General features: G+C 65.2%; 53 protein-coding genes, 2 pseudogenes and 1 riboswitch (2 of these 56 only partly in view). Of the genes and pseudogenes, 13 read left to right on the forward strand and 42 right to left on the reverse strand.

What is annotated here, in order from left to right:
- Both VGN93_RS08645 and VGN93_RS08650 read right to left on the reverse strand, forming a co-directional pair.
- A protein-coding gene (locus VGN93_RS08645; RefSeq protein ID WP_327507140.1) for an ABC transporter substrate-binding protein crosses the window boundary here: on the reverse strand, positions 1–431 show its 5' portion. The gene continues 706 nt to the left of window position 1, outside the view; only the first 431 of its 1,137 coding nucleotides appear in the window; its start codon is at positions 429–431; its stop codon lies beyond the left edge, outside the window.
- Between the two features lie 11 nt (positions 432–442).
- A complete protein-coding gene (locus tag VGN93_RS08650) occupies positions 443–2,656 on the reverse strand; it encodes a TonB-dependent siderophore receptor (RefSeq protein WP_327507141.1) in 2,214 nt (737 codons plus the stop codon).
- Positions 2,657–2,816: 160 nt separating this feature from the next.
- Here VGN93_RS08650 and VGN93_RS08655 point away from each other — a divergent pair, with 160 nt between their 5' ends.
- Complete coding sequence (locus VGN93_RS08655; protein ID WP_327507142.1) at positions 2,817–3,821, forward strand: AraC family transcriptional regulator; 1,005 nt, start codon at positions 2,817–2,819, stop codon at positions 3,819–3,821.
- A 9-nt stretch (positions 3,822–3,830) separates the two neighbouring features.
- Here VGN93_RS08655 and mnhG read toward each other — a convergent pair whose 3' ends face one another.
- The 7 genes from mnhG to VGN93_RS08690 form a co-directional block, all read right to left on the reverse strand.
- A complete protein-coding gene (gene mnhG / locus VGN93_RS08660) occupies positions 3,831–4,229 on the reverse strand; it encodes a monovalent cation/H(+) antiporter subunit G (RefSeq protein WP_327507143.1) in 399 nt (132 codons plus the stop codon).
- Positions 4,226–4,507, reverse strand: a complete 282-nt coding sequence (locus VGN93_RS08665; RefSeq protein ID WP_327507144.1) for a K+/H+ antiporter subunit F — start codon at positions 4,505–4,507, stop codon at positions 4,226–4,228. The genes mnhG and VGN93_RS08665 overlap by 4 nt, the downstream gene beginning before the upstream one ends.
- Entirely contained in the window at positions 4,504–4,980 is a 477-nt protein-coding gene (locus tag VGN93_RS08670; RefSeq protein WP_327507145.1) for a Na+/H+ antiporter subunit E, read from the reverse strand. The genes VGN93_RS08665 and VGN93_RS08670 overlap by 4 nt, the downstream gene beginning before the upstream one ends.
- Position 4,981: 1 nt before the next feature.
- On the reverse strand, positions 4,982–6,622 hold the full coding sequence (locus VGN93_RS08675) for a monovalent cation/H+ antiporter subunit D (RefSeq protein ID WP_319313826.1): 1,641 nt from the start codon (positions 6,620–6,622) through the stop codon (positions 4,982–4,984).
- On the reverse strand, positions 6,619–6,957 hold the full coding sequence (locus tag VGN93_RS08680) for a Na+/H+ antiporter subunit C (RefSeq protein WP_319313828.1): 339 nt from the start codon (positions 6,955–6,957) through the stop codon (positions 6,619–6,621). The genes VGN93_RS08675 and VGN93_RS08680 overlap by 4 nt, the downstream gene beginning before the upstream one ends.
- On the reverse strand, positions 6,957–9,875 hold the full coding sequence (locus VGN93_RS08685) for a monovalent cation/H+ antiporter subunit A (protein ID WP_327507146.1): 2,919 nt from the start codon (positions 9,873–9,875) through the stop codon (positions 6,957–6,959). Before VGN93_RS08685 ends, VGN93_RS08680 begins: the two co-directional genes overlap by 1 nt.
- Before the next feature lie 97 nt (positions 9,876–9,972).
- Positions 9,973–10,350 (reverse strand): hypothetical protein, encoded by a 378-nt coding sequence (locus VGN93_RS08690; RefSeq protein ID WP_327507147.1) that lies wholly within the window; start codon positions 10,348–10,350, stop codon positions 9,973–9,975.
- A 417-nt stretch (positions 10,351–10,767) separates the two neighbouring features.
- Between VGN93_RS08690 and VGN93_RS08695 the strand changes: the two genes are divergently transcribed.
- Positions 10,768–11,076: a DUF2934 domain-containing protein gene (locus VGN93_RS08695; RefSeq protein WP_327507148.1), complete on the forward strand. Its 309-nt coding sequence runs from the start codon at positions 10,768–10,770 to the stop codon at positions 11,074–11,076.
- 6 nt (positions 11,077–11,082) lie between these two features.
- On the opposite strand, the gene VGN93_RS08700 is transcribed toward VGN93_RS08695, so the two are convergent.
- From VGN93_RS08700 to VGN93_RS08710, 3 genes are read right to left on the reverse strand one after another with little or no spacing between them, the layout of a single operon-like run.
- A complete protein-coding gene (locus VGN93_RS08700) occupies positions 11,083–12,129 on the reverse strand; it encodes a glutathione synthase (protein WP_327507149.1) in 1,047 nt (348 codons plus the stop codon).
- A gap of 11 nt (positions 12,130–12,140) precedes the next feature.
- On the reverse strand, positions 12,141–14,033 hold the full coding sequence (locus VGN93_RS08705; protein WP_327507150.1) for a flavohemoglobin expression-modulating QEGLA motif protein: 1,893 nt from the start codon (positions 14,031–14,033) through the stop codon (positions 12,141–12,143).
- Positions 14,030–14,842: an N-formylglutamate amidohydrolase gene (locus tag VGN93_RS08710; RefSeq protein WP_327507151.1), complete on the reverse strand. Its 813-nt coding sequence runs from the start codon at positions 14,840–14,842 to the stop codon at positions 14,030–14,032. The genes VGN93_RS08705 and VGN93_RS08710 overlap by 4 nt, the downstream gene beginning before the upstream one ends.
- 141 nt (positions 14,843–14,983) lie before the next feature.
- Here VGN93_RS08710 and VGN93_RS08715 point away from each other — a divergent pair, with 141 nt between their 5' ends.
- Positions 14,984–15,343 carry a YbaN family protein gene (locus VGN93_RS08715; protein ID WP_327507152.1) on the forward strand — a complete coding sequence of 120 codons (360 nt, stop codon included), beginning with the start codon at positions 14,984–14,986 and terminating at the stop codon, positions 15,341–15,343.
- Between the two features lie 47 nt (positions 15,344–15,390).
- Positions 15,391–16,833: a deoxyribodipyrimidine photo-lyase gene (locus VGN93_RS08720; RefSeq protein ID WP_327507153.1), complete on the forward strand. Its 1,443-nt coding sequence runs from the start codon at positions 15,391–15,393 to the stop codon at positions 16,831–16,833.
- A 1-nt stretch (position 16,834) separates the two neighbouring features.
- Here the strand turns inward: VGN93_RS08720 and phnN are convergent, their stop codons facing one another.
- The 14 genes from phnN to phnG all read right to left on the reverse strand — a co-directional run bounded on the left by phnN (position 16,835) and on the right by phnG (position 29,332).
- Entirely contained in the window at positions 16,835–17,440 is a 606-nt protein-coding gene (gene phnN, locus VGN93_RS08725; RefSeq protein WP_327507154.1) for a phosphonate metabolism protein/1,5-bisphosphokinase (PRPP-forming) PhnN, read from the reverse strand.
- Positions 17,437–18,570 (reverse strand): alpha-D-ribose 1-methylphosphonate 5-triphosphate diphosphatase, encoded by a 1,134-nt coding sequence (locus VGN93_RS08730; protein WP_327507155.1) that lies wholly within the window; start codon positions 18,568–18,570, stop codon positions 17,437–17,439. Before VGN93_RS08730 ends, phnN begins: the two co-directional genes overlap by 4 nt.
- Before the next feature lies 1 nt (position 18,571).
- A complete protein-coding gene (locus VGN93_RS08735) occupies positions 18,572–19,279 on the reverse strand; it encodes a DUF1045 domain-containing protein (RefSeq protein WP_327507156.1) in 708 nt (235 codons plus the stop codon).
- Between the two features lie 90 nt (positions 19,280–19,369).
- On the reverse strand, positions 19,370–20,872 hold the full coding sequence (gene phnE / locus VGN93_RS08740; RefSeq protein WP_327507157.1) for a phosphonate ABC transporter, permease protein PhnE: 1,503 nt from the start codon (positions 20,870–20,872) through the stop codon (positions 19,370–19,372).
- An 8-nt stretch (positions 20,873–20,880) separates the two neighbouring features.
- Entirely contained in the window at positions 20,881–21,843 is a 963-nt protein-coding gene (gene phnE / locus VGN93_RS08745) for a phosphonate ABC transporter, permease protein PhnE (protein WP_327507158.1), read from the reverse strand.
- A 72-nt stretch (positions 21,844–21,915) separates the two neighbouring features.
- Positions 21,916–22,821 carry a phosphonate ABC transporter substrate-binding protein gene (gene phnD, locus VGN93_RS08750; protein ID WP_327507159.1) on the reverse strand — a complete coding sequence of 302 codons (906 nt, stop codon included), beginning with the start codon at positions 22,819–22,821 and terminating at the stop codon, positions 21,916–21,918.
- Between the two features lie 138 nt (positions 22,822–22,959).
- Positions 22,960–23,808 (reverse strand): phosphonate ABC transporter ATP-binding protein, encoded by an 849-nt coding sequence (gene phnC / locus VGN93_RS08755; protein ID WP_327507160.1) that lies wholly within the window; start codon positions 23,806–23,808, stop codon positions 22,960–22,962.
- A 151-nt stretch (positions 23,809–23,959) separates the two neighbouring features.
- The gene (locus tag VGN93_RS08760) at positions 23,960–24,574 is read right to left on the reverse strand and encodes a DapH/DapD/GlmU-related protein (protein ID WP_327507161.1); all 615 of its coding nucleotides are present in this window, start codon (positions 24,572–24,574) and stop codon (positions 23,960–23,962) included.
- Positions 24,571–25,278, reverse strand: coding sequence for a phosphonate C-P lyase system protein PhnL (gene phnL, locus VGN93_RS08765; protein ID WP_327507162.1), 708 nt, complete (start codon positions 25,276–25,278; stop codon positions 24,571–24,573). Before phnL ends, VGN93_RS08760 begins: the two co-directional genes overlap by 4 nt.
- Before the next feature lie 2 nt (positions 25,279–25,280).
- Positions 25,281–26,057 carry a phosphonate C-P lyase system protein PhnK gene (gene phnK, locus VGN93_RS08770; RefSeq protein ID WP_327507163.1) on the reverse strand — a complete coding sequence of 259 codons (777 nt, stop codon included), beginning with the start codon at positions 26,055–26,057 and terminating at the stop codon, positions 25,281–25,283.
- 196 nt (positions 26,058–26,253) lie between these two features.
- Complete coding sequence (locus tag VGN93_RS08775) at positions 26,254–27,138, reverse strand: alpha-D-ribose 1-methylphosphonate 5-phosphate C-P-lyase PhnJ (RefSeq protein WP_327507164.1); 885 nt, start codon at positions 27,136–27,138, stop codon at positions 26,254–26,256.
- Positions 27,135–28,241, reverse strand: coding sequence for a carbon-phosphorus lyase complex subunit PhnI (locus VGN93_RS08780; protein ID WP_327507165.1), 1,107 nt, complete (start codon positions 28,239–28,241; stop codon positions 27,135–27,137). The genes VGN93_RS08775 and VGN93_RS08780 overlap by 4 nt, the downstream gene beginning before the upstream one ends.
- A 3-nt stretch (positions 28,242–28,244) precedes the next feature.
- Positions 28,245–28,853, reverse strand: coding sequence for a phosphonate C-P lyase system protein PhnH (gene phnH, locus VGN93_RS08785; RefSeq protein WP_327507166.1), 609 nt, complete (start codon positions 28,851–28,853; stop codon positions 28,245–28,247).
- Complete coding sequence (gene phnG, locus VGN93_RS08790; RefSeq protein WP_327507167.1) at positions 28,853–29,332, reverse strand: phosphonate C-P lyase system protein PhnG; 480 nt, start codon at positions 29,330–29,332, stop codon at positions 28,853–28,855. Before phnG ends, phnH begins: the two co-directional genes overlap by 1 nt.
- Before the next feature lie 106 nt (positions 29,333–29,438).
- Between phnG and phnF the strand changes: the two genes are divergently transcribed.
- Positions 29,439–30,191 (forward strand): phosphonate metabolism transcriptional regulator PhnF, encoded by a 753-nt coding sequence (phnF, locus tag VGN93_RS08795; protein WP_327507168.1) that lies wholly within the window; start codon positions 29,439–29,441, stop codon positions 30,189–30,191.
- Here the strand turns inward: phnF and VGN93_RS08800 are convergent.
- The 6 genes and pseudogenes from VGN93_RS08800 to VGN93_RS08825 form a co-directional block, all read right to left on the reverse strand.
- The gene (locus tag VGN93_RS08800; protein WP_327507169.1) at positions 30,139–30,945 is read right to left on the reverse strand and encodes a class I SAM-dependent methyltransferase; all 807 of its coding nucleotides are present in this window, start codon (positions 30,943–30,945) and stop codon (positions 30,139–30,141) included. The two genes, phnF and VGN93_RS08800, sit on opposite strands and share 53 nt — an antisense overlap.
- A complete protein-coding gene (locus VGN93_RS08805) occupies positions 30,945–31,751 on the reverse strand; it encodes an ABC transporter ATP-binding protein (protein ID WP_327507170.1) in 807 nt (268 codons plus the stop codon). Before VGN93_RS08805 ends, VGN93_RS08800 begins: the two co-directional genes overlap by 1 nt.
- Complete coding sequence (locus tag VGN93_RS08810; RefSeq protein WP_327507171.1) at positions 31,748–32,755, reverse strand: iron ABC transporter permease; 1,008 nt, start codon at positions 32,753–32,755, stop codon at positions 31,748–31,750. Before VGN93_RS08810 ends, VGN93_RS08805 begins: the two co-directional genes overlap by 4 nt.
- Positions 32,756–32,772: 17 nt before the next feature.
- Positions 32,773–33,720, reverse strand: a pseudogene (locus VGN93_RS08815) (ABC transporter substrate-binding protein); the annotation flags it as partial.
- A gap of 247 nt (positions 33,721–33,967) precedes the next feature.
- Positions 33,968–34,199, reverse strand: a riboswitch (cobalamin riboswitch).
- A gap of 26 nt (positions 34,200–34,225) precedes the next feature.
- Entirely contained in the window at positions 34,226–35,080 is an 855-nt protein-coding gene (locus tag VGN93_RS08820; RefSeq protein WP_327507173.1) for a MurR/RpiR family transcriptional regulator, read from the reverse strand.
- 53 nt (positions 35,081–35,133) lie between these two features.
- Entirely contained in the window at positions 35,134–36,204 is a 1,071-nt protein-coding gene (locus tag VGN93_RS08825) for a spermidine/putrescine ABC transporter substrate-binding protein (protein WP_327507174.1), read from the reverse strand.
- A 162-nt stretch (positions 36,205–36,366) separates the two neighbouring features.
- Here VGN93_RS08825 and VGN93_RS08830 point away from each other — a divergent pair, with 162 nt between their 5' ends.
- From VGN93_RS08830 to VGN93_RS08845, 4 genes are read left to right on the forward strand one after another with little or no spacing between them, the layout of a single operon-like run.
- A complete protein-coding gene (locus VGN93_RS08830; protein WP_327507175.1) occupies positions 36,367–37,449 on the forward strand; it encodes an ABC transporter ATP-binding protein in 1,083 nt (360 codons plus the stop codon).
- Position 37,450: 1 nt separating this feature from the next.
- Positions 37,451–38,353 carry an ABC transporter permease gene (locus tag VGN93_RS08835; RefSeq protein WP_327507176.1) on the forward strand — a complete coding sequence of 301 codons (903 nt, stop codon included), beginning with the start codon at positions 37,451–37,453 and terminating at the stop codon, positions 38,351–38,353.
- Positions 38,354–38,363: 10 nt separating this feature from the next.
- The gene (locus tag VGN93_RS08840) at positions 38,364–39,194 is read left to right on the forward strand and encodes an ABC transporter permease (protein ID WP_327507177.1); all 831 of its coding nucleotides are present in this window, start codon (positions 38,364–38,366) and stop codon (positions 39,192–39,194) included.
- 1 nt (position 39,195) lies between these two features.
- Positions 39,196–40,311 carry a P1 family peptidase gene (locus VGN93_RS08845; RefSeq protein ID WP_327507178.1) on the forward strand — a complete coding sequence of 372 codons (1,116 nt, stop codon included), beginning with the start codon at positions 39,196–39,198 and terminating at the stop codon, positions 40,309–40,311.
- A gap of 18 nt (positions 40,312–40,329) precedes the next feature.
- Here the strand turns inward: VGN93_RS08845 and VGN93_RS08850 are convergent, their stop codons facing one another.
- Entirely contained in the window at positions 40,330–40,695 is a 366-nt protein-coding gene (locus VGN93_RS08850) for a hypothetical protein (RefSeq protein ID WP_327507179.1), read from the reverse strand.
- A gap of 67 nt (positions 40,696–40,762) precedes the next feature.
- Positions 40,763–42,175: pseudogene (locus VGN93_RS08855) on the reverse strand (NAD(P)-dependent oxidoreductase); the annotation flags it as partial.
- Positions 42,176–42,359: 184 nt separating this feature from the next.
- Here VGN93_RS08855 and VGN93_RS08860 point away from each other — a divergent pair.
- Positions 42,360–44,360, forward strand: coding sequence for a CocE/NonD family hydrolase (locus VGN93_RS08860; RefSeq protein WP_327507180.1), 2,001 nt, complete (start codon positions 42,360–42,362; stop codon positions 44,358–44,360).
- A 12-nt stretch (positions 44,361–44,372) separates the two neighbouring features.
- Here the strand turns inward: VGN93_RS08860 and VGN93_RS08865 are convergent, their stop codons facing one another.
- Genes VGN93_RS08865 through VGN93_RS08875 form a run of 3 tightly spaced genes read right to left on the reverse strand, consistent with a single transcriptional unit; the run spans position 44,373 to position 49,832 of the window.
- Positions 44,373–47,636 (reverse strand): error-prone DNA polymerase, encoded by a 3,264-nt coding sequence (locus VGN93_RS08865; RefSeq protein ID WP_327507181.1) that lies wholly within the window; start codon positions 47,634–47,636, stop codon positions 44,373–44,375.
- The gene (locus VGN93_RS08870; RefSeq protein WP_327507182.1) at positions 47,633–49,156 is read right to left on the reverse strand and encodes a DUF6504 family protein; all 1,524 of its coding nucleotides are present in this window, start codon (positions 49,154–49,156) and stop codon (positions 47,633–47,635) included. Before VGN93_RS08870 ends, VGN93_RS08865 begins: the two co-directional genes overlap by 4 nt.
- Entirely contained in the window at positions 49,071–49,832 is a 762-nt protein-coding gene (locus VGN93_RS08875; RefSeq protein WP_327507183.1) for an ImuA family protein, read from the reverse strand. The genes VGN93_RS08870 and VGN93_RS08875 overlap by 86 nt, the downstream gene beginning before the upstream one ends.
- 174 nt (positions 49,833–50,006) lie before the next feature.
- Here VGN93_RS08875 and VGN93_RS08880 point away from each other — a divergent pair, with 174 nt between their 5' ends.
- Complete coding sequence (locus VGN93_RS08880; protein ID WP_319313904.1) at positions 50,007–50,312, forward strand: hypothetical protein; 306 nt, start codon at positions 50,007–50,009, stop codon at positions 50,310–50,312.
- Positions 50,313–50,390: 78 nt separating this feature from the next.
- On the opposite strand, the gene VGN93_RS08885 is transcribed toward VGN93_RS08880, so the two are convergent.
- Both VGN93_RS08885 and VGN93_RS08890 read right to left on the reverse strand, forming a co-directional pair.
- Positions 50,391–50,717 carry a hypothetical protein gene (locus VGN93_RS08885; RefSeq protein WP_319313906.1) on the reverse strand — a complete coding sequence of 109 codons (327 nt, stop codon included), beginning with the start codon at positions 50,715–50,717 and terminating at the stop codon, positions 50,391–50,393.
- An 89-nt stretch (positions 50,718–50,806) separates the two neighbouring features.
- Positions 50,807–51,826 carry a GlxA family transcriptional regulator gene (locus tag VGN93_RS08890; protein WP_327507184.1) on the reverse strand — a complete coding sequence of 340 codons (1,020 nt, stop codon included), beginning with the start codon at positions 51,824–51,826 and terminating at the stop codon, positions 50,807–50,809.
- Between the two features lie 188 nt (positions 51,827–52,014).
- Between VGN93_RS08890 and VGN93_RS08895 the strand changes: the two genes are divergently transcribed.
- Positions 52,015–52,770: an SDR family oxidoreductase gene (locus VGN93_RS08895; protein WP_327507185.1), complete on the forward strand. Its 756-nt coding sequence runs from the start codon at positions 52,015–52,017 to the stop codon at positions 52,768–52,770.
- Positions 52,771–52,778: 8 nt separating this feature from the next.
- Here the strand turns inward: VGN93_RS08895 and VGN93_RS08900 are convergent, their stop codons facing one another.
- On the reverse strand, positions 52,779–53,642 hold the full coding sequence (locus tag VGN93_RS08900; protein WP_327507186.1) for a DMT family transporter: 864 nt from the start codon (positions 53,640–53,642) through the stop codon (positions 52,779–52,781).
- Between the two features lie 101 nt (positions 53,643–53,743).
- Here VGN93_RS08900 and VGN93_RS08905 point away from each other — a divergent pair, with 101 nt between their 5' ends.
- Positions 53,744–55,138 carry a PLP-dependent aminotransferase family protein gene (locus VGN93_RS08905; protein ID WP_327507187.1) on the forward strand — a complete coding sequence of 465 codons (1,395 nt, stop codon included), beginning with the start codon at positions 53,744–53,746 and terminating at the stop codon, positions 55,136–55,138.
- On the opposite strand, the gene VGN93_RS08910 is transcribed toward VGN93_RS08905, so the two are convergent.
- Positions 55,135–55,917: an ABC transporter permease gene (locus tag VGN93_RS08910; protein ID WP_256116898.1), complete on the reverse strand. Its 783-nt coding sequence runs from the start codon at positions 55,915–55,917 to the stop codon at positions 55,135–55,137. The genes VGN93_RS08905 and VGN93_RS08910 overlap by 4 nt on opposite strands.
- A gap of 3 nt (positions 55,918–55,920) precedes the next feature.
- On the reverse strand, positions 55,921–56,234 hold the end of the coding sequence (locus tag VGN93_RS08915) for an ABC transporter permease (RefSeq protein ID WP_327507188.1). Its footprint extends 865 nt past the window's final position; only the last 314 of its 1,179 coding nucleotides appear in the window; the start codon falls outside the window, past its right edge; the stop codon is at positions 55,921–55,923.

The raw sequence follows: 56,234 nt of genomic DNA on the forward strand, positions 1-56,234 counted from the left end.
GTCGCGGCCGCCTCCATCCACCCCGTCTCCCAGATCGACACGACGAAGAGGTCCGGCTTCACGGAGAGGATGGCCTCCACCGACGTTTTCGCCGGCAGCACGCCGCCGACTGTCGGAATGGCGTCGATTGCGGGAAAACGCCGGCGATAGGCCTCGTACATGCCGCGGTCGATGCGCTGGGGTGCCGCCCAGCCGGCGATGCGCGCGACGGGATCGGCATCGACGAGGGCGAGCGACAGGAGGAGCAGGCTTTCGTTCGTCACGATGCGGCGCGCCGGTTCGGCAAGGCGGACGGTGCGCCCGGCCGCGTCCGAGAGCAGGATTTCGGCCCGCGCCGGCCCGACGAGGAGCGCCATCGCCAGCACCAGCAAGGCCACCAGCCGGGAAAGGGCCGCCGGCAGACCGGCGACCCCTCCCCTCGTCTTGTTCACGCCGCCTGTTTTCACCACGAATATTTCAGGCTCGCGGTGATGGCGCGGCCCGCGCCGTAGTTGCAGCTGCCGCCGGTGGTGTTGAGGCAATGGGAGACATACTCCTTGTCGAACAGGTTGGTGACGTTGACGCGCAGCCTGGTGCCGGAAAAGTCCTTGTCGATGGCGCCGAAATCGTATTCCGCGCCGATATCGACGAGTGCCCGGCCGGGAATGCGCAGCTCCGGCAGATAGGTGCTGTCGGTCTGGTAGGACGACATCGCCCTGACCCCGGCATTGAGCGTCAGGCCTTCGACGGCGCTCGGCCGATAGTTCACCCAGACGCTGCCCTGGTGTTCCGGCAGGCGCAGCATCTCGCGGCCCAGCTCGCTCGCCCGGTTGCTCTTCAGGATTTCGGAATTCGAATAGGCATAGGCCGCCAGCAGATCCAGCTCCGGCGTCAGCTCGTATTTGCCCTCGATATCGAGACCGCGCACGCGCTGTTTGCCCGTCTGCAAATTGAAGAGCGCATTGGTCGGGTCCGGCGTCAGCGCATTCTCCAGCGTCATGTCGAAGAGCGAGACGGTGATGATGCCGCGCCCTGCCGGCGGCTCGTATTTCAGGCCGATCTCGTATTGCTCCGCCGTCTGCGCCTTGAACGGATTGCCCGCCTGGTCCGTGCCGAGCGTCGGCAGGAAGGAGGTCGAGTAGCTGGCATAGGGCGCCATGCCGTTGTCGAAGAGATAGGTGAGGCCGGCGCGCCAGGTCAGTCTTTGGTCGTCGTTGGAGACGGTCGTGCCCGTCAGGCGGTTGGCGCTCTCGATATCGGAAAAATCGTAGCGCAGGCCGAAGGTGCCCACCCAATTGTCATAGCGGATCTGATCCTGCGCATAGAGGCCGAGCTGCTGCTGCTTCTGGAGGCCGGAGCGTTGGATGTCGGGAACGGGAATGTCGACCTCGCCGTAGGTCGGATCGAGCAGGTCGAACGGCGGAATGCCGACCAGGCCGTTGCCGAAATTCGTCGAGGACGAGGCCTTCAGGTAGTCCAGGCCAATCAGCAGCGTGTGGTCGAGCGCGCCGGTATCGAAGCGGGCCTCGGCCTGCGTGTCCACGTTGAAGCTCGAAACCCAGTCGTCGGAGATCGCCGAGGCGCGGTTGAGCGTGTGCCCGTCCGGCTGGTAGGCGAAGACCGGGTTGACGAGGACGAGGAACATGTTCTGGTCGGAGCGACCGTAGCGCAGGTTCTGCCGTACCGTCCAGGTCTCGTTGAATTCGTGCTCGAATTCATAACCGAGCGTATAGAAATCGCGCTCGAAGACCTCCGCATTCGGATCGCCGAGATAAAGGTCGCGCGGGATCTGGCCGTTCGGATTGTTCAGAAGCGTGCCGACGGCGGGGTAGAAGCGCGGGCTGAAGACCGGCCGGTCCTTCTGGTAATAGCCGTAGAGGGTGAGCGAGGTCTGGTCGCTCGGCGCCCAGGTGAGGCTCGGCGCCAGCATCAGCTGCTTCTCACGCTCGCGGTCGACCTGGCTTCCCATGTTCTTGCCGAGCGCGATGATGCGGTAGAGCCATTCGCCGTCCTCGGTCAGCGGGCCGGTCATGTCGAGCGTGCCCTCGACGCCGCCATGGGAGGAGGTCTCGATGCCGACCTCGTTGTGCGCCGTCTCCTGCGGCCGCTTGCCGACCTGGTTGATCAGGCCACCCGGCACGGCGCGGCCATAGAGCACGGAGGCCGGCCCCTTGATGACGTCGATGCGCTCCAGCGCGAAGGCGTTGACGCTGGGCGTCGCATAGTTGCTCGGGTCGCCCGGCAAAACGAGGCCGTCGAGCCACATCGTGCCATAGGTGTTGAAGCCGCGGATATAGAGCCAGTCGTAGCGGATGTCGTAGCCGTTGGGATCGGGATGCACGCCCGGCGTATAACGCAGCGCCTCGGCGACCGTATTGACGCCCTGTGCGTCCATCTGGTCGCGCGTGACGACGCTGATCGCCTGCGGCGTCTCGCGGATCGACGTGTCGGTCTTCGAGGCGCTGAGGCTGCGCTTGGCGACGATGCCCCGGTCCGGCCCCTTCGCATTGTCCTCGCCGCTGTCGACGGTGATCGTCTGAAGCGTCGTCGTGCCGGCATCTTGCGCCGCCGCCGGGGCGGCGAGGCCCGCCAGGGCAAACGCAACGCCCGAGGCGAGCCGCAGCCGCCTGCGCCGGCTCGCTCCTGTTTCCGTACCCGTCTTTTTCACCAAATCCATGATCGGCCCACCCGTCCTGTCGCTTTACTTAAACTTGACCACATAAATCAAGTTAAGTTATTCCTAGGCAACACTCGCATGGCCGACAATGTCGGGTCCTTTGCGGGACGGGCAGATGCGTTTGCGGACGGATAAATCACCAGGGTTTGAAGGACAGGCAATGGCGGCGGCGGGCGAGGCCGAACATCAGGCGGGGGACGGGCATGTGCGCGTGCGCGATTTCATGCGGCACGCCGGCATCGCGCTCGACAGTCCCGACGACCGGCTTTCGATGGACGACACGCTGATGAAGGGCACGTTCCTGCATCGGGAACTGCGCCGCGGGCTGGTGCTGCATGTCAGCGATGCCGTCGAGGAGCGGGCCTTCACCGCCACCTCGCTGTTGCCGGAGGAGCTTTCCTGCATCTTCTTCCTGGAAGGCAATGTCGACCTGTCGATCGGCGACCGGCATTTCGCCTTCCAGGCTGAGCGCGGTGTGGCGCGCGGAGCGGCGATCATGAACGCCTGCCCGGAGAATTTTGCGCGCGCCTCGCGCGGACGCCAGCATCTGCGCCACCTCGTCGTGTCCGCCACGCCGGAATGGCTGCACCGCGATGCGTTGGAGGCGGTCACCGACACCAGGGGCGGCGCCCGGCTGCTGCGCGATCACCTCGCCGAACACCGCTGGACGTTGACGCCGCGCATGGTGGAGCTCGTCCGCCAGATCTTCAGTCCCTCGCCGCTGATCCCGCAACTGCGCGACCTCTATCTCGAAGGCCGTGCCGTCGAACTGGTGGCGGAGACGATGGCGGCGGTGTTGCAGGCCGACCGCAGCGATGCCGGCAGCAGCACTTTGCTGACCCGGCAGGACGCGATCTGCCTGCAAAGGGCGAAGGATTTCATCGAGGCGCATGGCGGCGAAGCATTGAGCGTGGAGACGATCGCCCGCGAGGCGGGCATCAGCGCCAGCGGCCTGCAACGGCTTTTCCGCGCGGCGGAGGGCCGCAGCGTCTTCGATTATGTGCGCAATCTCCGGCTGGAGCGTGCCTTCGCCGCCCTCGGCCGCGGCGATGTCACGGTGCAGGAGGCGAGTGCGCTCGCCGGCTATACGAGCGCCGCCAACTTCGCCACTGCCTTCCGCCGCCGCTTCGGCCTGGTGCCGACGGCCGCGCGCGGCAAAGCGTGAGGCTGGTTGCTACTCGGCCGGTGCGGGCTGGTCGGTTTCGCTCGCGGGGTCGATCGGCGCTTCTGCCGGCACCTCCGGGTTGCCTTCCGCCCGGTCGCGGTGCAAGGCCGCGCGGGCGAGCAGCATCAGCGTCACCGGCGTGGTGACCGTCACGAAGATGCCGATCAGGATTTCATGCACGACGAGCCGCGTCGACAGCACGGTGAAGAAGATCATCGAGGCCATGACGATGCCGCCGGTGCCCCAGCTCGTGCCGAGCGTCGGGGCGTGGATGCGCTCGTAGAAGGTCGGCAGGCGCGTAAACCCGATCGTGCCGATCAGCGTCAGGCCCGCGCCGAAGACGAGGAAGAAGGCGACGGCGAGCGCCGCCCAGGCCGGCAGGTCGCCTGCATGTTCGATCGTGCTCATTCGACCACCTCTCCGCGCATCAGGAATTTGGCGAGCGCCACCGTTGCCACGAAGCCGAGCATGCCGATGATGAGAGACGCCTCGAAATAGATGGCCTTGCCGGTGCGGATGCCGAAAACCATCAGCAGCAGCATCGAGTTGACATAAAGCGTGTCCAACGCCAGCACGCGGTCCTGCGCGCGAGGGCCGCGCGACATGCGGACCGCCGCGAGTGCCATGGCGAGCGCCAGCAGGATCTGCGCGATGGTGACGGACCAGGCGAGGATCATGTGGCTCATTCGAAAATCTCCATCAGCAGCGCCTCGTAGCGCGTCTTGATCAGCACCCGCCATTCCTCCTCGTCGATGAGGTCGAGCACGTGGATCAGCACCGTCCTGTTCAGCGAATTGTATTCGAGCCAGGCGGTTCCCGGCGTGCTGGTCACCACGATGGCGAGCACGGCGAGCGCCGTCGGGTTCTCGAGGTCGAGCGGCACGGTCATGAAGCCCGACTTGTGCCTGCGTTTGCCGCCCGTCAGCAGGATCGAGGCGACGGCGATGTTCGAGCGCAGGATATCGTAGAGCACGATGCCGACGAGTTTCGGCAGCAGATACCATTTTCGCAGGCGCGGTTTGGCCGGCCGGAGCGACGCCATGCCCCAGGAGGCGAGAACCGCGACGATGCAGCCGAGGATCAGCTGGCCGATGGTGAAGCCGTTGAGTGCCAGCCACATGAGGACGAGCGAGGCGCTGAGGAGCGGATAGGGCAGCATGTCAGAGCCCTCCCCCGCCGTCCGGCCCGCTCGCCTCCGCCACGCCGGCGCGGCGCGCGTTGATCACGGCGTCGATATAGGTGGCGGGCTGCTGCAGGTTGCGCACCGTCTCCTCCATATAGGTCATCGCCGGGCCGGCCTTGATCGTCAGCGTCAGAGTCAGCGCGATGAGCAGCATGACGGGCGCCATTTCCATGACGAGCACGCGCGGCACGGTGCCTTCCATCGAAGCCCAGAAGGTGCGGATGCCGGCGCGGGTCATCGAGATGAGCGCCGCCAGCCCCGACAGGATGAGCAGGCCGACGATCCACCAGACGGAGGCGGCGATCGGTCCCTCCTGGGTGTTCACGCCGATCATGCCGGTGAGCATGGCGAATTTCGCGACGAAGCCGGAAAGCGGCGGCAGGCCGGACAGCAGGATGGCGCAGGCGGCAAAGCAGATGCCGAGCACGGCGATCGTTCCCGGCATGGTGATGCCGACCTCGACCTCCCGCTCCTCCTCGTCCGCGTCGCCATAGGCCTCCATGGTGACGGCGAGAACCGAGGCACCGGCATCCTGCCCGCGTTCCACGAGTTCGATCAGCATGAAGAAGGCGCAGATCGTCATGGTCGAACTGACCATGTAGAAGAGCGCGCCCGCCGTGACCTGCCCGTTGCTGAGGCCCAGCACCGCGAGCAGCGTGCCGGAGGAGACGAGCACGGAGTAGCTCGCAAGCCGCCCGAGCGCCTGTGAGGCGAGAACGCCGATCGTGCCGAAGGCAATGGTCGCCATGCCGCCATAGAGCAGCACGTTGAGGCCGAGGCCGGCGGATTCGCCCTGGCCGAAGACCAGCAGCGACAGGCGCAGGATGACGTAGATGCCGACCTTGCTCATGATGGCGAAAATCGCGGCGACGGGCGCGGTCGCGGCGCTGTAGGCGCCCGGCAGCCAGAAGTTCAGCGGCCACATGCCGGCCTTGATGAGGAAGACGATGCCGAGGATGCCGGCGCCTGCCTCCAGGAGCATGCGCCGCTCGCCCTCGATCTCGCCGATGCGCACGGCGAGATCCGCCATGTTGAGCGTGCCGGCCGAACCGTAGATGGCGCTGACGCCGATCAGGAAGCACAGCGCCGCCGCGAGATTGACCGCGATGTAATGCATGCCGGCCTTGACGCGCATGGAGCCGGAGCCGTGCATCAAGAGGCCATAGGAGGCGGCGAGCATCACCTCGAAGAAGACGAAGAGATTGAACAGGTCGCCGGTGAGGAACGCGCCGTTGAGACCCATCAGCAGCAGCTGGAACAGCGTGTGGAAATGCGCGCCGGCCGCATGCCAGCGGGCGAGTGCGAAAACCAGCGCCGGGATGGCGAGGATCGAGGCCAGCACCAGCATCAGCGCCGAGAGGCGGTCGACCACCAGCACGATGCCGAAGGGGGCGGGCCAGTTGCCGAGCAGGTAGACGCCCTCGAAGCCGCCTTCGCCGCCGCCATTGTTCGCCAGCCGGAACAGCGCGATGGCGACGGCCGCGAGCGCCAGGCACGAGACGACGCTGATCATCGCTTTGACGACACGCTCGCGCTCGTCGAAGAACAGGAGAAGCGCGCCCGCGACGAGCGGAATGAGGATCGGCGCGATGATGAGATGTTGCTGCCAGCCGCTCATTTCGGCTGCTCCCTGCCGTCGACATGGTCGGTGCCGGTGAGGCCGCGGGCGGCGAGCAGCACCACGAGGAAGAGCGCGGTGGTGGCAAAGCCGATGACGATGGCGGTCAACACCAGCGCGTGCGGCACCGGATCGGTGAGCGTCGAGACATCGACGCCTTCACCGAGAAGGGGTGCGGCATTGGACTTCACGCCGCCGACGCCGAAGATGAAGAGGTTGACCGCGTAGGAGAGCAGCGAGAGGCCGATGATGACCTGGTAGGTGCGCGGGCGCAGGATGAGCCAGACCCCCGAGCCGGTCATGACACCGATGCCGATTGCGAGAACGAGTTCCATCAGGCTTCCTCCGCCTTGGTGGCGTCGAGATTGCGGACCCGATGCGTGCGTATGGATTGGTGGGCGAGCGCGATGAGAATGAGCACCGTCGCGCCGATGACGAGCGAGAAGACGCCGAGATCGAACAGCAGCGCGGTCGCCGCCGGCACCTTCCCGATGAACGGCACCTCGATATATTGCGAATAGGACGTCAGGAACGGATAGCCGAGTGCCCAGGCCCCCATGCCGGTCGCGGCTGCGAGCAGCAGGCCGAAGCCCATCCAGCGCAGCGGCAGGATGCGCAGCCGGTCCTCCGCCCAGCGCACGCCGCCCGCCAGATATTGCAGCAGGAAGGCGATGGCCATGGTGATGCCGGCGGCAAAACCGCCGCCCGGCAGGTCATGGCCGCGCAGGAAGAGATAGACCGAGAAGGTGATCACGACCGGGAACATCCACTGCATGATGACCGAGGGCACGAGCAGGTAGTCGCGCACCGTGTCGCCGGCCGAGCGCTCGGGGCGTTCGGCGTCATAGGCGTTCTGGATGCGCTGCTGCTCCGGCTTCTCGATGCTGTCTGCGGCCGGGCGGAAACGACGCAGCAGCGCGAAGACCGTCAGCGCCACGATGGCGAGCACCGCGATCTCGCCCATCGTGTCGAAGCCGCGGAAATCGACGAGGATGACGTTGACGACGTTGCGCCCGCCGCCTTCCGTATAGGCCTTTTCGAGGAAATAGCTGGCGATCGCGTCCGGCACCGGCTGGTTCATGATGGCGTAGGAGAAGATGAACATGCCGAAGCCGCAGGAGATCGCCAGCAGGAAATCGCGGAAACGACGGCTGCGCGCGGCGAGCGACACGGAATTGTCGATCTTTTCCGAGCGTTTCGGCAGCCAGCGCAGGCCGAGCAGCAGCAGGACCGTCGTGACGATCTCGACCAAGAGCTGGGTGATGGCGAGGTCGGGCGCCGACAGCCAGACGAAGGTGATGCAGGTGGTGATGCCGGCACCGCCGAGCAGGACGAGGGCCGCAAGCCGGTGATATTTCGCCTGGTAGGCGGCGGCGAGCGCGCAGAAGGCGCCGACGCACCAGACGGCGGCGAAGATCGGGTCGACATCGCCGAATTCCGGCGGTTTTGGCGTGAAACCGGCGAGATAGAGCGGTACCACGCCGGCCAGCAGTCCGGCGGCCGCGATGAGGCGCAGCTGCGGCTGGAGATTGCGCGTGCCGAGGTGGCTTTCCAGCCAGCGCGCCCATTTCCACGACACCGTCACGAGCACGCGCTCGAAGATGCGCTGGCCGCCGAGATGGCGGAACAGCGGCGGGCCGTCGTCGCATTTGGCGAGATAGTCCTTCAGCACCGCATAGAGTGCTGCACCGCCGATCAGCGCGATCATGCTCATGATCAGCGGCGTATTGATGCCGTGCCAGACGGCGAGGCTGTAATCCGGCGTACGCTCGCCCAGCACCGAGACGACGGCCGAATGCAGGAACGGGCCGATCGACAGGCTCGGGATGATGCCGACGACGAGGCAGGCGAGCACGAGGAACTCGATCGGGAACCGCATCCAGTGCGGCGGCTCGTGCGGTTTCGGCTTCGGCAGGTCGGTCGGCGGGGGGCCGAAGAACACCATGTGGATGAAGCGGAGCGAATAGGCGACGGAGAAGGCGCCGGCCAGCGTCGCGACATAGGGCAGCATACGGTCGAGCACGGAATCGGCGTGCGTTTCAACGGCTTCCGCAAAGAACATCTCCTTGGAGATGAAGCCGTTGAGCAGCGGCACGCCGGCCATGGCCGCACTCGCCACCATGGCGAGCGTGCCGGTTATCGGCAGGTATTTGAACAGGCCGCTCAATCGTCGCATGTCGCGCGTGCCGGTCTCGTGGTCGATGATGCCGGCGGCCATGAAGAGCGAGGCCTTGAAGGTGGCGTGGTTGACCATGTGGAAGATCGCCGCGACCGCGGCAAGCGGGCTGCCGAGGCTGAGCAGCGTCGTGATGAGGCCGAGATGGCTGATCGTGGAATAGGCGAGCAGGCCCTTCAGATCCTGCTGGAACATGGCGAAATAGGCGCCGAGGATCAGTGTGCAGATGCCGGCTATACCGAGCAGCATGAACCATTCATAAGTGCCCGACAGCGCCGGCCAGAAGCGCACCAACAGGAAGACGCCCGCCTTCACCATGGTCGCGGAATGCAGGTAGGCCGAGACCGGGGTGGGGGCCGCCATGGCATTCGGCAGCCAGAAATGGAACGGCACCTGCGCGCTCTTGGTCAGGGCGCCGATGAGGATCAGCACCAGTGCCGTGAGGTAAAGCGGATGAGCCTTGATCAGGTCGCCCGACGCCAGCACCACGTCGAGATCGTAGCTGCCGACGATACGGCCGAGCACGATGAGGCCGACGAGCAGGCAGAAGCCGCCGATGCCGGTGATGGTCAGTGCCATGCGCGCGCCGTCACGCGCGGCGGCATTGTGGTGCCAGTAGCTGATCAACAGGAAGGAGAAGATGCTGGTGAGTTCCCAGAACACCGAAAGCAGGATGATGTTGCCCGACAGAACGATGCCGAGCATCGAGCCCATGAAGGCGAGCAGGAACGAGAAGAAGCGCGGAACGGGATCCGCTTCCGACATGTAGTAGCGTGCATAGAGCACTATGAGGCAGCCGATGCCGGTGACCAGCATCGCGAAGAGCCAGGCGAAGCCGTCCATGCGCAGCGTGACGTTCAGCCCGAGCTGCGGCAGCCATTCGAGATCGACGCGGACCTTGCCGCCGTCGCGCACCGCCGGATAGAGCACGGCCGTCATGACGAAGCCGGCAAAGGCGACGACGCCCGACATGCGCGCCGCGAGAACCCGCGAATCCGTCCTCAGCAGAATGGTCGCGGCAAGGCTTCCCATGAAGGGAAGGCAGACCAGCAGGACCAGAATCGTTTCACCTGTCATCGTTTGATCGATCACTTTACGTCAGAGCTTCTCTCCGCCGGCGTGCCGGCGGCATCGGGAAGACCGCGCACGATCGACAGGACGATCGAAGCGGTCGTCAGGCGAAATGAAACGGAGGGGCACGGGCCCCGCGCGTTTCGATACGACCGCTGGTCAGGCCGGCCGGCCGAACGATGATGGTTGCGACGTCCGCGTCCTGTCGTCGAAAATCATCGCGCGCCGGCAGACAGGCAAGGCCGGTGCCGTCAAGCGGCGTGACCTTCCCGGCGACGGGGCGCTTGCGGCACTCCATGTCGGCAAGTGCAGATGAATGACCGACGGTCTTCTGCGTGCCGTAACGAAGCACTTTCGAGCTGGCGCTGACGGCGGAAGGGGCCGAGAGCGTGGATATCAACAACAAAAGACAGGTGAACGTGGTGCAGAAAAGGCGGAAAGCCCGACGAACCGGTCGATGCTGTTGCCCTGTTGCTGCCAAACGCCCTGCCTCTCGATTTCGTCGTCCGCGTTGAATATTCTCTCATCCGGACAATACGTTGGCGCGATCGGCACTGTCCACCCGCCAGAATGAAACTTTTCCAAAATTACGCCGATTTGCCGCAGTCCGGGGCATGATTTTCCTACCATGTGGTCGCAAGGCCAGGATGCCGAGGCCGGCTCTGCTTGATGCCCTGTCGCTTTCGGCGCATTCTAGCCTGGCGAATCGCATGAAGCAGACCTGCTCCAGTGAGGGCCTCGCCCCGGAGCGTATGGTGCCAAGTATCTGGATCTGCCGGTCGAACGCTCCCGGCTCTCCAGCGAGTTCCATGTCCCGGCCCTGCCTGCACATCCTGCGCGGCTCACGGCGGCATGGCGTCAGTCAACTTGAACGGTAACTCTTGAACGGGGATTAGCGATGTCGGATTTGCGCTTGGAATGGATCAGCAAACGAGCCTATGCGATCTGGGAGGAAGCCGGCCGGCCGCACGGCCGGGATGCCGAACATTGGGAACAGGCCGCGGGCGAACGGGACGAATTCGAGCGTATGGCGCTCGCCAGCGCTAAAAAGCCGCTGATCGAAATCTCCAAGAAGGCACAGCCGAAGAAGGCAGAGACCGCAAAGGCCAAGAAGAAGGCGGATGCGGGCGCCGAAAAGCCGGTCGCCGCCAAGGCCGTCGCCAAAGCGAAATCGGCCAAGGGCGCGGCGAACAGCAAGCCGGTCTGACCGCCTTCAGAGGGTGGCCAGCGTCCGGTTGGCGATGGCGCCCGCATAGGCGTCGCGCTGGGCGACCTTGTCCTCCAGCGCGGTGATGATGCTGTCGGCGAAATCGATGTCGTAGAGATCGAACATCACGTTCAGGCCACCCGGCGTGAAGACGTTGATTTCGAGAATCTTGTCGCCGACGATATCGAGGCCGACGAGGAACATGCCGTCCTCGACGAGTTTCGGCCGGACCATCTCAGCAATGGACAGGATTTCCGGCGTGATCTCGACGGCGACCGCTGTTCCCGCGGCGTGGATGTTCGAGCGCACCTCCCCCTTTGCCGGCACACGGCGGATCGCGGCATATTTGCCGTCCCGCTCCAGCGGCCGGCCGTTCATCAGGAAGAGCCGGATGTCACCTTCGGTCGCGGCCGGCAGGTAGTTCTGTGCGATCAGGTAGCCCTCGCCGCTCACCGCCTCGAAAATCTGGTTGAGGTTCGCCTCGTCGGGCGAGCCGATCTTGAAGACGTTCTTGCCGCCGGAGCCTTGGAGCGGCTTCATGATGACGCCCTCCTTATGGGTATCGATGAAGGCGCGGATTTCGTCGATGCTCTTGGAAATCAGCGTTTCCGGCCGCACGGCCCGCGGAAATCCCTGGAAATAGAGCTTGTTCTGCGCCAGTGCCAAGCCGTCCGGGTCGTTGACGACGATCGTTCCGCGCGCCGCCGCAAGCCGGCCGAACATCGCGCCGACATGGGCCGCCCAAGGCCGGTCGTCGGCATCGAGCGACGGATCGTTGCGCAGGAACAGCACGTCGACGTCCCGTGTGTCCAGCGTCTCGATGGCGGCGTCCTCGCCCTGGAGGGCGGCGTGAAAGCTCTCCGCCTTCTTGTAGCGTTTTCCCGGCAGTACACGGCCGCGCACGGAAAGGCTGTCATCCGCCCTGAGCACGAAATCGCCCGGTGTCACGTAGCAGATCTCGTGCCCGCGCCCGAGTGCGGCCATGGCAAGGCCCGTGGTGGTATAGGTCGGGGTTTCCCCCTCGATCGAATTGACGAAAAAGGCGATACGCATGATTGCTCTCCTCAAGCTTCGAGCATTGTCAGGGGTGTGAGGCCGCCACGGGCGCGTTCCAGCCTGGCGCGCCCGCGCTCGGTTTCAAGGCAGAGTGGCCGCAGGATCGGCGCCTTCAGCAGGCCCCGCGCGCCAAGCTCTTCCATCACGCTGAAATGACCGGCGGAAATCTTGCCCATCCAGAACGGATCAAGCGCGCCGCCGGCCTTCAGATGGCTCAGTAGCGACAGCAGGCCGCGCAGATAGATGGCGTCCTTGGCGAGCCCGCCGCCGCGGAAGACGCGCAGCAGCAGGCCGAAGGCGGTCTCGGCGTCGAAATCGTAATCCTGCGTCAGCCTGCGAAAACTCTCGACGAAAGAGGCTCCGGCAAGCATCAGGTCGCAACCGACGACGCGGGCTGCGAGCAGGCGCAACCGCTCCGGCGTGAAGCCGCCGGCGAGGAATTCGGCGAAGACCGCCAGCCCCTCCTGCATGCCCTCATAACCCGAAAGGCCCGTGCGGAAGACACGCAGACCCTGCGCCGAGCCGTTGAAATAGGTCAGCAGATGCACGCCGACCTCGTGGCTCAGCAGCGCGTCGACGCGGTGGCGCATCATGCGCGTGCGCCGCGAAATCAGCAGGCGGCGGCCGGAGACCAGCAGGCCGGCCGGCACGTCGTCGCGCAGTTCGATCGCCGCGTCGAAACCGTCATAGTGCTTATGGTAATGCATCATCATGGAGCGCGCCTTGCGCTCGACGTAGAAGCAGTCCACCACCTCGTCGTCATCGGCGGCGGGGGGCATGCGCTTGGCATCTCCCGTGCCGTCGATGACCTCGGCCGCCGCCTTGCGCAGCGACGGCTCGACGGGGCCGTAGAGCGCGCGGCCGAATTCGACGAACCGCGCTTTCTCCCGCGCGCCGATCAGCGTCAGTTGCAGGTCGAGTTCCTGCTGCTTTTCCCGGTAGATCTGGTGCAGGACGGGATCTTCGAGCCGGTCGAGCGAGATGGAATAGAGACGGCGCTTCTGCGTCTCCACGAGCAGGCTCAGCGGCCGGTAGAGGAAACGCGGCGGCCGGTCGTACTGGTTCGCCTTGAATTCCTGCCAGGCGGCATTGGCGTTGATCGGCGTCACGGCAAGCAGGAAATCGAAGCTCGAGGCGACCTCGTCCATGCCGCGGTCGGCCCGCTCGACCGCATCGATGAAGGCCTTGCGGCCGAAGGCCCGATAGGTGGCGGGTTTCGGAAAACCGTCCGCTTCCAGAAAGGCCGCGAAGGCGCGCAGGCCGGCGTCGAGGAAATTGTCGACGAGGCGCTCGCGCAGGTCCGGATAGGTGGCGTCGGACCCCGTGACACGGTAGATCGGCGCGAAACGGAGCGTCAGAAGCGGCAGCTTCAGGCTCAACAGTTCGGGCCGCACGCAGGGATCCTCCTCTGCCGCGCAAAGCTCGACATGGGGCGTGCGGAAGCGGGCCTCGAAAGCCTCCACCGCCGTCTCGAACGCGTCCATCGCCCGCCTGGCCGCGAGTTCGCGTGTTGCCGAAATCATCACCTCGAAGGGCTGGAGGAACGGCGCATCGTCGGACAGCAGCCGGTCGCGCTGCAACTCGTCCACGTCGAGCAGCACGAAGGTGCCGAATTTCTTGCGCAGCACCGCGGCAATCGGCCCGATGAGCTCGACGGCGTCCTCGATGCGGGGCGTGACGAGGTAGGAGGCATTGGCGGCGGCGACCTCGCGCGCCACGACATGGCGATCCGGTTCCCCGACATGCAGGCAGAGGAACGGCAGCGGCCGGTCGATATGCAGGCGTCCGCCTTCAAGATCGCGGCGCACCGGCTTGCCGGCTTCGAGCGCCTCGATAACGTCCTCGACAAGGCTCTTTTCCTTTTTCTGGCGCGGCTTTCGCGCCGCTCGGGCTGGGCTCATGCGACCTCCCGCAGCGCCTGTTCGAGCACCGGCGCAGCACCCGCGACGAGTGCCTGAAGGGCCGCGAGCGCCTGCCAGTCCGGTGCGCCGGTCCATTCGTCCATGAAGACCTTCTTGAATTCGACGGCGATGGCGCAGCCGTTTTGCGGAAACCGCGCGTGGATAAAGCGCGTCTGCTCGCCACGCCCCTCGAAGGCGACGTTTTCGCGCACATCCAGCCGGCGGCCGAGAAAATCGAAATCGGCGGCGAAATTCATGAAGGCATCGACAACGGGCGCCCATCGGGACCGATCCATCGAGGAGGTGCCGATGTTGATTTCCGGCGCATCGCTCGCTTCGGTCGGCGGGGCCGAGGGCCCCGCGCGGCGGTGGTTGTAGCTGTGCATGTCCAGGACGACGAAGCGGCCGTGCTGCGCCTCCACGCCACGCAGATAGTTTTCCAGCATGCCGTAATAGGCATCGTGCACGGCGAGGCTTTCGGCTAGCTCGGCCTCCGACGGCGTCGTGCGCCACACCTTCAGGCCCCAGGCCTGTTCCGGACGCAGGTAGATGGCGGCGTCGCGGGCGCGGTTGAGGTCGATCTCGAAGCGGGAGCGGTGGAAGACGATGCGGTTGGCGAGACCGCGGATGGTTTCGGCCGTGAAAGGGTCTTCCTCGCGCAACCGTTCGTCATCGTCGAGCGCCATCGCCATGAGGAGGTTCTGGCGCACGGCGTGGCCATTGTGGATGGCGGTGCCGACGATCGGCGAGGCGCCGCGCTGCGTCGTCCACCAGGCATGCTCGTCTCCGCGGTCGATATCGTCCAACATTCGCCTCGCCCCGCCCTGTTTCCGTCCGCAAGGAATGCCCGAGGAAGATGTTCGTTCCACGCGTCACGCTATGCTGGCTCTTGGAGGCGGGCGCAAAGCACTCTATCTGAACCGCGACACGTTTTTTGAACGAGGATCCCCGTGCGCTCGCTCTACATGCTGGCCGGCCTGCTGATGACGGCGCTCGGCATTATCGGTGCTTTCCTGCCGCTGTTGCCGACGACGCCCTTCCTGCTCGTCGCCGTCTGGTGTTTTTCGCGCTCCTCGCCGCGCCTCGAACAGTGGCTGCTGAACCACCGCACGCTCGGCCCGCCGCTGCAAAACTGGCGGCGCGAGGGCGCCATAGCGGCGCGCACGAAGATGCTGGCGATCTGTCTGATCCTCGCAAGCTACGGCTTTTTCATCTATCGCACGCAGCCTTCCCTGCCGCTTGCGGCGGTGGTGGGGCTCATCCTTTCAGGAAGCGCGCTTTTCATCCTGACCCGTCCGCTGCCGAAGTGATCGGCCACGCCGTGCGCCGCGTAATGGTGGGCAGAGGGAGATAAGGCATGACGATCAAGAGCGAACCCCCGATCATCGTTTGGTTCCGCAAGGACCTGCGGGCCGATGATAATGCGGCCCTTGCTGGGGCGGCGGAAACGGACCGGCCGGTCCTTGCGCTCTATATTCGCGAGCCGGAGAAGGCGGGGACCGGGCCGCTTGGCGCGGCGCAGGCCTGGTGGTTGCATCATTCGCTGGCATCGCTCGGCAAAACGCTCAAGGGGCTCGGCACGCCGCTTGTCCTGCGCAGCGGTGATGCGGATGCTGTGCTTGACGGCCTGATCGCCGAAACCGACGCTGACGCCGTTTACTGGAATCGCAGGCACGATCCGGCAGGCATCGCAATCGATACGGACATCAAAGCGGCGTTGAAGGCGCGCGCCATCGAGGCGCGGAGCTTTGCCGGTCAGCTACTCCATGATCCGACCCGCCTGATGACGGGGGAGAAAAAGCCCTATCGGGTCTATACACCCTTCTGGAAGGCACTGGAACGCGAAGGCGAGCCGCATGAGCCGCTCGATGCGCCGGAAAAATTGACATCCCTTCAGAAGTCCCCGAAATCGGAGGCGCTTGACGATTGGGCACTGCTGCCGAAGAAACCGGATTGGGCGGCAACGTTCCAAGACATCTGGACCCCCGGAGAGGCGGCTGCACGCGAGCGGCTGGAAAGCTTCGTCGACGGCGCGATCGACGGCTACAAGCAGGACCGCGACCATCCCGCGATCGACGCGACGTCGATGCTGTCGCCGCATCTGGCGCTGGGCGAAATCTCGCCCGCCCGGATCTGGCATGCCACGCGCGGCCTGGAGGCGCCGACGGAGGATGTCGTGCATTTCCGCAAGGAACTCGCCTGGCGGGAGTTCTGCTACCACCTGCATTTCCATTTCCCGCAGCTTGCGGAAAAGAACTGGAACGACCGTTTCGACGCATTCCCCTGGGAAGCGGCGGGCAAGAACTTCAAACTCTGGACCCGCGGCCAGACAGGTTACCCGATCGTCGATGCCGGCATGCGGCAGCTCTGGAAACATGGCTGGATGCACAACCGCGTGCGCATGATCACCGCCTCCTTCCTGATCAAGCACCTGATGATCGACTGGCGGCGCGGCGAAAAATGGTTTCGCGACACGCTGGTGGATGCCGATGCGGCCTCGAATGCGGCGAACTGGCAATGGGTGGCGGGCTCCGGCGCCGATGCCTCGCCGTTCTTCCGCATCTTCAACCCGATCCTGCAAGGCGAAAAGTTCGATGCGGACGGCACCTACGTCCGCACCTTCGTGCCCGAATTGGAGACGCTGGATTCGGCCTGGATCCACAAGCCCTTCGACGCGCCGGAAAGCGCGCTGAAGAAGGCGGGCGTCGAGCTTGGAAAAACCTATCCGAAGCCGATCGTCGATCACGGCAAGGCGCGTGAACGCGCACTCGCCGCCTATAAAGCGCTGAAGGGCGACTGAATCAATCTTCGCGCGCGAGAGCGGAGGCGAGCAGCGAGACGAAGGCTTCGCCTGCCTCTTCCAGCGCGCCGCTATTGTCGATGACGACGGTATCGGCTGCGACCACGATTTCCGGCACGGCGCGGTCGAGCCGCTTCGCGATGCCTTCGGCGCTTTCCCGGCCACGCGCGGCGAGGCGGGCGGCAAGAATGTCGGGCCGCGCGGTGATGACCACCACCTTCAGCCGCGCGTAGGCATCGGCGAAGGCGGGCAAGGCCGAACGGCTGCCATTGGCGACGAGCGTGACACCGGTCGCCAGCGCGTCATGTGTTTCGCGCGGGATGCCGTAGGAAAGGCCATGCGCCTCCCAGGAGACGGCGAAGCCGCCTTCGGCAGCGCGTGTGCGAAACCCTTCCGCGTCGATTGCTTCATGCGCCTCTCCGCCGGCATCCGCCGGGCGGGTGATGACGCGGCGAACGAAGCGCATGCGGGCCTCTTCGGCAAAATGCCGCGCGGCATAGGACATCACGCTGTCCTTGCCGGCCCCACTCGGGCCGACGACGACGACCATCGTGCCGGCCGCAACGGCAGGCGGCTGGCGGATGGCGGCTTCGGCGTCGAGGCTCATGCCACGCGCCTGCCCTGGCGCCAGACGGAGCGCACGACCGGAACGCCGGAGGGGCGGCGGACGCGCACCAGATCGGCACGCAGTCCCTTGGCGATCGCGCCGCGATCGTCGAGACCGACGGTGCGGGCCGGCGTCGTCGAGACCATGTTGATCGCCTTGGGTAGCTCCATGCCCTCGTCGGCGAGGATGAACGGCGCGTGCATCAGGCTGAAGGGCACGTAATCGGAAGACAGCACGTCGAGCACGCCCATGTCGGCGAGGTCGCGGGCGGCGATGTTCCCGGAATGCGACTTGCCGCGCACGATGTTGGGCGCGCCCATCAGCACGCTCATGCCGGCGCCGTGCGAGGCCTTCGCGGCCTCGAAGCTGGTCGGGAATTCGGCAAGCCTAATGCCGTAGCCGATCGCTTCCTCGACGTGTTCCAGCGTCGCATCGTCATGGCTGGCGACCGAGATGTTGCGGGCGGCACAGGAGGCGGCAATCGCATCGCGGTGCGGCTTGGCATAGCGCGCGGAAAGGTCCTGCTGGCGCTTGCAGAAGGCATCGAACTCGTCGTCGGTGAGGCCGCGCTTCTTCTTGTAGTAGAGGATGTACTGTTCCAGCGTCTGGAACTGGCGCTGGCCAGGCGCGTGGTCCATCAGCGAGACGAGGCGCACCAGCGGGTCGTTCTCGAATTCCTCGTAGTGCTCCAGCACGTTGTCGGTCGACACCTCGCAGCGCAGGTGAATGAGGTGTTCGGCGCGCAGGCGATCCTCGGCCTGCGCCTCGGCGATCGCGTCGGCCATGGCGCGCATCTCGCCCTTCTCGAAGCCGCCGTCCCCATCCGACCCCATGCGCAGGCAATCGAAAACGGTGGTGATGCCTGACGTGACGACCTGGGCATCGTGCGACTGGATCGCGGCAGTCAGGCCCCAGCGCACGCCAGGGCGCGGCGAATAGTGGGCTTCCAGATGGTCGGTGTGCAGTTCGACGAGGCCGGGAAGCAGGAAATCGCCCTCCATGTCCTCGCCAAGGGCAGAGGCGCCCTCGGAAATGTCGGCGATCAGCCCGTCACGCAGCACCAGCGTGCCATCGACAATGCTGTTTTCCAGCACGATGCGGGCATTGGAGAGAATGGTTTCGCGGGTCATGTCATGCGGTCTTTCTGTTGGCCGCTCCGCCGAGCGGGAAAAGCGAATGGACGGTGAAATCAGCGCCGCGCGACGGCTCCCGGAACAGCGCCAGGCCGGCAATCGCCAGCGGGCGGCTGTGAACATCCGCAAAATGATCGAGAAGCACACGTTCGACGGCATCACGGCGCTCGGCAGGCACGCGGCCCGTCAGCGTCATGTGGAAGCGGAACTCATCGAAAACGTAAGGGTAGCCCCATTGCACGAGGTTCTGGCGCTCACTCGCTGTGAGTTCATCCGGCTTGCGACGGGAAATATCGGCCGAGGTGAGCGGTGCGCGGAAACGCTCAAAGCGGCGCACGACTTCGCCGGCAAAGCTCTGCAGGGGTTCACAATGATCGCCCGGCACGACCGCGAAGAAGGAGCCGAGCCGGCCGACCACGACCTCGGGAATGTCGAAAGGCTCCGCCTCAGCGACGAATCGGCCGAGTTCTGCGACAAGCTCCGCTTCGCTGCGGCCTTCGGCAAGTGTAAACGGCGCCTTGATGGTGGCATGGAAACCATAGCGGCGGGGATCGGCCGTGAGGCCTGAAAGTGCTGCTGCGTCGAACCCGTTCACCACCGGCTGCTCCAGTGCCGCGCCCGTAAACGCGTTGCGCCCGAGCCAGCGCTGGGCAGTCAGCGTCAGGGCGTCGCTTGCGGGCGGGGTGAAGTAGAGGGCGTAACGCATGGGTTCATTCCTGTATTCATAAGCGCCACCCGATTGGCGGCGCCGGAGCATGAAGGGATTCATGTGGCAGCATGATGCCGCCACATAAACTCAATGAGAAGATTTCCCCATCAATCGCGAGCGCAGCGCATTCGATATGCCGTCGAAGATGAAGACGACCATCAGGATCAGCAACACCATGTAGGCGACGTTTTCCCAGTCCGAATTCGTGCGCATCGCTTCCCAGAGTTTCAGGCCGATGCCTCCGGCCCCGACCGCGCCGATGATCGTCGCAGAACGCGTGTTCGATTCCCAGAAATAAAGCGCCTGCGAGGCAAAGAGTGGCAGGACCTGCGGCAGAACGCCGTAGCGCTGCACGGCGACGGGCGCCGCTCCCACCGATTTCACGCCCTCCCGCTGCTTGTCGTCGATGTTTTCCAGTGCCTCGGAATAGAGTTTGCCGAGCGTACCGGTATCCGTGAAGAAGATCGCCGACATGCCGGCGAGCGGCCCCGGGCCAAAGGCGCGGGTGAAGAACAAGGCCCAGATCAGCATGTCGACCGAGCGCAGGAAATCGAACAGGCGCTTGGTGATCTGGTTGGAGAACCAGTTGCGCGTGATGTTGCGCGCCGCCAGGAACGCCAGCGGGAAGGCGAGCAGCATGGCAAACAGCGTGCCGACGAAGGCCATGACGATCGTCTGGAGCAATTTTGTCCAGACATCGAGATGCTGCCATTCGGCATTGTAGAGGATGTTGTCCCAGGCGAGCGACAGATTCGACTGTTTCGCATTGATGCGCTCACCCGCGGTGATCAGCGACACCACCTCCGACGTCGACTTGCCGTGGAAGGGCGAGTTGGTGTCGAACAGGAAGTTGGCCCAACCGAGGAAGCGTTTGCGGATCGAGACATCGTCCGCCTCGATCTCCCCCCATCCGGCAAACCCAAAGGCCAATGTGATCTTCTGGCCGGGTGTCTTCTGCGTCGCCCAGGCCGGCAGCGTGCCTTCGGGTTTCACCTCGGAACCGTCGACATCCACCACCAGCGTCTCGCCGGCATGCTGCACGGTCACGCGCTCCGGCAGCACCTCGACGCTTGTCGAGGAATTGAGCGTGATCTTGGCGCGCTTGACCACCTCTTCCTCGCGCGTCGTCGCCGTTGCAAGGCCCTCGGCCGCGGCAGCCGAGCCGCCGATGACGGCGCCCTCGCCCATGAAACCCATCGAGGCGGGCTTCTTTTCCGTCGTGGTTGTGGCGCCAGCGGCCGGCGTGGTGCGGGTCATCTTGCCAAGCTCGATTTCGACCCAGTCGGGCTTGGCATTCGCGCCAAGCGGCGAGAAGCGCGGATAGGTGAGCTTCATCGCGCCATCGGGATCGATCGCCACTTCCGGGCGCACCTCATAGGAGACCCAGTCGGCGAGATAGGTGCCGGCGATGTTCCAGTTCGCGGTGCCGAGCACATGGCCGATCGCGAAGAACCACCAGCAATAGAGCGCGTAGAGCACGAAGCCGCCGGTGATGATGGCAATACGAAAACGCTGCCAGAACGAGCGGTGGAAGACGGCCGGGTGGCGTGCCGCGATCTCATCCATCTGTGCGGGATTGAGGGTCGTCATGGCAACTCCTATTGAGCCAGCCGGAAGGCATGATCGCCGACCAGCTTGCGGCGCAGCCAGGCGGAAAACTGGTCGACGACGACGATGGTGATGAGCAGCAGCAGCACGATGGCGAGCGTCTTTGCCTGATGGTTCTGGCCGATCGACAGGCGCAGCAGCTCGCCGATGCCCCCGCCGCCGACGGCGCCGATGATGGTCGAGGCACGCACGTTGATCTCGAGGCGCAGCAGGAAATAGCTCACGAAGTTCGGCAGCACCTGCGGCACGATGCCGAACCAGACGCGCTCCACCCAGCTCGCACCCACGGCGCGAAGCCCCTCCTCCGCCTTCATGTCGGCATTCTCGACGACCTCGAAGAACAGTTTGCCGAGCGCACCCACCGTATGGATCGACACGGCGATGACGGCGGGAAGCGGCCCGAGCGACAGGATGGCGAGGAAGAAGCCAGCGAGCACGACTTCCGGGAAGGCGCGCAGGATTTCCATGAAGCGGCGCACGAAACCGCGCAGCAGGCGGTTGGCGACCAGGTTCTTGGCGGCGAGGAAACAGAGCAGGAAGCCGAAGACCATGCCGATGATGGTGGAGAACAGCGCGATGTTCAGCGTTTCCAGCATCTTGTGGAAATATTCCGGCACATAGAGGCTCTCGGTGAGGTAGAGTCGGCCTTCCGGATAGTTGTACTTGAAACTGCCGTCGTCATAGGGCGACGGAAGGTCGAACAGTGCGCGGAACACTTCGAGGCCATCGCGCGGCACCATGTCGCCGACGAAGTCGAACAGATGGGGCAGCCGGTCGAAGAACTTGCCGGCATTCGTCTCGTTGGCGAACCAGAGCGAACCGGAGAGTGCCACCGCGAGGATGGCGAGGCCCAGCCAGGTATAGAGGCGGCGGCGCGCGTTCAGCTCCTGCCAGTGTCGCTCGATCAGAGCGCCCTTCTCGCTGAAGCCGTCGTGAAGCGTGTTCGTGGCCATGGTCTATCCCGGCTTGTTCAAAAAACAGAGGCGCCGGCCGGGGTGCGGCCGGCGCCGATGTCAATATGGCGATCAGCCGCCGATCGTTGCCTTGCGGGCGTCGATGATCGGCTTGTAGAAGTCGACGTTCACTTCCGTGAAGGACGTGAAGTCACCGCCCATGACGGCTGCGAAGCAGGCTGCGTCCTTCTTCGGCAGGTCGAGCATGAACTGCTTGAACTTCGCCTTGGTCTCGTCGGCCATCGAGGTGCGAACGACGATCGGGCCGTTCGGGATCAGCGGCGACTTCCAGAGTTCGACGAGGTCGTTCATGTCGAGAATGCCCTTCTCGACCATCTTGTGCAGGTTGCCGGAGGTGTAGCCGTCCTTGAACTCGCCAACGCCCGAACCGAAGGTCGTGCCGGCGTCGAAGGTGCCCTTCAGCACTTCGAGGACGAGGTTTTCGTGACCGCCGCCGAAGCCGGTTTCAGCGAAATATTCCTTGACCGGGCCGCCGATTGCTTCCGGCAGGGTGACGAGCGGAACGAGGTAGCCGGAGGTGGAGTCCGGATCGGCGAAGCCGAGCTTCTTGCCCTTCAGGTCTTCGAGCTTGGTGATGCCGCTGTCTTTGCGGGCAACCATGATCGAGTGGTAGCCGGTCGAGCCGTCGGTCTGGACGGTCGTCAGGATCGGCTCGACGGCATCGGCCTTGGCGAGGTAGATCTTGGCGAAACCCGAAGCGCCGAGTTCGGCGTAGTCGAGCGTGCCGCCGAGCAGGCCCTGGATAACGCCGTCATAGTCGGCCGCCGGGAAGAACGAGACCTTCTCGAAGCCGAGCTCGGCCTTCAGGTGATCGCCGAGGCACTGGTAGTTGCGCAGGCGATCCGCTTCGTTTTCGCCGCCGATGATGCCGACGCGGAATTCCTTGAGGTCTTCAGCCTGTACGTGGCCGGCGAGCGCGATGAGCGCGACGGCGCCGAGAAGAACTTTCTTCAGCATGGTCTCTCTCCTGTTTGACCGGCTTTGCCGGCTGGAAGTTTATGACCCTTCACGCGGGCCGTTCGATCCCGGCGGGGCTCTAGAGTTTGTTGCGCATTTCCGGACGCAAAACCGCTACGCACTTTTGCTGGAAATGCTCTAAAGCCCGGCCAGTGCCAGCGGTGTCGGGCTGGCGGATTCCTTGATGTTGTCCTGTTTGGCGGGGTTGCGGATCGCCGTGGAGGTCATGCTCTCGTCGATTTCCGCGCCATCGGCCCCCGTGCCGTAGATCGTGCGCACCGCTTCGCTGTCGAGTTCGCGTGCCGAGCCGTCGAAGACGACGCGGCCATGCGCCATGCCGATGATGCGCTCGCAATAGGCGCGCGCCGTATCCAGCGTGTGCAGGTTGGTGACGACCGTGATGCCCTCGCGCTCGTTGATATCGCGCAGCGCGTCCATGACGATCTTGGCGTTCAGCGGATCGAGCGAGGCGATCGGCTCATCGGCGAGCAGCATCTTCGGGTTCTGCATCAGCGCACGGGCAATCGCCACGCGCTGCTGCTGGCCGCCGGACAGCGTGCCGGCCGGCTGGAGCGCCGTCTGCTCGATGCCGAGGCGCTCAAGGGCGGCAATCGCCATGATGCGCTCTTCGCGGGTGAAGAGGTTGAGGATGCTGAGCGTGGTCGAACGGTGGTTGAGGCGGCCGAGCAGCACGTTGGTCAGCACGTCGAGGCGCGGCACCAGGTTGAACTGCTGGAAGATCATGGCGCAGTCGCGCTGCCAGTTGCGCAGGCCGGAGCCGCGCAGCGACGAGACCTCGACGTCGTTGAAATGGATCGAGCCTTCGCTCGGATCGGCCAGACGGTTGATCATGCGCAGCATGGTGGATTTGCCGGCGCCCGAGCGGCCGATGACGCCGACCATCTGGCCCTGCGGGATATCGAAGGTCACATTATCGACCGCAACGCGCTCGCCGAAACGGCGGGTGACATTCTTCAATCGGAACATGGCGGATCCCTCATTTTTCAGGCTAGGCCCGAAGTCGGGCAGTGTCGTTTTCGGGACTGGCTGTAAACGCTGTTGATGAAGCGGCGATGTCAGTTTCATGTCGGAAAGATTACAGTCCACAGGGCTGAAATTCCGGCTTCTCGCACGCCTCTTACCCGTCGTGACGGGCAAGAAAGGCTTCTGCGTCAAGTTTGCGAAAATCGTCCAAGGCGGTGCGCAACCGGGCATGATCCCAGTCCCACCAGGCGAGTTTTTCCATGCGTTCGGCGATGGTTCGGGGGAAACGCTCGCGGATGACTTTCGCCGCCACGCCGCCGACGATCGTGTAGGGTTCGACGTCTTTCGTGACGACCGCGCCCGATCCTATGACAGCGCCGTTGCCGATTGTGACACCGGGCAAAATCGTCGATCCATGGCCGATCCACACGTCATGGCCGATGGTGACGCGGTGCTCGCGCCGCCAGGCGAAGAAGTCCGGTTCGGGCTCCGCATCGGGCCAATAATCGTTGGCCCGATAGGTGAAATGGTGCAGCGTCGCGCGCCACATCGGGTGGTTGGTGGCGTTGATGCGCACCGACGAGGCGATGTTGGCGAACTTGCCGATCGTCGCGCACCAGACCGAACCGTCCTCCATGATGTAGGAATAGTCGCCGATCTCGGCCTCGCTGATGCGGCAGCGCTCCGCGATCTCGGTATAGCGGCCGAGCGTCGTCTCCGCGACCTTCGCCGTCGGATGGATCAGCGGGGTTTCGGAAAGCTTGGTCACGCGACAGCCTTTCGCGGCGAAAAGGCGGAGACGTCCACGATGCGGTCGGCGACTTTTTCGCGCACGTCCTCGTCATGGAAGATGCCGAGAAGGGCGACGCCGGCGGCCTTCTTCTCTTCGATCATGCCGACGACGACGGCGCGGTTCGTCGCGTCGAGCGAGGCGGTCGGCTCGTCGAGCAGCAGGATGCGGTGGTCGGTGATGAAGCCGCGCGCGATGTTGACGCGCTGCTGCTCGCCGCCGGAGAAGGTGGCGGGCGGAAGCTGCCAGAGTTCGCGCGGCAGGTTGAGGCGCGCGAGCATCGCTTCCGCGATCTCCCTCGCCTCGGCCGCAGCGGTGCCACGACCAAGCAGCGGTTCGGCGACGACATCGACGGCCGCTACGCGCGGCACGGTGCGCAGGAACTGGCTGACGTAGCCGAGCGTGGCGCGGCGTACCGACAGGATCGTGCGCGGATCGGCAGTCGCGAGGTCGAGCAGGCGACCGCCGTGCTCGATCAGGATCTGGCCGCTGTCGACGGCATAGTTGCCGTAGACCATCTTCAAGAGCGAGCTCTTGCCGATGCCGGATGGGCCGCCCAGCACGACACATTCGCCGGCCTTAACGGAGAAGGCGACATTCGACATCACCGGCAGGCGGAGGCCGTCGCGAAGATGCATGGTAAAGCTCTTCGCCACTTCGGAAACAACGAGGGGTGTGGGCATGGTTACACCTGAAGAATGGAGGAGACGAGGAGCTGGGTATAGGCTTCGCGCGGATCGTCGAGCACGCGGTCGGTCAGCCCCTGCTCGATGACGACGCCGTCCTTCATCACCATCATGCGGTGAGACAGCAGACGCGCCACCGCGAGGTCGTGCGTAACGATGATCGCCGAAAGGCCGAGATCCTGCACGAGGCCGCGCAGCAGGTCGAGCAGGCGGGCCTGCACCGAGACGTCGAGGCCGCCGGTCGGCTCGTCCATGAAGATCAGCCGCGGCGAGGTCACGAGATTGCGGGCGATCTGCAAACGCTGGCGCATGCCGCCGGAAAAGGCGCGCGGCTGGTCGTCGATGCGGTCGACGCTGATCTCGACACGGCCGAGCCAGTTGCCCGCCGTCTCGCGGATATTGCCGTAGTGCCGCTCGCCGACCGCCATCAGCCGCTCGCCGACATTGGCGCCGGCCGACACGGCCATGCGCAGGCCATCGGCCGGGTTCTGGTGCACGAAGCCCCAGTCGGTGCGCATCAGGAAGCGGCGCTCCGCCTCGCTCATGCGGGAGAGCTCGCGCATGTCCCCATCGCGCATGCGGTATTCGACGGCACCGGAGCTCGGCATCAGGCGGGTCGCAAGGCAGTTGAGCAGCGTCGTCTTGCCGGAGCCGGACTCGCCGACGATAGCGAGGACTTCACCCGGCCATAGATCGAAGGAGACATTCTTGCAGCCGATGCGCGCGCCGTAGAATTTCGAGATGTCGCGGACTTTGAGAAGCGGCGTGTCGGTCATCGGGTGGCCTCCGTGATGCTGGAGGGCGTGACACCCCCCTCTGCCCTGCCGGGCATCTCCCCCTCAAGGCGGGAGATTGATTGGAGCAACGTTTCGCCCATCACTGACGCTGCAGATTGAACAAAATTCTCGCTTCTTGCCGATCTCCCCCCTTGAGGGGGAGATGCCCGGTAGGGCAGAGGGGGGTAAGTGCTGCTCATTCCGCAGCCTCCTTGTTATCGGCGAGATGACCGCAATGGCCGTTGGCGCAACGTTCCTCGCAATGGTCGGTGTCGGAGCAGACGAACATCCGCCCGCCCTTGTCATCGAGCACCACTTCGTCGAGATAGACATTCTCCGCGCCGCACAGCGCACAGGGCTTGTCGAAGGTCTGAATCTCGAACGGGTGATCCTCGAAATCGAGGCTGACGACCTCGGTATGGGGCGGCACGGCGTAGATGCGTTTTTCACGACCTGCGCCGAACAGCTGGAGCGCTTCCGAGCGGTGCATCTTCGGATTGTCGAATTTCGGCGTCGGCGACGGGTCCATCACGTAACGCCCCTCGACTTTCACCGGATAGGCATAGGTCGTGGCGATATGGCCGTTCTTGGCAATGTCCTCGTAGAGCTTGACATGCATCAGGCCGTATTCTTCCAGCGCATGCATCTTGCGCGTCTCGGTCTCTCGCGGCTCGAGGAAGCGAAGCGGCTCCGGGATCGGCACCTGGTAGACCAGCGTCTGCCCGGCCGTCAGCTTCTCCTCCGGAATGCGGTGGCGCGTCTGGATGATCGTCGCCTCGCGGGTCTTCGTCGTCACCGCGACATTCGCGACCTTCTGGAAGAAGGCGCGGATGGAGACGGCGTTGGTCGTGTCGTCGGCGCCCTGATCGATGACCTTCAGCACGTCCTTCGGCCCGAGGATCGCCGCCGTCACCTGCACGCCGCCGGTGCCCCAGCCATAGGGCATGGGCATTTCGCGGCTCGCGAAGGGCACCTGGTAGCCGGGAATGGCGATCGCCTTCAGGATCGCGCGGCGGATCATGCGTTTCGTCTGTTCGTCGAGATAGGCGAAGTTGTAGGTCGCCAGTTCTGCCGTGCTCATTCTGCGGCCTCCGGAAGATCGGTGTCGATGTTTTGCGCGGCCTCGTATTCCCGCCGCATGCGGCGCACGAGATCGAGTTCGGCCTGGAAATCCACGTAATGCGGCAGCTTCAGGTGCTCGACGAAACCGGTCGCCTGCACGTTGTCCGAGTGCGAGATGACGAATTCCTCATCCTGCGCCGGTGCCATGATGTCCTCGCCGAATTCTTCCGCGCGAAGAGCGCGATCGACCAGCGACATGGCCATGGCCTTGCGCTCGCTCTGGCCGAAGACGAGGCCATAACCGCGGGTGAACTGCGGCGGGTTCTTTGCCGAGCCCTTGAACTGGTTGACCATCTGGCATTCGGTGACCTGGATGCGGCCGAGCGAGACGGAAAAGCCGAGCTCCGGCATGTCCAGTTCCACCTCGACCTCGCCGATGCGCACCTCGCCGACGAAGGGATGGGTGCGGGCATAACCGCGTTGGGTGGAATAACCGAGCGCCAGCAGAAAGCCCTCGTCGCCACGGGCAAGCGCCTGCAAACGCAGGTCCCGCGCCATCGGGAATTCCAGCGGCTCGCGGGTGAGATCCCCCGCGACATGGCCCTCCGGCAGGTTGCCGTCGTCCTCGACCAGGCCTTCGCCGGCCAGGATGTCGGAAACGCGCATGACCGGCTCGCCGGGCTCGTCGCGCTCAAGAGCCGTATCGACCGGTTCATCGCCAAGCAGCGACGGGTCGAGCAGGCGATGCGTATAGTCGAAGGTGGGCCCGAGAAGCTGGCCGCCCGGCAGGTCCTTGTAGGTCGCCGAGACGCGACGCTCCACGAGCATGACGCCCGTCTCGACCGGCTTCGAATAACCGAAGCGCGGCAGCGTGGTGCGATAGGCGCGCAGGATGAAGATCGCCTCGATCATGTCGCCGCGGGCCTGCCGGACGGCAAGGGCCGCAAGCGCCCGGTCGTAGAGCGAGGCTTCCGCCATCACGCGATCGACGGCGAGCCCGAGCTGGGCGACGATCTGCTCGATGCCGATCGCCGGCAGCGAACGGTCGCCACGGCGACGATCGGCGAGAAGGCGGTGGGCATTGGAGATGGCGGCTTCGCCACCCTTGACGGCAACATACATGGCTCAGGCCTCCTTCACGCGAAGAACGGTGGTGCGGGGCAGGCAGAGAACCTGATCGCCGGCAACGAGGATCAGATCGACGCCGCGCGGAAAGCGCTGCCGGTTCTCCGACCAGAAATGCGCGAACATGTCCGGCAGGCCGAGCGGGGCGATCTCCTCTTCCGTGCGAATGCCCGGGCCGGTCAGCACCAGCGGCCGGCCACCTTCGAAAGCCTCGATCTCGATAACGAGCGTCGTCGAGCGGTCCGGATATTCCTGCGTGCCCTGCGCGAAGAGGCAGAGATCGGGCAGCATCGCGCCCTTCTCGATGAAGGCGAAGCGGGCGTTCTGGCGCTCGTCCGTCAGGGTCGCGCCGGCATTGAAGGCGAGCCAGCCGGGCAGCGCCGATGCGCCGAGCTTCGGCGTCAGCCAGACGCTGGTGTCGTGGTCGCAGAGCGTCAGCGCCACGGCGCCGGCGGCGGCATTGAGCGGGGCGGGTGGCGTGACGGTCGCGGCAATGCGGCCGATCGTGCCCGGGCGGGCCATGCCGTCCATCAGCGTGCGGAAGACGGCCTGTGCCTCGAACACCGGCTGTGTAAAACCGCCGGCAAAGGCGAGCGTATCGAGTGACATCAGTCCTCTCCCCGAACCATGGTGAAGAAATCGACGCGGGTGGCGGCCGTCTGGCGCGCCTTTTCGGCGTCCTCGTCGGCAATGCGGCTCGCGATGGCATCGAGCAGCGTCTCGACCTCCGCCTTGCGGGCCGGCTGCTGGAACAGCGCATCGAAGGTCGCCGCAAGCCGCGCCTTGGCGCCATCGGTGCCGAGCGACTGGCCGTGGCCGACCGTGCCGTCTTCCAGCCGGATGCTGGCGCGCGTCACCGTCGCCTCGCCGAGGTTGAACGGCGCGCCGCCGCCGCCGATGCGGCCGCGCACCATGACGAGGCCGGTTTCCGGCCCGCGCACGGGCTGCACCGCCGGCTTGTCGTCAATCGCGTCCCAGGCCGCCTGCAATTCCGCCCGGCTCGCCTTCGCCAGCAGGCCCATCGCCCTCTGCCGCTCGCCGGCCGCGCCCTTCGCGGCGCTCTCGGCAGATTTCTGTGTTGATGTCATTGTCATCTCTCCAAATGTCTATTAATCTAGACAACCGAACATCTAAGTCTTGTCTTAATCGGCAGGAATGACAAGGGTGTGACAGAGGGTATTCGCGGGGGCGAAAATGGTGGAACGACAATCGGGCGTGGCGCTTTGGCGCCAGATCGCGGATCGCATGCGGCTTGCGATCAACAATGGCGATTTCGACGAGACCGGCATGATGCCGCCGGAAGTGGTGCTGGCCGGCCGTTTCGGGGTGAATCGGCATACGGTGCGAAGCGCCATGGCAGCACTTGCGGAAGAAGGCATCGTCCGGCCGATCCAGGGCATCGGCACCCGCATCGAGCGGCGCGATCGCCTGCGCTTCCCGATTTCGCGGCGCACGCGGTTTTCGCAGGGTCTCGGCAACCAGGCGCGTGATCTCGAAGGCACGCTGCTGGACGCGGCGACGGAAGCGGCACCGGCCATCGTCACGGAAGCCCTGGAGCTGGCGGCGGGTTCACGCTGCGTGCGGCTGGAAATCGTCAGCAGTGCGGACAAGCGGCCGATTTCGCGTTCGACGAGCTATTTCCCGGCCGACCGTTTTGCCGGCATGGCGGAGGCCTATGAGAAGACCCGGTCGATCACCGCCTCACTGCGGGAGCTCGGCCTTCCCGACTATGTGCGCCGCTCCACCGAGATATCGGCCATCCATGCCGAGGGTGACGATATGCGGCAGCTGAAACTCTCGCCGGGCGCCATCATCCTCGTGGCGGTGGCAACCAATACGGACCTCGACGGCACGCCGATCCAGTTTTCCCGCACGCGTTTTGCCGCCGACCGCGTCAAGCTGACGGTGGAGCCGGAGCCCGAGGTTGTTTCCGGCAGCAGAGGATGAAGCGGCGGTAAAGCAGCGTGCGCAGCTTGTTGCGCAGATCCGCGGTACGGCGTTGCGCCGCCGCGATGGGTGCGTGTGAGCCAATCGTCATGTCGCGAAAGCCTGCCGCCTCGAGCAGTGGCAGCACGCGCTCCACGCGGAGGCCGTCGCCGAAGGGCAGCCGCTCCATGATGCTGGCATGCCGGTCGCTCATCGCGCCGTCATAGTGGGGATCGACGCCCGCGAACCTGTCGATGACCGCGATGGCGCGGCTTACTAGCCGGCCGAGCCGGGTGGGTGCCGCCCAGTCACCATCGAAGAACAGCAGCATGCCGCCGGGCTTCAGCATGCGGTGCCATTCGGCAAAGGCCTGCTCCGGCGTCGTCAGCGTCCAGACGAGGTGGCGGCAGACGATCGCGTCATAACTCTCGTCCGGCTCCATCGGATTTTCCGCATCGGCGAGCAGAAAGCGCAGCCCCTTCGCGCCAGTATGTTTTCGCCGCGCCACATCCAGCATTGCCTCGGAAAAATCGAGCGCCGTCACCTCGTGGCCGAGCGACAGCAGCAGGCGCGTCACCTCCCCCGTGCCGCAGGCAAGCTCCAGCACGCGGCGTGGCTCCGGGCCGAGCCTTTCGCGGATCGCCGCCGCCCAGGCGTCGAATTCCGGGCCTTCAGGAATGCGATGGCCGAAGGCGAGGTCGAAGGTTTCCGAGCGTCGCGACCAGTAATCGCGAATGTCTTCCTTGAGGTGGTTGTTGGGGAGGGCTCCGTGCATCAGCTCCCCTCGCCTGCGACGAGTTTCAGGCGCGGCGGCCGCGGGTCGGGCCGGCGATAGCGGATGAAGCAGCCGCCGGCGCCATCGCGCTCGACGTCGACGGTGACGCCGAAAACGTCGTGCAGGCGCTGCGGCTCGAGCACCTTGGCGGGCGTGCCGAGCGCCACGATGCGGCCGCCCTGCATGACGGCGATTCGGTCGCAGAACATGGCGGCGTGGTTGAGGTCGTGCAGGGCCGCGACCACGGTCAGCTCCTGTTCGCGCACGAGTTGGAGAAGGCCGATCTGGTGGCCGATGTCGAGATGGTTGGTCGGCTCGTCGAGCAGCAGGATCGGCGATTGCTGGGCGAGCGCGCGTGCAATGTGCAGCCGCTGGCGCTCGCCGCCGGAGAGCGTATGCCAGAGCCGATCGGCGAAATGCGCCATGTCGACCTCCTCCAGCGCCCGGTCGACGATCGCATCGTCCGCCTTCGACCAGGGCGTCAAGGCACCGAGATGCGGCGTGCGGCCGAGCTCGACGGCCTGGCGCGCGGTGATGCGCTCGGTGGTCTCCGCCTGCTGCTCGACGAAGGCGATGCGCTGGGCGATCTCGCGCCGGCCATGCGCCTGCAAGGGCCTGCCGCCGAGCAGGACCTCGCCGCGCTGCGGCTTGCGGATGCCGGCAATCAGCGCCATCAGGCTGGTCTTGCCGGAGCCGTTCGGGCCGATGATTCCGAGGAACTCGCCGGGACGCACCTCGAGCGAGACATCCGACAGGATGGCCGTGCCGCCGGCCGACCAGAAGAGACCATTCGCCGAGAGCGTCATAGCGCCGATCTCCGCTGGCTGAGGATGAGGGCGAAGGCCGGTGCGCCGAACAGCGCGGTGATGACGCCGATGGGCAGGACCTGGCCGGGGATGATGATGCGCGACAGCACGTCGGCCGCGATCATGAAGATGGCGCCGATCAGGGCGGAAGCCGGCAGCAGCAGGCCGTGCCGCACGCCGACGACCATGCGCGCGGCATGCGGAATGACGAGGCCGACGAAACCGATCGAACCGACGATGGAGACCATGGTCGCCGTCATCAGGGCGGAGATGGCGATCAGCACGACATAGACGCGGCGCACCGGAATGCCGAGCGAGGCGGCCGATTCGGTGCCGAAGGTGAAGGCGTCGAGCGCGCGGGCATGCCACAGGCAGACGAGGAGGCCGAGGATCGCCACCGGCAGCGCCAGCCAGACATCCGGCCACCGCACGCCGGAGAGATTGCCGAGCAGCCAGAACATGATGCCGCGCGCCTGTTCGGCGCTCGCGGCCTTGGTGACGATGAAGGAGGTGAGCGCATTGAACAGCTGCGAGCCGGCGATGCCGGCAAGGATGATCGCGCCGGTACCCCGCCCTGCCCGCACGGCAAGCGCGCTGACCAGGCCGAAGGCGACGAGTGCGCCGAGGAATGCGCCGGCTGGCAGCGTCAAGGCGCCGGCGCCGATGCCGAGGATAGCGACGGAGACCGCGCCGGTGGATGCCCCCGCCGAAATGCCGAGGATATAGGGATCGGCGAGCGCATTGCGCAGCAGCGATTGCAGGATGACGCCGCAGAGCGCCAGCGCCGAGCCGCAGCAGGCGGCGACGACCGCCCGGCTCAGCCGGTAGTTCCAGATGATGCCCTCGTCGATCGGCTCGATCGCATGCCCCGCCTGCCAGAGGCGGTTCGCCACCGTCTTCGCGACGATATCGAGCGGTATCGCCGTCTCGCCGACGGCGGCCCCGACGCCAAGGGCTGCGACCAGCAGAACGAGCGCCGCGAAAGCGGCGCCCGTGCGGAACAAGAGGGGGTGTTCTTCTCTCACTGCGCCAGACCGGCCTTTTCAATGGCGTCGGCAAGCTGCTCGATGCCCTCGATCGTGCGGATCGTGGGGTTCATCGCCTGTGCGTCCATATCGAAGACATGGTTGTTCTTGACCGCCGGCATGAGGCTCGCCACCGGGTCGGTCTTCAGGAAGTCGAGCTTTGCCTCGAGGCTGTCGAGCGGATAGCGGCGGCGCTCCATCGAGCCGGCCACGATGATCGTCGGACCCGACTTGGCGATCGTTTCCCAGCCCACCATCGGCCACTCGTCATCGGTCTTGATGATGTTGTCGATGCCCAAGGCCGACATGATGTAGCCGGGCGCACCGTTCTTGCCGGCGACGTAGGGATCGGAATCCGCCGCGCTGGAGAACCAGAACACGGCCGACAACTTGCCATTCGCAGCCGCGACCTTGGCGCGGGCGGCGGCTTCGCGCGCCTTCAGTTCGGCAACGACCTCTTCGCCCTTGTCCTGCACGTCGTAGATCTGAGCCAGTTCGCGCACTTCCTGATAGACGAGGTCCATCGTGAAGACCTGATGGCGCACGCCGTCGCTTGCTGCGCTGTTCTCCTTGCCGACGCAATCGGACGGGGATGTGTAGACCGGAATGCCGAGCTCTTCGAACTGCTCGGGCTTGGCGACCACGCCTTCCGGGCCGATTTGCCATTGGAACTGGACCGTGACGATATCCGGCTTCTTGCCGAGCACGCTCTCGAAGCTCGGGTCATTGTCGGCGAGGCGGTCGATCCTGGCGTTGACCTCTTCGTAGCCCTTCAGAACGGGGCCGACCCAGAGCGCGGTGCCGACCACGCGGTCGGCGAGACCCAGCATGTAAAGAATTTCGGTTGAGCTCTGGCCGACCGAAACCGTTTGCGCCGGCGCCTTCTGGAACGTGACCGGACGGCCGCAATTCTGCAGCGTCAGCGGGTACTGCGTCTCGGCAGCCGCGGCGGAAAAGGCTGACAGCAGAAGTGCCGTAGAGCCGGCGGCGAACGAAAGCAGCGATGCGGACCGTGTGGCCGCAGAAAACAGGGTCATGGTTTTCTCCCGGATGAATGAAAGCGTGCGGCCTCAGCCGACGCGCCGAAGGGGGCGGATCGATCGCGGGCGGGAGAAAACGAGGGTAGGTCTGCCGGGTACGGCAGGCAGATTCGTCATGGCGTCTCCGTTCCGGGCATCCCCGCCCGTGACTTGGATTGTTGCTATGACGGCAGGTCTCCTGGCTCACGGATATCTGCTGCCTGTCTGCCTTCCCGCGAAAAACCGCAGTGGCATGACGCGAAAACGCGTCCGGGGACAGGCGGCAATCCGCCTACAGTTGCGGGGGCAGCCACGGCTTGGGTCCCTGTTGGGTCGTCCGTACCGTGTTCCCTATTAATCCCCTGGGAGTCATCCTTCAGGGAACCGTCATCCCATCCTTAGTCCGGTGCGAACGGCAACGTCAAGGCGCTCAGCTCTCGAAATCCCCGAAGACGTCCTGAAGGCGGGTCAGCGTATCGACGCGCTCGCTCACCGCCTCACCCATCACGACGATGATGTTGGAGAGCATGAGGTCCATGACGGCGGTCATGGTGGCCGCGCCATCCCAGAGCGGCCCGTGCGAGCCGGGAACGATGAGGCAGATATCGGAGACCTCCGGCCCCCAGGGGCAGAATTCATCGGTGAGCAGCACGACCTTGACGCCCGCGCGGCGCGCCTCCAGCGCCAGAGGCCGCGCCTTGGCGGCAAAGCGGCGCACGTCATGCAGGAAGAGCAACCGCCCCTCGACGGAGCCGTCGAGCACTTCGGCATAGGTGCCGTTGACACCATCGACGAACTGCACGCGCGGCCGCGTATAGGACAGCTGGCTTGCAAAATACTGCGCGATGCCACGCACGTTCTGGTAGGCGGCGACATAGATTTCCGTCGCGCCGACCAGCGCGTCGATCGTCTGCTGCCATTCCGGCGCATTGGTGATCTCGTAGATCTGGCCGAGATTGTCGATCTGCTGCTGGATGAGGCCGGCGAGCAGCTTGCCTTCCTTGCGGTCCTGCTCCAGCCGGTCGACCTGGCCCTTGACCTGCCAGGCGGGGTTGGAGCTGCCGCGGCGCAATTCACCCTTCAACTCGTCGAGGCCGTCGAAACCCATGCGGCGCAGATAGCGCCCGACGGTCATCGGCGAGAGTTCCAGACGCTGGGCGATGGAGCGCGCCGTCTCGAAGGGGAGATCGGCGATGTTGCGCTCGATATAGTTGGCGATCAGCTTGTCGGATTTGGACCGCCGGAGGTCGTCGGACTGAACGAGCTTCAGAATGCGTTTCGACACGTCGCCCTCCCCAAAAAGACCGCCCGTCCGGAGACGGGCGGGATAGTCACGTTTCACTGCGCCGTCTTCACCCGCGTCCAGACACGGTCGAGCTGGCGAAGCGCCGGGCCCAGGTCCTCGAAGATCTGGAGACGCGCCATCGTCTCGGCCGGCGGATTGATCTCCTTGCTATTCTTGATCTTTTCCGGGGTCAATTCCCGCGCCGGCACGTTGGCCGTGCCGTTGGTCTGCTGCGAGACATTGAGCGCCGCGATCTCCGGCCGCGTGTAGAACTGGAGGAATTTGACGGCGTTCTCCTTGTTCGGCGCGCTCTTCAGCACGCAGACGTCCTCCTGGTACATGGTGCCGCCTTCTTCCGGGATCACGTAGCCGAGATCCTTTTCGTTGCCGAAGACATCGACCATGGCGCCGACGAAGAAATGGCCGGCCGCGACATCGCCGGATTGCACCATCGGCCGCGTGTCATAGGTGAAGGCGGCGACATAGGGTTTCATGGCGATGATCGTTTCCGCCGCCTGCTGCAACTCGGCCGGATCGGTGGAGTTGATCTTGTGGCCGTTCATCATGAGGCCGACGGCGAGCACTTCGCGCATGTCGTCGAGCAGGGTGAATTTCAGGCCCTTTGCCTTTACGGTCTCGATCAGGTCCTTCCAGCCGGTAATGTCCTTGCCGAGGATCGTGCGGTTATAAAAAATGCCGACCGAGCCCCAGGCATAGGGCAGGCAATATTCGCCCTTCGGGTCGCTTTTGGCGCGCAGGAAGGCGGGGTCGATGTTCTTGAAACCCTCATAGGTGTTGATGTCGGTCTTTTCGAGCAGGTCCAGCTTGGCCATGATGTCGTGCATGTGCACGGACGGGAAGACGATGTCGTAGCCCGTCGCGCCGCCCTGGATTTTGGCGAGCATTTCCTCGTTGGAGGAATAGGTCGAGAGGTTGACCTTGATCTGGGTCTCCTCCTCGAATTTCTTCAGAACCTCCGGATTGATGTATTCGCCCCAGTTGTAGATGTTGAGCTCTGCAGCGCCAGCAATGCCGGCGCTCGCCACGAGGGCGGCGAGCGAAAAGGCGGTACGGCGCGTCCATGCGCGAAGGCCGGATGCGGCGGCGCGGGAAAGTTTTGTCATCGATAGTCTCCTCTGGTGGTTGGCCCGTCGTGGCCCCGGCGCTTTCCTTTGCGCCGCCTGTTCCTGTCCCGGCTTCTTTCGGCCGTTGACTTGGATGAACAAATGGTATCCAGATATCGAAATCGCACAAGCGTTATTTTTATAACATAATGGGGAACGACGATGCGAGATTCCATAGTCCGCCTGGACAAGGCGGCGAAGGCCTTTGCCACGCCCGAAGGCCAGACCGTTACGGCGCTGGACGCGATCGACCTCGAGGTCAGCCGCAACGAATTCCTGACGCTGCTCGGCCCCTCCGGCTGCGGCAAGACCACGCTGCTCCAGGCGATCAGCGGCTTCGTCGAGCTCGATGCCGGACGCATCCTGATCGACGACGAAGACATCACCGACCGGCCGCCCTACCGCCGCCCGGTCAATACGGTGTTCCAGAACTACGCCCTCTTCCCGCATATGACGGTCGGCGAAAACACCGCCTACGCGCTGGAGGTGGCGGGCGTCGCCAGGCCCGAGCGGGCAAAACGGGTCGTCGACGCGTTGCGCATGGTCGGCCTCGAAGGCATGGAGGGCCGCAAGCCGCGCCAGCTTTCCGGCGGCCAGCAGCAGCGCGTGGCGCTCGCCCGCGCCATCATCGCCCGTCCGAAGCTGCTGCTGCTCGACGAACCTCTCTCCGCCCTCGACAAGAACCTGCGCCAAGCCATGCAGATCGAGCTGAAGACGCTCCAGCACGAGCTCGGCATCTCCTTCATCTTCGTGACGCACGACCAGCAGGAGGCACTGACCATGTCGGATCGCGTCGCCGTTCTCTCGGGCGGGCGCATCCAGCAGCTCGATACGCCGCGCGCCATCTACGACCAGCCGAAGAACAGTTTCGTCGCCACCTTCGTCGGCGCCAGCAACCTGTTCGAAGGGCATGTCGATGGCGGCAGGCTCGTCACCGGCGACGGCATCGCTATCACGCATATGCGGCCGGGCTCGACGGGCGCGGCGACGGCACTCATCCGCCCGGAACAATTCTTCATCGCGAGGTCGGGCGACGATGCCCCGAGCCTCGACGTCGACCTCGAACAGATCGTCTTCGTCGGCTCCACCTTCGAGCTGTTCGGCCGCACCGCGACCGGTCGCCGCGTCATCGCCGAAATCCCGGCGACACGCCGCAACCTCATCGGCGAGATCGAACAATCGCGCCGCGCGCGCCTCGCCTACGATCCCGCCGCCGTCCACCTCATCCCGGCGGAGGCTGCCTGACATGTCGTCGATCGCCCTTCGCCGGCGCGCCCAACTCGGCCTGCTTCTCGGGCCGGTCTCGCTGTTTCTCGCTGTGTTCTTCCTCGGCCCGCTCGCCATCATGATCGTGACGAGCTTTCTGGCGCCCGGCCTTTATGGCGGGGTGGAATGGACCTGGTATCCGCACAATTACGGCCGCATCCTCGGTTTCGCCGATCCGATGTTCGAGGATTTCGATCCCGTCTATATCGCGATCTTCCTGCGCTCGTTGAAGATCGCGGCGCTTACCGTCATCGCCACGCTCATCGTCTGCTACCCGGCCGCCTTCTGCATCAGCCGGCTTTCCGAGCGCTGGAAGAACTTTTGCCTGTTCCTCATCACGCTGCCCTTCTTCACCAGCCTGATCGTACGGCTCTTCATCTGGGTGCTGATTCTCCGCCAGACCGGCCTCGTCAATGCGGTGCTGCTCAACACCGGCGTCATCGCCCGCCCGCTGGAGCTGATCTACACGGATGGCGCGATCATCCTCGGCATGGTCTATATCTTCATCCCGTTCATGTTCATGCCGGTCTATGCCAGCGTCGAAAAGCTCGACTGGACGCTGGTGCGCGCCTCGCTCGATCTCGGCGCCGGGCCGATCCGCACCTTCATCCGCATCATCCTGCCGCTGACGGCGCCCGGCATAGCGGGCGGCGCGATCATCGTCTTCATCCCGGCGCTCGGCAATTTCGTCGTGCCGGCCATCCTGGGCGGCGCCAAGGTGATGATGCTCGGCAATCTCATCGAGCAGCAGTTCCTCGCCGCGCGCAACTGGCCCTTCGGTTCGGCGCTCGCCATGATGGTGATGTGCGTGATGCTGGTGCTGCTCTTCGTCTACGTCATCGTGTCCGGCCGCCGCGGCGTCGATGCCGCGACCGGTCGTTGAGGGAGCAGCCATGAAGATCATCGCCTCCCTCGCCCGCGGCAGCCTCATCGGCTACACCGCTTTGTTCTTCGCCTTCATCTACATTCCGCTGGCGCTGATCGCGGTCTATTCGTTCAATTCCAACCCGGTCAACATGATGACCTGGACCGGTTTCACGACCGAATGGTACGCTCAGGTCCTCGGCTTCAAGACGGCGGTTTCGGAAAGCGCGCTCTATATCGAATCGACCGACCAGCTCGTGCAGGCCGTCTGGAACAGCCTGCTGATCGCCGCTTCCACCACGACCATCGCCACCGTGCTCGGCACGGCGATCGCCATCGCGCTCTACCGCTTCGATTTCTTCGGACGGCGTTTCCACCGTGTCGTCATGTTCATGCCGATGCTGATGCCGGATATCGTGCTCGGCATCGCGCTGCTGATCTTCTTCGTCAATGCCGGCGTCAATCTCGGGCTTACGACGATCATCATCGGCCAGTGCACCTTCCTGATCTCCTACGTCTTCATCGTCGTCTCCGCCCGGCTCGCCGGCATGGACCGCACGCTGGAACACGCCTCGGCCGATCTCGGCGCCAACGAGTGGACGACGTTTCGCAGGGTGGTGTTCCCGCAGCTGCTGCCCGGCATCGTCGGCGGCGCGTTGCTCGCCTTCATCATCTCGATGGACGACCTGGTGATCACCTATTTCATCGCCGGCGTCGATGTGACGACCCTGCCGATGTTCATCTTCGCCATGCTTAGGCGCGGCATCAAGCCGGAGATCAACGCCATCGCCGTGATGATGCTGACCTTCTCCTTCGTCGTCGCCTCGCTCGGCCTCTACCTTCGCTCCCGGCAGAAATGACATGACCCAGACAAAACCCCGCGCCCGCGACCTTGGCCTGCCCTTCACCGCCCGCACCGGCCCCTTCAACGCCATCACGGATGTCGAGGGCATCGCCGTCGGCTTCCGCACCATTGTCGAAGAGACCCCGCGTCCCGGCCGCACACTGCCGGTGCGCACCGGCGTCACCGCCATCCTGCCGCATGCGGAAAGCGAAACACCCGTCCCGGTCTATGCCGGCGTGCACCGCTTCAACGGCAATGGGGAGATGACCGGCACGCACTGGATCGAGGACGGCGGCACTTTTTTGGGACCGGTGATGATCACCAACACTCACGGTGTCGGCATCACCCATCACGCGACGACCCGCTGGATGCTGGAGCGCTACGCCTCGACCTACGACGTGGGCGATTTCCTCTGGCTGATGCCCGTCATCGCCGAGACCTATGACGGCGTGCTGAACGACATCAACGGCCTGCCGGTGACGGAAGCGGACGTGCGCGCGGCGCTGGAAAACCTGTCCCGCGGCCCCGTTTCGGAAGGCAATTGCGGCGGCGGCACCGGCATGATCACCTATGGCTTCAAGGGCGGCACCGGCACCACGTCCCGCATCGTCAACGTCGGCGAACGGGACTACACCATCGGCACGCTGGTGCAGGCCAACCACGGTCAGCGCGACTGGCTGACGATCTGCGGCGCACCCGTCGGCAAACACCTGCGGGACAACACGCCGCAAAGCCAGCTCAAGGAGCGCGGCTCGATCATCGTCGTCATCGCCACCGACCTGCCCATGGCGCCGCACCAGCTAAAACGCCTCGCGCGCCGCGCCGCCATCGGCATCGGCCGCAATGGCACGCCGGGCGGCAACAATTCCGGCGACATCTTCCTCGCCTTCTCGAGTGCCAATCCACAGCCGATGGCGCACAAGGCGCCCGCCATGCTCGGGCTGGAGGTGGTCAACGACGAGCATCTCGATCCGGTCTATCTGGCAGCGGTGGAGAGTGTGGAAGAGGCGGTGGTCAACGCCATGCTCGCGGCGGAAGACAGCGGCGGCACCTCGCACGACCGTTTCCGCATCGATGCGATCCGGCACGATGAGCTCATGGCCGTGATGCAGCAATACGGCCGGCACCTTTAGGCGCCGGCCATCTCGGCATCAGTTGGCCGTCCCATCCGGCGTGACGCTCTGGCTGTCGCCACCGGTGCCGGATTGCGAGGTCGGATCACGTTCCGTCGGAACGGTCTCGCCGCCACCCGGAACGGTGTTGTCGATCGTATCCTGCGTCGGCGTGCTGTTCGAGGTGGAGGGCGTCTGCTCGGTATCGACCGTCGGATCGACCCGCTCGCCCCAGATCTCGACGGCACCCCAGACGAGGACGGCGAGCGCAAGGCTGATGCCCAGCACCTTCAGCACCGGCCGGCCGAGATGACCCTGGCGGGTTTCCTGTGCCGCATAGGTCTTGCGGGCGGGATCGTGGGTGCGGGTCAGCGGATCGCCGCGTTCGTCTTGCTGATGGGTCATGGCAGCACTCCCTGATTGTCGCGTCAGGAAAGAAACCTGCGGTGAAGACGAAAGTTCCCGAGGCGCCTTATGCCTCCGCGGGGCCATCCAGCCCCAGCGCCTCAAGGAGCAGGCGCTGGCGCAGCAGCAGGTGCGTCAGCGCGATCACGTCGCCCTTCGCCGGCTGGTGCGTCATGCCCTCGTCGACGGCTTCGACGATCGCCTCGAGCGTATCGGCGATTTCGCGCGATACGCCGTGCAGCTCTGCAAAGCGCCGATCGGCGACCGCCGCCGCAAGCGTCAGCGTCGTGACGCGCCCGATGCCGTGTGGCACCTTCGCGCCGGCGTCCACATAACCATCCGGCAGGCCGCCCTTGAGATTGCTGATCCGGCGATGGCGGATGGCGTCGATGATCTGGTCGACCGCCTGACAGGCCCCGGCGACGCGGGTGGGGTGGTCCGTATCGGCCGCCGCATGCGGCAGCAGTTCGAGTTTTCCGGGGTGGCGGCCAGCGAGCGTGAGATAGGGTAGCATCGGCCCGCTGAGCGCGCCATTTTCCGCATCCTTGAAGAGATCGGCGTCGATGGCCGCGTGGCGCACCTGCCCGGCCGCCAGCGCCCGGTCGAGCGCCCCGGCATCCACCACCTCGCCGCGATCGTAATTGACGACGACCGCGCCGCGGTTCATCGCCGACAGCACGGCCTCGCCGACGATGCCGGCATTGGCATAGGTCCGCGTCACGGCATCGAGCCGGCCGAGGCCGACATGGACGGAGAGCATATCCGCACCCCGCGCCGCCGCGGCCGGTGTCTCCGCATACTCGAAACCTTCCGCCTCGATCCATTGCCGGTGCTTCGCCCGCGCATGGACCACGACATGCATGCCGAAGGCGCGGGCGAGTTTGGCGACCTCGCGGCCGATATTGCCGTAGCCGAGCACTGCCATGCGGCGGCCTTCCAGCTTGCCGGTCGGATAGGACTTGAGGTCGCGGCCGGTATCGAAATCGCCGGCGACGACCCTCTGATGCAGGAGGTCGACCGGCAGGTCCGGCGTGACCTTGAGCACGGCCTTCATCACCATCTGCGCCGTTGCCCGGCTGTTGATGCCGGGCGTGTTCATCAGCGGGGCGACACCGCCGTCTCCATCGCCGCCGCCCCAGGAGGCGGAGCCCATATTGCCGGTGCCGGCGCCGATGCGCACGCCGCCGAGCGGGAACAGGGCCTGCATCGGAATGAAGGTCGCCGCGGCGACCAGCGCGTCATATTGGCCATGGGCGGTCTGCGCGAGGATGTCGTCCTTGGCGCTCAGGTCCGGCTGGTAGAAGAAATGGATGCCGGGCGGCAGCACCCCGCCCGCATGGGGGCCATCATGGAACGTGCCGCCCTGCGCCTCGATATGGGCCTGCACTTCGCTGTGATCGGGCCGGCCATTCGCATCGAAGCGCAGGCCGATCAGGTCGGCGATCAGGATTCGATAGGCGCGCTCGGGGTCGTCCAGCCGCGTCCGGTCTTCAAAAGCCGTGTGTCGATCCTGCATGGCGCCCCTCCTGCTCGTCCCCCATTTTTCGTAGGCGAGTTTTTCCGGGTCGGCAAGCGCCAAGACAAAAGCGACATGCAAGGTCAAAACAACCATATTGCCCGCCCCGCGCCTCGCCGCCATAAAGAGGCGCACGAGAGGATTTCCCATGACAGACCGCGCCTTCACCACGATCGAGAACCAGTGGATCATGCTTGCCGACGGCACCACGCTCGCCGCCCGCATCTGGATGCCCGACGGCGCGGAACAGGACCCCGTGCCCGCCGTCTTCGAATTCCTGCCCTACCGGAAGGGCGACGGCACCAGCCCGCGCGATGAATCGACCTATCCCGTCTTCGCCGCCGCCGGCATTGCGGGCGTGCGCGTCGATATCCGCGGCTCGGGCGAATCCGACGGCGTCATCGATGGCGAATATACCGAACTCGAACTGGCCAATGCCTGCGAACTCATCGCCTGGATCGCCGCGCAGCCCTGGTCGAACGGTGCCGTCGGCATGATGGGCATCTCCTGGGGCGGCTTCAACTGCCTGCAAGTCGCCGCGCTGAAACCGCCGGCGCTGAAGGCCGTCATCTCCATCGCCTCCACCGTCGACCGTTACAACGACGACATCCATTACAAGAACGGCACGCATCTCTCCGCCCAGCTCTCCTGGGCCGCCACCATGCTTGCCTACCAGTCGCGTTCGCCCGATCCCACGATCGTCGGCGAACGCTGGAGGGACATGTGGCTGGAGCGGCTTGAAAACGAGCCCTTCTTCCTGGAGGAATGGCTGCAACACCAGCGCCGCGACGCCTTCTGGAAACACGGCTCGATATGCGAGGATTTCGCCGGCTTCCCCGTACCAGCACTCATCATTGCCGGCTGGGCGGACGGCTATCGCAGCACGCCGCTGAAGGCCGTCGAAGGTCTTGGCGACAAGGCGAAAGCGCTTGTCGGCCCGTGGGTGCACAAATACCCGCATTTCGCCTGGCCCAAGCCGCGCATGGATTTCCATGCCGAGGCGATCGCCTGGTGGAACCGTTGGCTGCGCGGGGAGGAGAACGGTGCGGAGAACACACCGCAGGTGCGCGCTTATATCCAGGACGCCGCCCGCCCCGCGTCGCGCCGCGAAGCCGATCCCGGCTTCTGGATCGCCAAGGACAGTTGGGAGGCGCCGGACATGGCGACCTTCTATGTCGAGCAATACGGCACGCTTGCGCCCGGCATGCCGATTGCGGGCGCCGTCGGCCATGACCGCTTTCTGAAGTCGCCGCTCGACACCGGCACCATGGCCGGCGAGTGGTTCACGCTGAAGCCGGATGCGGAAATGGCGCTCGACCAGCGGCTCGACGACGCCGGTTCGCTCATCATCGAGACGCTGCCGCTTGCGCAGCCCCAGGATTTCCTCGGCCAGCCGGTGCTGGAGCTCGACATCGCGACGGAGGCCGACATTGCCAATCTCTGCGCACGCCTCGTCGATGTGCATCCGGACGGCACGGCGACGCGCGTCACCTTCGGCGTCGTGAACCTTGCGCATCGGGGCGGCAATGCCGCGCCGGAGGCCATGCCGCGCGGCGAAAAAACCCGCATCCGCCTCGTGCTCGACGCGATGGGCTATCGTTTTCGCGCCAGCCATCGCATCCGCCTGTCGCTCTCGACATCCTACTGGCCGATGGTGCTGCCGCCGCCGACGGATGCCGGCGTGACGATCGATCTCGCCTCGCTCGGTCTTGCCCTGCCGAAACTCGGCGCGCACCAGGTCATCGCGCTCCCGGAGCCGGAAAACCCCGATCCCCTGCCGAAATACACCGAGCTTGCACCCGGCGAAACGGCGCGCGGCGTCGAGCGCGACCTGACGAACGGCCTTACCGAATATTCGATCTACGAGGACACCGGCCTCTACGAGCATCCAGGCAGCGGGCTCGCCACGCGGCAGGTGCGCGACGAACTCTGGTCGATCGCCGAAAACGATCCGCTCTCGATGACGGGCACCTCGGTCTGGACCTGCGACATGCAGCGCCCCGGCTGGTTCGTGCGCACGGTCTCGACCGCGACCATCGCCTGCACCACGACGGACTGGCTGATCTCCGCCAACGTCCGCGCCTTCGAGGGCGAGGCGAAGATTTTCGAGAAATCGTTCGAAAAGGCGATCCCCCGCGACTTCATGTGATCTTCGAGCCAATCAGTGGAAGTCGCGGGATTTGACGCGGATTTCATCGATATGGCCGTAACCGTCGAAGAGGTTTCGCGGTTTTGCGAGTTTTGGCGCGCCACGCGGATCGTGTGGCGGGCTGCCGTGATGGAATTCGTCGCCGCGCCCATGCGGCAGCGGAAATGGCCCGTCGCGGCGGCCGACGCTGGCGAGCATGCCGGAAAGGTCCGTCAACTGCTGCGCGACGACATGCACCACTTCCCCCTCCCGCTGGATATAGCCCTTCACGCCGAGCATGGAGGCGCCCATCACGACCTTGCGATAGGCGATAAAAACCTTTCTCCAGACGACGAGGTTGGCAATGCCCGTCTCGTCTTCGATCGTCACGAAGATCACGCCCTTGGCCGAGCCCGGCCGTTGGCGCACGAGGATCACGCCCGCCGTCTCGACCGGCTTCCGGTCGCGCAGGTTCGTCGCCACATGGCAGGAGAGGATTCTCTGGCGTTGCAGATCTTCCCGCAGGAAGCTGACGGGATGGGCGCGAAGTGTCAGCCCGACATGGCCATAATCCTCGACGACCTCGTTGCCGGCCGTCATGGGACGAAGCGCAACGGCCGGTTCGTCAAACTCCGGAATGACCGTTTCCTCCCGTCTGGCGGCCGCCGTGAAGAGCGGTAGCGGTTCATCGCGCAGCGCACGGATCGCCCAAAGTGCCTCTCTCCGCGCTAGCCCCAGCGACGGCCGGAACGTATCCGCCTCCGCGAGTTCAACAAGGGACGCTACCGGCAGCTCGGCGCGACGCCAGAGATCGTCGATCGAGACAAATGGCTCTTCCTCCCGCTCGGCAAAGAAGCAGCTCAGTTCCTTGTTGCTCAACCCCTTGATCATTCTGAGGCCAAGCCGCACCGCAAAGCGCTCCTTGTCCTCCGTCGGTTCCAGCGTGCAATCCCACCGGCTTGCATTGATGCAGACCGGCCGCACCTCCACCCCGTGCTGCTGCGCATCGCGCACGATCTGTGCCGGCGCGTAGAAGCCCATGGGTTGCGAATTGAGCAGCGCTGCGCAGAAAATGTCCGGGTGATGGCATTTCATCCAGGCGGAGGCATAGGCGATGATGGCGAAGCTGTAGGCGTGGCTTTCGGGAAAGCCGTAGGAGCCGAAGCCTTCGAGCTGGCGGCACATGCGTTCGGCGAATTCGGGGGCATAGTCGCGCGCTATCATGCCATCCAACAGCTCTTTGCGGAATTTGTCGATACCGCCCGTATGCTTGAAGGTCGCCATCGCGCGCCTGAGCTGATCTGCGCGGCTTGCGGTGAACCCTGCGCACTCGATGGCAACCTGCATGGCCTGCTCCTGAAACAGGGGGACGCCGAGCGTTTTTTTTAGCACCTTCTCGAATGCCGGCTTGGGGTAGTGGACCTTTTCCAATCCCTGCCGGCGCCGCAAATAGGGATGCACCATGTCACCCTGTATCGGGCCGGGTCGGACGATCGCTACTTGAATTACGATGTCATAGAATATTTTGGGCTTGAGCCGCGGAAGCATCGACATCTGCGCACGGCTCTCGATCTGGAAGGTGCCGAGCGTGTCCGCTTTGGAAATCATCGCATAGGTTTCCTCGTCGTCTTGCGGAATGTTGGCGAGTGTACAGCGCTTTTCCTTATGCTCTTTCAGAAAGTCGAACGCGCGCCGCATGCAGGTCAGCATGCCGAGCGCCAGCACATCGACCTTCATGAAATTGAGGGACTCGATGTCGTCCTTGTCCCATTCGATGACTTGCCGGTTGTCCATAGCGGCCGGCTCGATGGGCACGAGATCGTCGAGCCGGTCGCGCGTCAATACGAATCCCCCGGGATGCTGCGAGAGATGACGGGGCACGCCCGTCAATTGGCGGGAAAGCTCAACGAGCAGCCGCAGGCGCCGGTCGTCGACATTAAAGCCGATGCCTTCGATTTCTCCTTTCGGGATATCGTTCGACCAGCCCCAGACTTGGGACGACAGCGCCTTCAGCATATCCTCCGGCATGCCGAGTGCACGTCCGACTTCGCGCATGGCGCCGCGCGAGCGATAGCGGATGACCGTCGCACAAAGTGCGGCCCGATCTTCCCCATAGGTCTTGTATACCCATTGGATGACCTCCTCCCGCCGCTCATGTTCGAAATCGACGTCGATATCGGGCGGCTCGCCGCGCTGCTCGGAGACGAAACGCTCGAAGAGCAAGCCGTTCTTCATGGGGTCTATGGCCGTGATGCCGAGGACGAAACAGACGGCGCTGTTGGCGGCAGAACCACGACCCTGGCACAGGATATCAATCGACCGGGCATAACGGACGATCGAGTTCACCGTCAGGAAATAAGGCGCATATTTCATCCGTTCGATGAGATCGAGTTCGTAATTCAGCTTGTCGCGAACCATGTCCGGAACGCCATCCGGATACTTCTCGGCCGCCCCCTCCCACGTATATTTCGCCAGCGCCTCCTGCGGCGTGAGATGCGCATATTCTTTCTCGTCCGGATACTGATACTGCAATTCGTCGAGCGAGAAACTGCACCGCTTGACGATCTCCAACGTCCGCTGAAGCGCCTCCGGATAGCGGGGAAAGAGCCGGTGCATTTCTTCCGGCGGTTTCAGGTAACGGTCGGCGTGGCGTTCGCGCAGGAAACCGGCATTGTCGATGACGACGTTGTGGCGGATGCAGGTGACGATATCCTGGAGCATGCGCCGGCCGGGCTCGTGGTAGAGCACGTCATTGGTGACGACGGTGGGGACGCGGTTTTGCGTGGCGACGTTGGAGAGGTCGAAGAGCCGCAGCTGATCGTTCGGGCGGCGGCGGAGTGTGAGGGCCAGGTAGCAGCGACCGCGGAAGGTTTCGCGCAGGCGACGCAGATGAAAGGCGGTGGTCTCGTCGGCTTCGTCGGGTACCAGCACGGCGAGCAACCCCTCGTTCCATTCCACGACATCCGACCAGTCGAGATGGCATTTACCCTTGCCGGCCCTCTTCTTTCCGATGGTGAGCAGGCGGCAGAGGCGGGCATAGGCTTGGCGGTCGGTCGGGTAGACGATGAGCGACATGCCGTCGACGAGGTCGAGGCGGCAACCGACGACGAGGCGCACGCCCGTCTCCTTCGCCGCCCGGTGCGCCTGCACGATACCGGCGAGGCTGTTGCGATCGACGACGGCGAGGGCGTCGATACCGAGCGCCCGGGCGGTCAGGAAGAGTTCGTCGCTGCTGCTGGCCCCGCGCAGGAACGAAAAGTGCGAGGTGACCTGGAGTTCGGCGTAGCGCGGCTTCATGCGAAAATCCCGTGCAGGAACCAGCGGCCGCCGCCGGCTGCCACCTGCTGTTCATTACCCGAACGGAAGAGCCAGAAGCGTTCGCCGGCGGCGTCCTCGACCTGGAAATAGTCGCGCACGGCGGCAAGTTCGGCGTCGCGCTTCCACCATTCGCCGAAGATGCGCTCTGGGCCGTCGGCGCGCTTCACCAGCCGGCGCTCGCCGCGCCAGGTGAAGGAGGCGGGCGGGTGGTCGGGCAGCAGCGCCATGACGTCGATCGGCTCGGGCCGGGCAAGCAGACGTGCCGGGCGCGGCCAGCGGCCCTGCCAGGTCGTGCCGACATCGGGTGAGAGCGGCGGAATGCGGCGGAAGCAGCGTTCGGGAACGTCGCTTTCGACGGGGGCGATGCGGTAGAGGCGTGTGGCCCCGATGCGGTTGGCGATCACGTCGACGAGACCGGCAATGTCGGCCTGTTCCTCCTCGATCAGGGAGGAGACGGCCTGTTGCAGGACGAGCGGTTCGGCAAGCGTGGCGGTCAGGTCCATGATCTCGATGCCGAAACCGGGGTCGATCGTCTCGATCCGGTCCGAGAGGAGCCGGGTGAGGCGTTCTTCGTCGCGAACGGCGCGTGCCGTACCGACGCGGATCGCCTGGAGCGAGTTGTCGACGCGGTGGAAGAGCAAATCGAGCCGGCGGGCGCCGAGGCCGCGTTTTTCCAGCGCATGGCAGAGATCGTGCACGAGGCCCTTCGTGTAGCGCGCGATGGTTTCGGGCGCGCCGATCGGCTCGCCGAAAACCTTTCGCACCGTCACGACCTCCGGATCGCGCAGCGGATCGACGGGCTCGGAGATCGTGCCCTGGATCTGGTCGAGCCTGCGGCCGAGGAGCGGGCCGAAGCGCAGCACGAGCGGCGCGCGGGGCACGGCCAGCACGTCGCCTATAGTGGCAAAGCCGAGTACGCGCAGGCCCGTGATGGTTTCCGTCGGTATCCTGAGCCCGTGGATCGGCAGCGATGATACCGTTTTGCCCGCCATGCCGGGCGCAATGACGCGCACGGGATCGGCGAGGAAACGGGCGGCGGCATGCGCCGCACCCCAGCTATCGGCCACCGCCGCGCGCGAAAAAATGCCGGAGGCGGCGAGGCGGTTGACAAGGCCGGTCAGCATGCGCTCCTCGCCGCCGTGCAGGTGGTCGGCGCCGGTCGTGTCGATGACCAGGCCATCCGGCGGGTCGGGCGCGACGATCGGCGCATAGTGCTGCAAGGCCCAGAGCGACAGGCGCTCCAGCGCTGCCGCATCCGCCGCGGGATCGGCGGGCATGGTCATCACCTCGGGCACCAGCGCATGAGCCTTGGTGAGCGGCATACCGACGTGCAGGCCTGCCTGTTCGGCAGGCTTGCTCACGGCGGTCAGGATGCGGCGCGAGCCCTCACGGCCGACGAGCACGAGCCGCTTGTCAGGCGGAGGCGCCGAGGCGCCGAGCGCCCGTCTCAGGCGATCGATCGGCCAGCCGGGAAGAAAAAGCGATACGACCCTCGGCATCGGGTGCCTCCACGTCAAAGTCTGCCGCCTCGCCGGCCCGGCAGCGCACGAGTTGCAAAAGCCATTGCGCCCGGCCGATGCCGGGCACGGGAAGGGTGACGGATGGCCGGACGGACACCCGCCAGCGCGTGACGGCGGCGGATGGTTGGGCAAAGGCATTCGCCTCCGCCCGGTGCTTGAAACGGCGCAGCGCAATGCCGAGCGTCCCGCCGGCCTCTGCCGCCAGTTGCAGGCGCCGCGAGGCGGTCATCGGCAGCCTTGCGACCTCCGCCACCACCGCGCCGAGCCCGCCATGGCGAAGTCCCTCCTCGAAACAGAGGAGCAGGCTTTTTTCATCGCCCGCCTCCACATAGATCACGCGGCCGGGGGCAAGCCCTGCCTGCGCCAGCGCCGGCGCGAAGAGATCGGGCCGCGTCAGGACCCAGAGCACCTGTCCCTTGGTGCGCGCCGCGATGCCGGCGGCAAAGAGCATGGCGGCCGCGCCCTCGACCGCATCGTTGCCGCCGCCGCAGACCTCGTGCAGGCTGGCAAGCGCCAGCCCGCCGCCGGGCAGCCGGTCGTCGATGTCAGGCACGCCGAAGGGCAGCACCGCCCGGTCGCGCGCGGTGCGGCCATCGAACTGCCGGATGCGGTCGCGCAGGTCGGCGACAACGGCATGGGCGGCGGAGACGGACATCGGCGTTGCGGCTCCCGGGTTGGAGAAGATTTGTTCTTTATTTGTTCTCAAAGTGCGCGAGAGTCAATCACTGAGTCGCATGGCAAAGATCACAGTTTGAATCATCGGCGGGAACCAACGGGCGCGGCGGTCGTTCTTGCTTATGCCATTCCATCAAATCCAGGAGACATGTCCATGGCTGACGAAAAGAGCACCGGCAAACGCACGCTCGGTGTCGTTGAAAGTGGCGATAGCATTTCGGAGGAAGCCCGTGCGGCTGCTGCGGAAGCCACCGTCACCGAACAGATCGAGGCGCTGAAGACGGAGATCAGCCGGTTGAAGGAATCCGCTGGGCTGATTGCAGAAGGCACCGGCCAGCTTGCCGTCGCCAAGGCGGAATCTTTGCGAGAGGATGTTCGACAGACGATCCAGGCCAATCCGATTGCCACGCTCGCCGGGGCCGCCTTCATCGGCTACCTCTTCGGCCTGCGCCACCGGTAAATCCATGAGCGGAGGCAATGATTTGCCTTCGTTTGTTGACGCGCATGAAAAAGCCCGGCAATGCCGGGCTTTTCCAGTTCAGAACCAGCGCTGATGGCGCCGCGGCGGCTCGCTTTCAAGGGAGCCGAGCAGATAGCCGATGACGACACCGGCAAGGCCGGCCGTCAGCACGACGGTGGAGAGTGCGGCCGGATGCTCGCGCGCGGCCTGGGCCACGGCAGCGCCTTCGTTGCGCACATATTTCGTTGCCGAACGGACGGCCGGGCGAGCAGCCTCGACGGCATTGCCGGCGCGATCACGGATCGTCTCGTAGGCTTCACTGCCCCGTTCGCCGAGGTCCTTCTGAAGCGAGGCGATTTCTGCGCGAAGAGCGGAAATCTGGGATTGAACGTCGTTGCTTGCCATTACGGTCTCCTTGTCAGCAATGGAGACGGAACGGCTGGCGGGCGGCTTGGTTCCAAGCGGCCGGAAAAGTTGGCCTTCAGCTTGCCCCGTCAGCTCGCTTGGCGGCGGCCGTCGCGGCGGATCTGCGAGGGCGTATCGCCGAAGGCGGCGCGGAAGCGGCGGGTGAAGTGCGACAGGCTCTCGAAGCCGGTTTCGAGCGCGATCTCGATCAGCGGCTTGTTGGTGCGCACCACCATGTTGAGCGCCGCCGCCATGCGGATCTTCATGTAGATCGCGCTCGGCGAGGCGCCCATGTCGCTTTCGAACAGGCGTTCGAGCTGGCGGCGGGAGACGTTCGTCATGGTGGCGATGCTGTCGATCGACAGCAGGTCTTCCGTGTGCTGTTCCATCATCATGATGGCGAGGTGCACGCGGCGGTCGCGCGCTTGGAGGCCGAGCGGATTGCGCGGCTGGAGGTCGGTCGCATCGCGCCGGTGGCGGATCTGCAGGATTTCCAGCGCATTGCGCTCGGCCGCCTCACCGACATGGTGGCGGACCAGCGTTGCCGCGAGATCGGCGACGCTGCTGCCGCCGGCGCAGGTGGCGACCCTGCCGTCGAAGCGGAAGATCTGCTCCGACGTCGCCTCGATATCGGGAAAGCGGCCGCGGAATTCGCGGTGGTGCAGCCAGCTGACACAGGCCGTGTGCCCCTTGAGCAGGCCGGCTTCGGCGAGGATGAAGCTGCCGGTACACAGGCCGATCAGCCCGACGCCGGCATTCGCCGCCTTGCGCAGATAGGCGAGCGCATAGCTGTCGATCGGTTCGTCGACCTTCAGGAGGCCGCCGACGACGGCGATATAATCGAAACAGGAGGGATCGGCGAAGGGCGCGGTGGGTGCCACCTGGATGCCGCTCGAAGAGGAGATGAAATTGCGCGTGCTGCTGAGCACGTCCCAGTCGCAATTGACGCGCCGGGAGCGATCCTCGCTGTCGCTGGCCAGCCGCAGCGTATCGACGAACAGCGCGAAGGCGGAAAGGGTAAAGCTCTTCGACAGGATGAAGCCGACGCGCAACGCCTTGGGGCTCGCGGCCCCGCTCACATCCTTCGACGTCCGAACATCCACCGCCATCCAGATCTCCCAGACCGTTTTGCCGGACATGATCGTCGCGGGCAGGCACGGCTTTCGACAGCCATATCAGATTTCCGACGCTGGCTCCATTCCTTGCACCGACCTTTGTGCGTTCCGAAGCGGCCGCATTTGCCTCTGCGGCGCGTCTGATGCAGGGTGGCCCGATCGACTTCGCCCCGGGAGGCACCGTGAGCACAGAACTTTTCGACCTGACGGGCAAACGCGCCCTCGTCACCGGCTCCTCGCAGGGTATCGGCCTTGCGCTCGCGCGCGGTCTTGCCGCGGCGGGCGCCGAGGTCATCCTCAATGGACGCGATGCGGCAAGGCTGGCGGCTGCGGCGGGAAACCTCGGGGCAGGACACACGCTCGCCTTCGACGCCACCGACCACGAGGCCGTGCGCGCGGCCGTCGATGGCTTCGAGGCGGCGGTCGGCGCCATCGACATCCTAGTCAACAATGCCGGCATGCAGCATCGCACGGCCCTGGAGGACTTTCCGGCGGATGCCTTCGAGCGGCTGCTGAAGACCAATATCTCGACCGTCTTCAATGTCGGCCAGGCCGTCGCCCGGCACATGATCAAGCGCGGCGCGGGCAAGATCATCAACATCGCGAGCGTGCAGACGGCGCTCGCCCGCCCCGGCATCGCGCCCTACACGGCCACCAAGGGCGCCGTCGGCAACCTCACCAAGGGCATGGCGGCCGACTGGGCGAAATACGGCCTGCAATGCAACGCGATTGCGCCCGGCTATTTCGACACGCCGCTGAATGCCGCCCTCGTCGCCGATCCCGCCTTCTCCGACTGGCTGGAAAAACGCACGCCGGCCGGCCGCTGGGGCAAGGTCGAGGAACTCGTCGGCGCCTGCATCTTCTTGGCCTCGGATGCCTCTTCCTTCGTGAACGGGCACATACTCTATGTCGACGGCGGCATCACGGCTTCGCTCTAAACAGCCTCCTAGCGCGCGAATTTCCTGGCACCAGCGACGCAGAGCACGATCGCAAGTGTCGTTACCACCATCAGCGGGCTGACCTTTTCGTGCAGCAGGAAGGCGGCGAGCAGCAGGCCGAAGAAGGGTTGCAGCAATTGCAACTGGCCCACCGCCGCGATGCCGCCGAGCGCCAGGCCGCGATACCAGAAGATAAAGCCGATCAGCATGCTGAAGACGGAGACATAGGCGAGCCCCGCCCAGGCGCTGCCGTCGATATCTGCCCATGTCTGCGGCAGCGAGACGAGCGCGATGATCGCCATCAGCGGCAGCGAGAGGATCAGCGCCCAAGAGATGACCTGCCAGCCACCCAGGCTGCGCGAGAGTTTCGCGCCTTCCGCATAACCGAGCCCGCAGACGACGACCGCGGCGACCATCAGCAGGTCGCCGACGAGCGAGATTTCCGCGCCGGAATTCAACGCAAAACCCACCACCGTCGCGCTGCCGATGCCGGAAAACAGCCAGAACAGCGGTTTCGGCCGCTCGCCACCCCGCAGCACGCCGAAGATCGCGGTCGCCAGCGGCAGCAACCCGATGAAGACGATGGAATGGGCCGACGTGATATATTGCAGCGCCACCGCGGTCAGCAGCGGGAAGCCGACGACGACGCCGAGTGCCACGATCGTCAGCGACAGCAGCGTGTCACGTGAGGGCTTCGGCTGGCGCAGGGCAAAAAGCAGTGCCGCCCCCAGCAGTCCGGCGATCACTGCGCGCGCCGAGGTCAGGAACAGCGGCGAAAAATCCGATACCGCAATACGGGTCGCGGGCAGCGAGCCGCTGAAGATGATGACGCCGATGAGGCCGCTGCCCCAGCCTTCCATGGATGATTTCATAGTCCCTCGCATTCGCCCTCTTCCTACACGGCAGGGGCTGGCGGAAACAGCAACGGAGCAGTACAATCGTAGAGAACTGTATGTGTTTCAGGACCAGTACAATGATGGATGCCTTAGCCGGAACCCGGATTTCCGAGATCATGACGGCGATCGGCGGGCGGATCGCCAGCCGTGCCCTCGCACCCGGCGATCGTCTTCCCTCGATCCGTGGTTTTGCGGCCTCCATGGGGGTTTCGCCTTCCACTGTCGTGGAGGCCTATGATCGGCTTGCGGCGGAAGGCTTGATCCGGGCGCAGCGCGGCTCCGGCTTCTATGTTTCCGGTGCGGCGCTGCCGCCCTTGAAGCTGGCGGAGGCGGCAACGCCGAAGGCGCGCGCGGTCGATCCGTTCTGGGTCTCGCGCCAATCGCTCGATGCCGATGCCGCGGTGCTGAAACCCGGCTGCGGCTGGCTGCCGGCGGACTGGATGCCGGACGAGGCGCTGCGCCGCGCGATCCGCAGCCTTGCGCGCGGTGACAGCGACGTGCTCGCCTACTACGGCACGACGCGCGGATCCCAGGCGCTGCGCCGGCTGCTGCTCGGCCGGCTGGCGGAGGAAGGCATTGAGGCCGGGCCGGACCACCTGATGCTGGCGAGTTCCGGCACGCAGGCGCTTGACCTGATCTGCCGCTTCCTGCTGCGCCCCGGCGATACGGTGCTGGTCGATGACCCGTGTTACTTCAATTACCAGGCCCTGCTGAAGGCGCATCAGGTGACGGTCGTCGGCGTGCCCTATACGCCGTCCGGGCCGGATATCGTGGCCTTCGAGACCGTGCTGAATGCCGCGCGGCCGCGGCTCTACGTCACCAATTCGGCGATCCACAACCCGACCGGCGCCACCCTGTCGCCGCAGATCGCCCATCGCCTGCTGAACGCGACGGCCGGCAGCGACACGATCCTCGTCGAGGACGATATCTTTGCCGATTTCGAGCCGGAGCCATCGACGCGGCTTGCGGCGCTCGACGGGCTCGACCGGGTCATTCGCATCGGCAGCTTTTCCAAAACGCTCTCGGCCTCGGCGCGCTGCGGCTATATCGCGGCGCGGCCGGACTGGATCGAAGGGCTGGTGGACTTGCAGATCGCCACGAATTTCGGCGGCCCGAGCCCGATGTCCAGCGAGATCATCGCCCATATGCTGGCCGGCGGCGGTTACCGCAAACATATGGAGGAGCTGCGGCGCAAGCTGGTGCGCGCCAGGCGCGAGACGGCGGACCGGCTTTCGCGGCTCGGCATCGAGCCGTGGCTTTCACCGCGCGGCGGTTTCTATCTCTGGTGCCGGCTGCCCGACGGGCTGGATTCCGGCGAGGTGGCGCAGGCCGCCGTCGCCGAGGGCGTCGTGCTCGCTCCCGGCAACGTGTTCAGCGTGTCGCAGACCGCGGGAAACTTCATGCGCTTCAACGTCGCGCATATGCGCGAGCCGCGTATCTATGAGGTTCTCGCGGCCGCCATGAAGCGCTAGCGCCGTTTCGCCAGCATGGAACGCGACAGCACCACGACGAGGCCGATGAGGACCGTCGCGGCGATGAAGAGGAAGGCCGCGGCGGCGATCGCCGGACTGATATTCTCGCGGATGCTGGAGAACATCTGCCGGGCCAGCGTGCGCTGGTTGGGGCCGGCGACGAAGAGCGTCAGCACCACCTCGTCGAGCGAGGTCGCGAAGGCGAGCACGGCGCCGGAAAGCACGCCGGGCATGGCGAGCGGCAGCGTCACGCGGCGGAAGACCGTGATGGGCGCGGCACCGAGGCTTTGCGCGGCAAGTTCCACCCGCTCGTCGATGCCGGCAAGCGCGCCGGTGACGCTGACGATGACGAAGGGCACGGCGACGACCGTGTGGGCGATGATCACGCCGGCATAGCTGTTCGTCAGGCCGAAGCCCGCCAGCAGCACCTGCATGCCGACGCCGAGCACGACGGCCGGCACCACCATCGGCAGCAGGAAGAGCGTGCGCATCGAGCCGCGAAAGAAGATCAGCCGGTTGCGCAGGCCGAGGGAAGCCGCGGTGCCGAGCACGGTGGCGAGCAGCGTCGTGCCCGTGCCGATGATCAGGCTGTTGATGATCGCGCGGCGCCAGGCATCCGCCGTGAACAGTTCCTCGAACCAGCGCAGCGACCAGGACGGGATCGGGTAGGTGAGGATGACGCTCGAGGTGAAGGCGAGCGGCAGGATGGCGATGAGCGGGGCGACGAGAAAGAGGATCGTCAGCGTTGCGAAGGTGACTTTGGCGAGCTTCATCGGCATGGCCTAGCGCCTCCCCGGCTCTTCGGCCGAAAGCCGTGCATAGACGCTGTAAAGCAGCAGCGTGGCGACGAGCAGCACGACACCGAGCGCGCCGGCCATGCCCCAGTTTGCCGAACCGGTCGCATAGAAGGCGATGATCGACGAGATCATCTGGTCGCCCGGCCCGCCGATCAGCGCCGGCGTGATGTAATAGCCGATCGCCGAGATGAAGACGAGCAGGCTGCCGGAGGCGACGCCACGCAGGCTCAAGGGAAGCAGCACGCGCAGGAACGCGCGCCAGGGCGGCGCGCCAAGGGACGCGGCTGCCGGCATCAGGT

It is taken from the genome of Shinella sp. (assembly GCF_035998705.1).
Taxonomy (GTDB): domain Bacteria; phylum Pseudomonadota; class Alphaproteobacteria; order Rhizobiales; family Rhizobiaceae; genus Shinella.

Coding starts and splice junctions, on each gene's coding strand:
- VGN93_RS08670 (WP_327507145.1), bottom strand. CDS start 4,980: ATGCTGCCCTATCCGCTCCTCAGCGCCTCGCTCGTCCTCATGTGGCTG.
- VGN93_RS08775 (WP_327507164.1), bottom strand. CDS start 27,138: ATGAGCACGGCAGAACTGGCGACCTACAACTTCGCCTATCTCGACGAA.
- phnD (WP_327507159.1), bottom strand. CDS start 22,821: ATGCTGAAGAAAGTTCTTCTCGGCGCCGTCGCGCTCATCGCGCTCGCC.
- VGN93_RS08700 (WP_327507149.1), bottom strand. CDS start 12,129: ATGCGTATCGCCTTTTTCGTCAATTCGATCGAGGGGGAAACCCCGACC.
- VGN93_RS08730 (WP_327507155.1), bottom strand. CDS start 18,570: ATGACCCGCGAAACCATTCTCTCCAATGCCCGCATCGTGCTGGAAAAC.
- VGN93_RS08845 (WP_327507178.1), top strand. CDS start 39,196: ATGACCCAGACAAAACCCCGCGCCCGCGACCTTGGCCTGCCCTTCACC.
- VGN93_RS08900 (WP_327507186.1), bottom strand. CDS start 53,642: ATGAAATCATCCATGGAAGGCTGGGGCAGCGGCCTCATCGGCGTCATC.
- VGN93_RS08665 (WP_327507144.1), bottom strand. CDS start 4,507: ATGAGCCACATGATCCTCGCCTGGTCCGTCACCATCGCGCAGATCCTG.
- VGN93_RS08695 (WP_327507148.1), top strand. CDS start 10,768: ATGTCGGATTTGCGCTTGGAATGGATCAGCAAACGAGCCTATGCGATC.
- VGN93_RS08800 (WP_327507169.1), bottom strand. CDS start 30,945: ATGCACGGAGCCCTCCCCAACAACCACCTCAAGGAAGACATTCGCGAT.
- VGN93_RS08735 (WP_327507156.1), bottom strand. CDS start 19,279: ATGCGTTACGCCCTCTACTTCACCCCGCCCGCAAGCGACGCCCTGACG.
- VGN93_RS08905 (WP_327507187.1), top strand. CDS start 53,744: ATGATGGATGCCTTAGCCGGAACCCGGATTTCCGAGATCATGACGGCG.
- VGN93_RS08825 (WP_327507174.1), bottom strand. CDS start 36,204: ATGACAAAACTTTCCCGCGCCGCCGCATCCGGCCTTCGCGCATGGACG.
- VGN93_RS08870 (WP_327507182.1), bottom strand. CDS start 49,156: ATGCCGAGGGTCGTATCGCTTTTTCTTCCCGGCTGGCCGATCGATCGC.
- VGN93_RS08650 (WP_327507141.1), bottom strand. CDS start 2,656: ATGGATTTGGTGAAAAAGACGGGTACGGAAACAGGAGCGAGCCGGCGC.
- VGN93_RS08860 (WP_327507180.1), top strand. CDS start 42,360: ATGACAGACCGCGCCTTCACCACGATCGAGAACCAGTGGATCATGCTT.
- VGN93_RS08865 (WP_327507181.1), bottom strand. CDS start 47,636: ATGAAGCCGCGCTACGCCGAACTCCAGGTCACCTCGCACTTTTCGTTC.
- VGN93_RS08780 (WP_327507165.1), bottom strand. CDS start 28,241: ATGTATGTTGCCGTCAAGGGTGGCGAAGCCGCCATCTCCAATGCCCAC.
- phnK (WP_327507163.1), bottom strand. CDS start 26,057: ATGACCGACACGCCGCTTCTCAAAGTCCGCGACATCTCGAAATTCTAC.
- VGN93_RS08875 (WP_327507183.1), bottom strand. CDS start 49,832: ATGTCCGTCTCCGCCGCCCATGCCGTTGTCGCCGACCTGCGCGACCGC.
- VGN93_RS08720 (WP_327507153.1), top strand. CDS start 15,391: ATGACGATCAAGAGCGAACCCCCGATCATCGTTTGGTTCCGCAAGGAC.
- VGN93_RS08910 (WP_256116898.1), bottom strand. CDS start 55,917: ATGCCGATGAAGCTCGCCAAAGTCACCTTCGCAACGCTGACGATCCTC.
- VGN93_RS08890 (WP_327507184.1), bottom strand. CDS start 51,826: ATGGCGGTGGATGTTCGGACGTCGAAGGATGTGAGCGGGGCCGCGAGC.
- VGN93_RS08675 (WP_319313826.1), bottom strand. CDS start 6,622: ATGAGCGGCTGGCAGCAACATCTCATCATCGCGCCGATCCTCATTCCG.
- phnF (WP_327507168.1), top strand. CDS start 29,439: ATGGTGGAACGACAATCGGGCGTGGCGCTTTGGCGCCAGATCGCGGAT.
- VGN93_RS08805 (WP_327507170.1), bottom strand. CDS start 31,751: ATGACGCTCTCGGCGAATGGTCTCTTCTGGTCGGCCGGCGGCACGGCC.
- VGN93_RS08680 (WP_319313828.1), bottom strand. CDS start 6,957: ATGGAACTCGTTCTCGCAATCGGCATCGGTGTCATGACCGGCTCGGGG.
- VGN93_RS08840 (WP_327507177.1), top strand. CDS start 38,364: ATGAAGATCATCGCCTCCCTCGCCCGCGGCAGCCTCATCGGCTACACC.
- VGN93_RS08655 (WP_327507142.1), top strand. CDS start 2,817: ATGGCGGCGGCGGGCGAGGCCGAACATCAGGCGGGGGACGGGCATGTG.
- VGN93_RS08835 (WP_327507176.1), top strand. CDS start 37,451: ATGTCGTCGATCGCCCTTCGCCGGCGCGCCCAACTCGGCCTGCTTCTC.
- phnE (WP_327507158.1), bottom strand. CDS start 21,843: ATGGCCACGAACACGCTTCACGACGGCTTCAGCGAGAAGGGCGCTCTG.
- phnE (WP_327507157.1), bottom strand. CDS start 20,872: ATGACGACCCTCAATCCCGCACAGATGGATGAGATCGCGGCACGCCAC.
- phnH (WP_327507166.1), bottom strand. CDS start 28,853: ATGTCACTCGATACGCTCGCCTTTGCCGGCGGTTTTACACAGCCGGTG.
- VGN93_RS08830 (WP_327507175.1), top strand. CDS start 36,367: ATGCGAGATTCCATAGTCCGCCTGGACAAGGCGGCGAAGGCCTTTGCC.
- VGN93_RS08710 (WP_327507151.1), bottom strand. CDS start 14,842: ATGTTGGACGATATCGACCGCGGAGACGAGCATGCCTGGTGGACGACG.
- VGN93_RS08685 (WP_327507146.1), bottom strand. CDS start 9,875: ATGACAGGTGAAACGATTCTGGTCCTGCTGGTCTGCCTTCCCTTCATG.
- VGN93_RS08885 (WP_319313906.1), bottom strand. CDS start 50,717: ATGGCAAGCAACGACGTTCAATCCCAGATTTCCGCTCTTCGCGCAGAA.
- phnC (WP_327507160.1), bottom strand. CDS start 23,808: ATGTTCCGATTGAAGAATGTCACCCGCCGTTTCGGCGAGCGCGTTGCG.
- VGN93_RS08850 (WP_327507179.1), bottom strand. CDS start 40,695: ATGACCCATCAGCAAGACGAACGCGGCGATCCGCTGACCCGCACCCAC.
- phnN (WP_327507154.1), bottom strand. CDS start 17,440: ATGAGCCTCGACGCCGAAGCCGCCATCCGCCAGCCGCCTGCCGTTGCG.
- mnhG (WP_327507143.1), bottom strand. CDS start 4,229: ATGAGCACGATCGAACATGCAGGCGACCTGCCGGCCTGGGCGGCGCTC.
- VGN93_RS08705 (WP_327507150.1), bottom strand. CDS start 14,033: ATGAGCCCAGCCCGAGCGGCGCGAAAGCCGCGCCAGAAAAAGGAAAAG.
- phnG (WP_327507167.1), bottom strand. CDS start 29,332: ATGACATCAACACAGAAATCTGCCGAGAGCGCCGCGAAGGGCGCGGCC.
- VGN93_RS08880 (WP_319313904.1), top strand. CDS start 50,007: ATGGCTGACGAAAAGAGCACCGGCAAACGCACGCTCGGTGTCGTTGAA.
- phnL (WP_327507162.1), bottom strand. CDS start 25,278: ATGCCCACACCCCTCGTTGTTTCCGAAGTGGCGAAGAGCTTTACCATG.